Source organism: Klebsiella sp. CTHL.F3a, from assembly GCF_019890895.1.
GTDB lineage: Bacteria > Pseudomonadota > Gammaproteobacteria > Enterobacterales > Enterobacteriaceae > Klebsiella > Klebsiella grimontii.
On the sequence record NZ_CP082360.1, the window covers coordinates 2864188 to 2919704 of the forward strand.

The following is a 55517-nucleotide window of genomic DNA, read 5'->3' on the forward strand; positions in this document are numbered from 1 at the left end:
AGCGGTTAAAACAGGTTGGTCGCCATGCTGTCGTTTTGTTTATATCCGGCGATTATCCTCGCCGAAAAATAAGCCGCCTTAGTCTTTCAGTTATCATGCCGGTTATTATTTTACCGGCATGAGCCATATGAAATTTGCATAGTCGTATTATCTCGCTAACTCCTTGTCTATAATCCACAAAGTTATCCCGTGTATCTCGTTTTTGCGTAATGCGCCCCTTGTCACAACCTGAATAAATTTCCCCAGGGGGCTATAGCGCGCCGTCTACTGTTATTAAGGGAGATATTTTTACGGCACGGCTGCCGCTCATTTTCTTGTGACAGGAGTAAGACCCGATGAGCAATAAAATTGCCCGCGGCAGCTTATGCGTGCTGGGTATGGTTTTCCTGACGGCGCAGGCCGCCGAGCCGCCGACTTCTCTCGATAAAGGCGAAGGCCGTCTCGATATTATCGCCTGGCCGGGATATATCGAACGGGGACAGACCGATAAAAGCTACGACTGGGTAACCCAGTTTGAAAAAGAATCGGGCTGTCAGGTCAATGTTAAAACCGCCGCCACATCCGACGAGATGGTCAGCCTGATGGCGAAAGGCGGTTATGACCTGGTCACCGCCTCCGGCGACGCTTCGCTGCGCCTGATTATGGGCAAGCGCGTACAGCCGATTGACACCTCGCTGATCGCCAACTGGAAGTCCCTCGACCCGCGGGTGGAAAAAGGCGCATGGTTCAACGTCAACGGTAAGGTTTACGGCACCCCGTACCAGTGGGGGCCGAATCTGCTGATGTACAACAGCAAAATCTTCCCGACGCCGCCTGATAGCTGGAGCGTGGTGTTCGTCAAACAAAATCTGCCGGACGGCAAAACCAACCTGGGCCGGGTGCAGGCCTATGACGGGCCGATTTATATTGCCGATGCTGCGCTCTTTGTCAAAGCCACCCAGCCGCAGCTCGGTATCACCGACCCCTATCAGCTCACCGAAGCGCAATATCAGGCGGTACTCAAGGTTCTGCGCGATCAGCACGCCCTGATTCATCGCTACTGGCACGATACCACCGTACAGATGAGTGATTTTAAAAACGAAGGCGTCGTGGCCTCCAGCGCCTGGCCGTATCAGGCCAACGGCCTGAAAGCGGAAGGCCAGCCGATTGCTACCGTTTTCCCGAAAGAGGGGGTTACCGGCTGGGCGGATACCACCATGCTGCATAGCGACGCAAAACATCCGGTCTGCGCCTATAAATGGATGAACTGGTCGCTGACGCCGAAAGTCCAGGGCGATGTCGCTGCCTGGTTTGGTTCTCTGCCGGTGGTTCCTGAAGGGTGCAAAGCCAGTACGCTACTGGGAGATAAGGGCTGCGAGACCAACGGCTATAACGAGTTCACCAAAATCGCGTTCTGGAAAACGCCGGTCGCGGAAGGCGGGAAATTCGTACCCTACAGCCGCTGGACCCAGGATTACATCGCGATTAAGGGCGGTCGTTAAGTCGCCGGAGGCGAACAATATGCACGCGGTAGAGTTCGATAATGTCTCGCGGCTGTACGGCGACGTACGGGCGGTGGATGGCGTCAGCATCGCCATTCGCGACGGTGAGTTTTTCTCCATGCTGGGGCCCTCCGGCTCCGGCAAAACCACCTGCCTGCGCCTGATTGCCGGGTTTGAACAGCTCTCTGGCGGCGCGATTCGCATTTTTGGTAAACCGGCCAGCGAGCTGCCGCCGTGGCAGCGCGACGTTAATACCGTTTTCCAGGATTACGCGCTGTTTCCTCATATGTCGGTGCTCGATAACGTCGCCTACGGTCTGATGGTTAAAGGAATCGGCAAAAAGGAGCGTCACGCCCGCGCGATGGAGGCGCTGGAGAGGGTCGCGCTCGCGTTTGTGCACGCGCGAAGGCCATCACAGCTTTCCGGCGGACAGCGTCAGCGGGTAGCGATCGCCCGCGCGCTGGTGAATCAGCCGCGGGTCCTGCTGCTGGATGAGCCGCTCGGCGCGCTGGATTTAAAGCTGCGTGAGCAGATGCAGCTGGAGTTGAAAAAACTGCAGCAGGCGCTGGGCATCACCTTTATTTTTGTTACCCATGATCAGGGGGAAGCACTGTCGATGTCCGATCGGGTGGCGGTGTTTAATAATGGGCGAATCGAACAGATTGATGCGCCCCAGGACCTCTATCTGCGGCCGAAAACGGCGTTTGTGGCCAGCTTTGTCGGTACCGCCAACGTGTTCAGCGGAGAACGGGCGCATAGGCTCTGCGCGATGGCGGGATCCTGGTCGCTGCGTCCGGAGCATATTCGTCTGAATACCGCCGGTGAGATCCAGATTGCGGGGGTGGTACAGGCGGTACAGTATCAGGGGGCCGCGACTCGGGTCGAACTCAAGCTGGCCGATGGCGAGAAGCTGTTGGTGAGTCAGGCGAACGTTGATGGTCATGCCGCGTTAAACGCACCGCCGGTGGGACAAACGGTGCTGGCTTCGTGGTCGCGTGCGGCAATGGTGCCGCTGGAGAGCGGGGGCTGATATGACGATGGCGATTCCGTCCGCTTCTCCCGGGCGCTTATCCGCGCTGTTTTGGCGTAAACCCTCGCTGGCCCTGTTTTTGCTTCTTCTTGGCCCGCTAATGTGGTTCGGCATTGTCTATCTGGGATCGTTGCTGACCCTGCTATGGCAAAGCTTCTACACTTTCGATGATTTCACCATGTCAGTGACTCAGGACCTGACGCTGGCCAATTTGCGGGCGTTGTTTAACCCGGCAAACTACGACATCATTCTCCGTACTCTGATGATGGCGCTGTCGGTAACGATCGCCAGCGCGATCCTGGCATTGCCTATGGCCTGGTATATGGCCCGCTACACCCGCGGCAAGATGAAGGCGTTTTTCTATATCGCCGTAATGCTGCCGATGTGGGCGAGCTATATCGTCAAAGCCTATGCCTGGACGCTGCTGCTGGCAAAAGATGGCGTCGCGCAGTGGTTTCTGCGCCATTTGGGGCTGGAAAGCCTGCTGAGTCTGGTGCTGACGATCCCCGCGGTAGGCGGCAATACGCTGTCGACTTCCGGTTTGGGCCGCTTTCTGGTGTTCGTCTATATCTGGCTGCCGTTTATGATCCTGCCGGTGCAGGCTGCGCTGGAACGCCTGCCGCCGTCGTTGCTTCAGGCCTCCGCCGATCTTGGCGCCCGTCCGCGCCAGACATTCCGCTACGTGGTTCTGCCGTTGGCGATTCCCGGCATTGCCGCGGGATCGATTTTTACCTTTTCCCTGACGCTCGGCGATTTTATCGTCCCGCAGCTGGTGGGGCCGCCGGGGTTCTTTATCGGCAATATGGTCTATTCCCAGCAGGGAGCGATTGGCAATATGCCGATGGCGGCGGCCTTTACCCTCGTACCAATCGTGCTGATTGCCCTTTATCTGGCGTTCGTGAAACGTCTGGGAGCGTTTGATGCACTCTGACCGCGCGCCGCTGCTCCTGAAGGTGGCAACCTGGGGCGGGGTAATCTTCCTGCATTTCCCGCTACTGATTATCGCCCTCTATGCGTTTAATACCGAAGACGCCGCCTTCAGCTTTCCGCCGCAGGGCCTGACGCTGCGCTGGTTTAGCGAAGCTGCGGGGCGCGGCGACATTATCGAATCCGTGACGTTGTCACTTAAGGTTGCCGCGCTTTCCACCGCTATCGCCCTGGTACTTGGCACGCTGGCTGCAGGTGCGCTGTGGCGCAGCGCGTTTTTTGGTAAGAACGCCGTGTCGTTGCTGCTGCTGTTGCCGATAGCGCTGCCCGGCATTATTACCGGACTGGCGCTGCTCACCGCCTTTAAGGCCGTCAATCTGGAGCCGGGGCTGCTGACGATAGTCGTAGGCCACGCGACCTTCTGTGTCGTGGTGGTGTTTAACAACGTGATTGCCCGCTTTCGCCGGACCTCCTGGAGTCTCGTCGAAGCGTCGATGGACTTAGGCGCAACGGGCTGGCAAACCTTTCGCTATGTGGTGCTGCCTAATCTGGGTTCGGCGCTGCTGGCGGGAGGCATGCTGGCGTTTGCCCTGTCGTTTGATGAAATTATCGTTACCACCTTTACCGCCGGACACGAGCGTACGCTGCCGCTCTGGCTGCTCAATCAGCTCGGACGCCCGCGCGATGTCCCGATAACCAACGTGGTTGCGCTGCTGGTGATGGTGGTGACGATGATTCCGATTCTGGGGGCCTGGTGGCTCACCCGTGACGGCGACATCAGCGCTGAAAACGGAAAATAAAATACCGATACAGGATAATGCTATGCAAAATAACCTTTTGATTAACGGTAAGTTAGTGGCTGGGGAAGGCGAGGCTGTGCCGGTGTTTAATCCTGCCTCCGGTGAAGAGATCGTGTCGATAGCTGAAGCTACGCCGGCGCAGGTTGAGGCCGCGGTTGAGGCCGCAGACCAGGCCTTTGTCAACTGGAGCCAGACCACGCCCAAGAGCCGCGCTGAATGCCTGCTGGCGCTGGCGGACGTGATTGACGAACATGCGCAGACGCTGGCTAAGCTTGAATCGCTCAACTGCGGCAAGCCTCTGCACTGCGTGATCAACGATGAACTGCCGGCGGTCGCCGATGTGTTCCGCTTCTTTGCCGGGGCGGCGCGCTGTCTGCCGGGTATGGCGGCCGGTGAGTATCTCAAGGGCCACACCTCCATGATCCGCCGCGATCCGGTTGGCGTGGTGGCCTCCATCGCGCCGTGGAACTACCCGCTGATGATGGCGGCGTGGAAGCTGGCACCGGCGCTGGCCGCCGGCAACTGCGTGGTGATCAAACCCTCGGAGATTACCCCCTTGACCGCGCTGAAGCTGGGCGAACTGGCAAAAGAGATTTTCCCCGCCGGGGTGCTTAACGTGCTGTTTGGCCGCGGCGCTACCGTCGGCGATCCGCTCACCGCCCATGCAAAGGTGCGCATGGTGTCGTTAACCGGTTCGATTGCCACCGGCGCGCATATCATCGGCCACACCGCGTCGTCGATTAAGCGTACCCATATGGAACTGGGCGGGAAAGCGCCGGTTATCGTCTTTGATGATGCGGATATCGATGCGGTGGTGGAGGGGGTACGGACCTTTGGTTTCTATAACGCCGGTCAGGACTGCACCGCCGCCTGCCGGATTTACGCCCAGGCCGGGATTTATGACCAACTGGTGGAAAAACTCGGCGCCGCGGTCGCCAGCCTGAAGATGGGCCCGCCGGACGATGAGACCACCGAGCTGGGGCCGCTGAGTTCACAAGCACATCTGGACCGGGTCAGCGCCGCCGTCGATGCCGCCCGCGCGCTGCCGCATATTCAAGTGATCGCCGGCGGCAACAAAGCGTCCGGTAACGGCTACTATTACCAGCCGACGCTGCTGGCGGGAGCCAGGCAGGAAGATGCGATTGTCCAACGCGAGGTCTTCGGCCCGGTCGTCAGCGTCACCTCGTTTACTGATGAAGAGCAGGTGCTAAGCTGGGCTAACGATTCACAGTATGGTCTGGCCTCGTCGGTGTGGACCAGGGATGTCGGCAGGGCGCATCGCCTTAGCGCGCGTTTGCAGTATGGCTGCACCTGGGTCAACACCCATTTCATGCTGGTCAGCGAAATGCCGCACGGCGGGCAGAAGCTTTCCGGCTATGGCAAAGATATGTCGATGTATGGCCTGGAGGATTACACCACTATCCGGCACGTAATGATTAAACACGGGTAGGGCACAGTCGTGATAATCCCCGAGTGGATACATTACCCTGCTAATAGTTAGCGATAGCAGAAAAAGTTAAAACGGAAGCGGGGTTTTATGAGAGTATTCTTATGCCCCTTCAAGAGCTAAGCCATGATGAGTGCCGGAGATAAGCGCCGGATGGGGCTGGTATCCTTCCCCGGGGCGCGCGATGCGCCCTGAGCGGGATGCCGCGATATGACGATACTCATTCCCGGGCCCCTGCATCATCAGCAGGGGCTTTTTGTTGTTCAGACGCTACTGGTTTGTTACTGCGAGTTTGCACGATGTCATGCGATCGCGCATTTATTACGTATCAAGGCATCTATTTTTTGGTAAATGATAATCAGGCTAACGTTTTGTTTTTTTGCTCGGTAAACTCGCCTGGCGACGCTCGCGAACGTAGGAAAAAAGATTATAAATTGCAGCAACTAATAAAATTAACGCCACAATAAGAACGGCGATTCCGGACATGTGCCACCTCAAAAATAAATGAGTAAAAAACAAGCTTCGCATAACTTGTGATTATGAATGTATGATTTTGTGCTAAATAACGCAAATGATATTTCTTATCATTTAAAACAATTTGCAGGCTTTTGGTTATCATGATCTAATATAAGATGTTGATATATATGTTCTTTTTGTTGGTGTGTTCATTTTACTGAAATCCTCGCTGCCGCTGACCCTGCTAATAATGATGATCGCAAAATGCTCTCGCGAACCTGCGCGTATAAAGAGTAATGAACAATTACCCCGTGCAATGAAAAGCGCATTCGCTTTCGGCAATACCGTTATGTATGGATTACGGCGCAGGAGTCATATTTATGGTTGATATTAACCCTATTATTTATGGTGGAATTTGCGGCGACAGGTGAGATTAATATCTCTGACGGCAGCGATTTAACTTTGACGATATTTAATCCCCCGCCTTCACCGATAAGCTGATGGTGAATGTAATATTTTTGTTAAATTTACGGGCGTCATTACGGCTAATACGCGACGCGCCGGGCGTTTGACTTTCTATAGCCGCTCATGCGAACATTCGGCGCAATTTGTTGCTTCGAAGTTGATATTGTTTTGAAAAAAATAGCGTGTTTTCTCTTTGTGGCCTGCGCCACGGCGATGCTTTACGGCAATTTTCCGACCAAACAGATTATTGGCTGTGAAAAGCAGGGGGTCGCGGAATCGATTTGCATGGCGGCCGCGTTGGATAGTGAAAAAGTCGATCTGCTGCCGGCATGGAATCCAGAAGTTCAAAGGTTGATGGCCGCGCAAAAGCGTGCGCCTGCAGCGGAGGCGGGGTCTTTCAAATCGTAAAAAAGCAGCCTGACCAGGCTGCTTTTTTAGGTTTCGCTGCTGAGTAAAATCTTTAAAACCAACCAAAACGAACGGATAACAGGCCGATAAGCGCGAGTGCCGCGCCGACATTTATCAGAAGGACGGTTTTGCTGGAAACATCCATAACGCCACCTTTATGAATAAGCCTCTACAGTTATAGTACGAGCTTAGAGGTTGCGCTATCGGACAAAGATGAATCAGGCGTTTTTCCGAAATTAACCCTGTTGTGTGTTTTAAAAATGCCATAATCCCTGACGCACTCTGCGGATGCGAAAAGGCATCGCGATATGCGTAAATGCCGGTCAGGGAAGGAAGAAGAAAAATGACTTTATACCAGAAAATGCTGGTTTTTTATGCAGTTATGGGCTGTGTTTGTGCGGTAATAAGCTGGTTCTTAACCAAAGAGAGCCGCTGGATCCGACTGCTGGCGGCGCTGCTGATTGGCGCGACCTGGCCGTTCAGTTTTCCCATGGCGCTGCTGGTCTCCCTGTTTTGATTTAAAAATCGATAGCTCACCTTACGTTATGACTGTATAAAAAAACAGGCTTAATTAAATGGAGGCTTTTCGATGAACGGTTTTTATTCTTCTCAGGCTGGCGCCACCGTGCGCTGGCTCGATCTGCCCGGTCGCGGCGAACCCATTGTCTTTATCCACGGCCTGGGCTGTGCCTCAAGCTATGATTATCCGCGCGTTGCTGCCGACCCGGCGCTGGCCGGGCGGCGAATGATCCTTGTCGATTTACCCGGCTTCGGCTATAGCGATAAACCTGAATCCTTCAGCTACCGTATCGCCGATCAGGCAGCGGTAGTGGCCGAGCTGGTGGATCGCTTAGCCCTTGAACGCTGCTATTTATTTGGTCACAGCATGGGCGGCAGCGTCGCGATTGAAGCGGCCGGGCGGCTTGCCGAACGGGTGCGGGCGCTGCTGGTGGCCGAACCCAATCTCTATCCCGGGGGCGGAATGTACAGCAGGCGCATCGCCGGGCAAACGGAAGAACGCTTTATTGCCCGTGGTTACGCCGATATGCTTTCCGCCGAAACCTCGCCATGGGCCGGCTGCCTGCAAAACAGCGCCCCCTGGGCGGTGTGGCGCGGCGCGGTCAGTCTGGTGAAGGGGGCTAATCCCTCCTGGTTCGCGCGCTTTGTCAATTTATCCTGCCCCAGAGCGCTGATATACGGAGCATTATCGCTGCCTGCCCAGGAAGCGACGGAGAGTGAAGCCGCCGGGATCCCGCTGCTGATGATCCCGCAGGCCGGGCATTCCATGGCGTGGGAAAACCCCTCAGCGCTGGCGCGTACGCTGGCCGATTTTTACGCCGGTATTGACGCAGAAGCCTGATTCGTGATCGCTATACACAAAAAGAAACAATATTTCATTTATTTTGGTATTCCGTTTTTTTTATTTTTTTGGCGAGCGTGAAATGCGAAAAATCACTATCCTGGGTATCTCGGCTTTACTCTGTACACCGCTGCTTCTGCAAGGGTGCGTGTCGCAAAATCCGCGCGGGACAACCTCCCGCCCACAGCTTACGGCGGCGGAAGCGGCAACCTTCACCATGGAACGCTATTTTGCGCAAGGCGGCGCGTTGAGTGCCCCCGATGGCCCCTGGTCGCCATCGCCTGCGCGTCTCCCGCGGGCCGAAAGCGCGTGGCGCGTGGCGCCATCGGGCGCGCCGTTCACCCGCATTCAGCAGGCGGTCAATGCGGCAATCAACCAGCACGCGGCCGGTGATGGGCGTATCTATATCCGCATTGAACCGGGTATCTATCGGGAGACGGTCTATATCCCAGAAGGGGCGCCGCCGATAACCCTCTACGGCGCCGGGGATAATCCTGAAGCGGTGAGAATAGAGCTGGCAATCGACTCGCAATTCCCGGTAACGCGCTATCGCCAGCAGGTGAATAGCCAGCAACAGTATCGTGAAGGCGATCCGGCCTGGTATCAGTATGCGCTTTGCGCCGGACGTACCGCCAGGACGATAGGCACCAACTGCGCGGCGGTGATGTGGTCACAAAGCGCGGATTTTCAGCTGCTGAACCTCAGCGTAGTCAATAGCCTGCTGGACAACGTCGACGGTGGGACCCATCAGGGCGTGGCGCTGCGGACCGATGGCGATCGGGTGCAGCTGGAGAACGTCCGTCTGCTGGGACGCCAGGATACGCTCTATGTCAATACCAGCAATCGGCGCAATGAGGCGGTGACCGACCGTATCAGCCGGGTATATGTCAAAGACAGCTACATAGAAGGCGATGTGGACTATGTTTTTGGCCGGGCAAACGTGGTTTTTGATAATGTTCATTTTCACACCGTCTCAACGCGCCTCTCGCCCGAAGCTTACGTGCTTGCGCCGAATACGCTGCCGGATAACCCGTGTGGATTTCTGGTGATCAACAGCCGTTTTACCGGCGATAGCGGCTATCGGGGCGGCTTAAAGGCGAAGCTTGGCCGCGCCTGGGACCAGGGGGCGGGCAAGACCGGCTATTTACCCGGAAAAACCGCTAACGGGCAGGCGCTTATCGCCAACAGCACTATCGATCAAAGCTACGATCGGCTTTCCCCCTGGGGCGCTGCGGCCACCACCTCCCGGCCGTTCCGCGGCAATACCGCCGCAGAACGTCAGCTTGATGATGTTGCCTTCAATCGCCTGTGGGAATTCAATAACCACTGGCAGCCCTGAGGCTTAAAACGGCAGCTCGCGCGGGAGCGTTTGCAGCGTTATCCAGCGCAGCTCGGTAAACTCCGCCACCCCCGCGCGTCCGCCAAAGCGGCCGTAGCCCGACGATTTGCAGCCGCCAAACGGCATTTGCGCCTCATCATGCACGGTGGGGCCGTTAATGTGGCAAATGCCGGTTTGCAAATTTTGCGCCAGGTTCCACGCCCGGGCGCTGTCCCGGCTGTAGATCGCCGACGAGAGGCCATATTCGCTTTCATTGGCGACGGCCAGCGCTTCGGCTTCATCCTGAACGCGAATAATCGATTTCACCGGGCCAAATGACTCCTCATGCCAGATGCGCATCTCGCGGGTTACGCCATCGAGCAGGGTGGCGCGCATCTGCGTTGAGTCCGACATGCCGCCCGCGAGGAGGCGCGCGCCTTTCGCCAGCGCGTCCTCTATTAGCGCGTTGCAGCGGGCGACGGTTCTCATCTCCACCACCGGACCGAGAAGGCTGGCGGGCAGGGCGGCGGCTCGTTTGGCCAGCAGCGCCACGAACGGTTCCGCGACGGCGGCATCGACGATGATGCGCTCGGTTGACATACAGATTTGCCCGGCATTGGCGAAGGCGCCAAAAATTGCCCCTGCCGCGGCCTGTTCGAGGTCAGCGTCATCCAGCACCAGCAGCGGCGCTTTGCCGCCCAGCTCCAGTACCGCGGGTTTCAGATGTTCACCGCAGGTGCGGGCGATTATCCGCCCCACCGGCGTCGAACCGGTGAAATTGATGCGGCGAACGGCGGGGTGGGCGATCAGAGACTCCACCAGCGCAGGCGCGTCGGCGGGGGGACAGGTCAGATAATTGACCACCCCGGCGGGAAAGCCTGCCGCTGCCAGGGCATCAATGATCAACCCCTGGGTTGCCGGTGACAGCTCCGCGCCTTTGAGAATAACCGTATTTCCACAGGCCAGCGGCGTGGCGATAGCGCGGGTCGCCAGGATCAATGGCGCATTCCACGGCGCCATGCCGAGCACGACTCCCGCGCCCTGGCGGATGCCCAGCGCCAGATTTCCCGGCACATTGGAGGGGATCACCTGTCCCTCGATTTGCGTGGTTAGCGCGGCGGCTTCACGCAGAATATCGGCGGCCAGGTGAACGTTAAAACCGGCCCAGTGCGCGGCGGCCCCCGTTTCTGCCGCCATCGCGGCAATGAACTTGGCTTCGCGGCGCAGCATCTCTTCTGCGGCTTCCAGCAGGAGGCGTCGACGCTCGGCGGGGATTGTGTCGCGCCACTGCGGGAACGCCGCACCCGCGGCATCGGCGCAGCGGCGAGCGTCTGCCAGGCTGGCTGCGCTGGCAACGGAGGCGGTCTCTTGCGTCAGCGGATTATTGCGGGTAAAGGTGGCGCGGCCTTCGGCATCATGCCACTGGCCGTTAGTGTACAGGCTGCAGGTTATGGTCATTGTTATCTTCTCCTGACGTTACGATTTGCCGAGTCTACCGGGTGGTGCGGGTGCGCGATGCCGGCCGGGCGGTTATCGCCCGCTTTTTTCGTAACCTTCCGTACGCTTCACATTTATTGCTGGATTCAATGACGTCAAATGAGCGGATGTAGAATTAATCGGCGAAAATGCGGTTTTTAGCATAACCTGATAGCAATTGATTATTTGCCGGTTGAATTCTCCTGTGCTGTTATTAAAGCACTTATAACAAATTCATAAGGCTTATAACCATGTCTACAGGGAAAACGCTGCTTGCGCTGGCGTTGAGCGCACTCTTTCCGGCGGCCAGCGCCTGGGCGGCGGGCAACGATACGCTGGTCTACTGCTCCGAAGCTTCACCGGAATCTTTCAACCCGCAGATTGCCAGCTCGGGCCCGTCGTTCGTCGCCAGTTCCCAGGTGCTTTATAACCGCCTGATAAACTTCGATCCGGTGAAAAACACGCCAATTCCTTCGCTGGCGACCGAATGGAGCGTCTCGCCGGACGGCAAAACCTGGACTTTCACCCTGCGCAAGGGCGTGCAGTTCAACAGCAACAAATTCTTTAAGCCTACCCGCGATTTCAACGCCGATGACGTGCTGTTCTCGGTGCTGCGGCAGAAAGATGCCAACCATCCGTACCATAATGTTTCCCAGGGACATTACGAATACTTTCACGACGTTGGGCTGGATAAGCTGATCAAAGAGGTTAAAAAGGTCGATGATTACCACGTCCAGTTTGTGCTGAGCGAACCCAACGCAGCGTTCCTCGCCGACTGGGGCATGGATTTTGCGTCGATACTCTCTGCCGAATATGCCGATGCGATGCTGAAAAAAGGGACCCCGGAGTATGTTGATACCTGGCCTGTCGGCACCGGACCTTACGCGCTACAACAATATAAAGCGGATTCGCAGATCCGTTATATCGCCAATCCGCACTACTGGGACGGCGAGGTACCAACCAAACACCTGATCTTCTCGATCACGCCGAACGTTGAGACGCGACTGGCGAAGCTGCAAACCAATGAGTGCCAGATTATTCCCGCGCCATCGCCGGTACAGTTCCCGGTGATTAAGGGCAATAAAGATCTGGCGTTGCATTCGGTAGAAGCGCTCAACGTTGGTTATCTGGCGTTCAATACCGAGAAAAAACCGTTTGATAATGTCCTGGTGCGCCAGGCGCTGAACTACGCGACCGACAAGCAGGCGATCGTAAAAGCGGTGTTCCTCGACTCCGGCAGCGTCGCGAAATCACCGATCCCCGCCAATATGCTTGGCTATAAGAAAGATCTACCGGACTACGACTACAATCCGCAAAAAGCGAAAGACCTGCTCAAGCAGGCCGGACTGGAGAAGGGGGCCGAAGTGACCCTGTGGTCGATGCCGGTGCAGCGTCCCTATAACCCTAATTCGCGCCGTATTGCCGAGATGATCCAGAATGACTGGAGCAAGGTCGGGATTAAAGCCAAAATCGTCACCTATGAGTGGGGGGAATATCTCGCCGGAATGCGTAAAGGCGAGCACGACAGCGCGCTGTTTGGCTGGATGTCCGATAACGGCGATCCGGATAACTTCGCCGGCACCCTGTTAAGCTGCGATAACATCAAAACCGGCTCTAACGTCGCCCGCTGGTGCGATAAGTCCTACGATGCGCTGGTGAAAAAGGCTATCCTGGTCAGCGATCCTCAGGCGCGCGCTAAGCTATACGGCGAGGCGCAGACGATTTTTCAGCAGCAGGCCCCCTGGATCACCCTGGCGACCGGGAAGACCTTCTACGCGACGCGCAGCAACGTCAGCGGCTACAGCGTGAGCCTGATGGGCAGTGATTTTTCCAAAGTTAAACTCAACTAAGCCGCAAGGAGAAAAACATGTCGCATCTGGATGAGGTCGTCGCCCGCGTGGACGCCGCGATTGCCGAAAGCGTCATTACCCACATGAATGAACTGCTGATCGCGCTGAGCGATGACGCGGAGCTGGGACGGGAAGAGCGCTACGTTCAGCAGCAGCGTTTGCGGACTGCCATCGCCCACCATGGCCGCCAGCAGCACGAGGAGCAGGAGGCGCGCCGCGAGCAGCTGACCCGCGGCGGCGAAATTCACTAGCTTAGCGGCTAGAACTGGCGTCTGGCCACCAGCCAGGCGCCGACCACCAGCATCACCGCGCCGCAGAGCGGGCCAATCAGCGCGCGAAGCGGGACGTGGTGCGCGCGAATCAGATCCATCACTAACCCCCCCACCAGCTGGCTGGCAATCAACACCGCAATGGTGGTTGCCGCTCCGACGTTCTGATAACCGCTGATGCTGGCAAAGACGAAGAACGAGCCCAGCAGGCCGGGAATGAGCGTCCACCACTTTACGCTAATCGCCAGCTCCTGAAACCCCGCCGCGCCGTGCTTAAGCAGCAATATGGTCACGAAAATCACGATGCCGACCAGCGAGTTAAGCAGCATGGCGATCAGGATAGTCGATGCGGACTGGGTAATGCGCACCATCAGCGTATTTTGCAGTACCAGTCCGACGCCGGCGGCCACTAAACAGGCGAGGGTCAGGGTTTGATTCATGCGCTGCCGTCCGGATCGCGGCGATCGTCAAGCTGCAGCTGCATAAAGGTCAGATCCAGCCAGCGACCAAATTTGGTGCCTACCTGCGGCATTTGCCCGGTGGTGATAAAGCCCAGGGTATCATGCAGATGCAGTGAAGCCTGATTTTGCGCCTCGATACCGGCAACCATAACATGCTTATTTAACCGTTTCGCCTCGGCGATGAGGGCGACCAGCAGGCTGCGGCCCAGCCCTTTACCCTGATGATCGGGGTGAACATAGACGGAATGCTCGACGGTATGGCGAAAACCGTCAAAGGCGCGCCAGTCTCCGAAGGAGGAGTAACCGGTAATCACGCCGTTTTCTTCGCTGACCAGCACCGGATAGCCGACGAGCTGTCGGGCCTCAAACCAGGCAATACGGTTGTCGGTATCGACGGTCTTGTCGTTCCAGATAGCGGCGGTATGCAGTACCGCATGGTTGTAGATTTCAGCGATTGCCGCGCAATCGTCTTTGCTGGCATGGCGGATGGTCATGGTAACCCTCAAGGTTTGTACACTATAGTAGTACGATATTATTACAATAATGTACGCAAGGCTGTCATCTGTTTTAGGCAGAAATTTTCTCCTCGGCTGAGCTGCGTCGGAGGATACGAGGATTGCGTCGCCGGGTCCGGCGGCAAAATCATCACTCACATCGATAATTTTTAATTCGATAATTCATTTAATATATTGCTATTAATTTGCCGTAACATTCCACATTTTTATTTACCACTATTATTGTTTAATGACATCTGGCAATGGTGCCAGTAATAATGTAACTCCATGATTTTATTGATAATGGTGTGATTCGTTGTGATGGCATTCCTTTTTTGCATTTCAGCCAATAGAAATAACTCAATCCTCGCGGATATATTGTGATTAATCAGAGTATGCGGGTCGCTATTTAATATAGCGCGCTGCTCTGTTGGTTTTTATATAACCATATTCTACTCACAATATTGTGCGTATTTATACGCACGGAATAAATTTGCTAAAAGGGTGAAGCGATGGCGCAGACACAAAATATGAAAAAATTCATGCCTTCAGTACTGGCAATATCCATCGGTACGCTATTCGCGAATAGCGCAATGGCGGCGGAACCTTCTGCGCTACAGGCTGCGCCGGCTTATACCGCAACGCAGACCAAAGGGGAGACGCTGTGGAGTAATGACGATACGGCAATCGGTATTTTAGGATCCGTACGTTTAATGGCCAAAACGGATTCTGCTCATACTCAGGAACATAATATACAGAATAATGACTCGCGGCTGGGGATTGCCCTGCGCCATAATTTTGACCTGAATGGCCTGAGTAATTATGCCGTCGGTTATTATGAGACCGGTGTTCATGGTTTAGATTCCGCCACCGATGATCAGGGCAACGATGTCTATACGCGGCAGGCGTATGCCGGTATTGGTAACGATCAATATGGCGTCGTGACCTTCGGCAAACAATACGCCCCTACCGACTGGGGACTGGGTATTGATACGACTTATGCCTGGGGCGGTAAAGCGAAACATGATACCGCCGGGATGTCGACGGATATAATTAATTCTGCGGCGATCTACTATTACAGTGATAAAAATATGACTGTTGGCGTCATGGGACAAGGCAATGACAACGTCGACAGCATCGGGTTTGCTTCCTATGGCGATGGCCCCAACTTGCACGACGCCTACCGCGATGGGTCAGCCACCGTTCACGGCGGAGCGGCGGTTGCCGCGCAGTACCGTTGGGATAACGGCTTTTCCGTCTCCAGCGCGGTGGCGTATAACAATTACACGGTAAATAGCGGTTCAGTCAGCGGCTGCCAGAATTTTGGCCCGAATGGCCACTGTTTTAATTACACCGATAATAACGGCGATGCCTATGACGGCAATACTTATAGCATGGGCATGAACGCGAAATATACGACAAGCGTTGGCGATCATGCCTGGTATAACGGCGCGGAAGTGACTTATTACCTCAATAAAGTGAATGATGTTAACGCGGCGACCAGCGGCCATTACGAACATAATAACCCGCAGGGTGATGACCAGGAAACGGTTCTCGGTCTGGAATATGACTCACAGTTTAAAATCACCCCGGCCTGGGGCGTGTACGTTGATTTTAACTGGTCGCAGGGCGGCGATGCGATGGAGGGACAGCACTTCCAGTCGACGGTATTGGGTACCGATTACTGGCTCGGCGCAAACGCGGTCACTTATCTTGAATATGGCTACGAAAAAGCCTGGGGCAACGATAATGAAGCGTGGAATATTGACGACCATCTTGGCGCAGTGGGTCTGCGCGTCTTTATCTAAGCGGGATAATTTCTTTTCATTTATTGCCGTAATGCTGTTCAAATTAACGGATTGAATGACTCTCTGTGTTTGCCCGGCCAATGATGCGCCGGGCTTTTTCATCTTCATTTCCGACGCCGGGCGTCTGGTTGTGCAAACAGGCGGGCTACACTATAGTGTCACGCTATGAATACTATAGAAGACAACCTTAACCAGCGCATCAGCGCACGTATCCGAATCGAGCGGGAATCTCGCGGTTGGTCGCTGAACGAACTGGCGGAGCGGGCGGGGGCGTCGCGGGCGATGATCCACAAGATCGAGCGCGGCGAAAGCAGCCCGACGGCATCGATGCTGGGACGGTTATCCGGCGCCTTCGGCATGAGTATGTCGACGCTGATCGCCAGGGCGGAGATGCAGGAAGGCAAGCTGCTGCGCTTTGCGCATCAGCCGGTGTGGCGCGATCCGCAGAGCCACTATCTGCGGCGCCACGTTTCGCCGCGCAGCGACCTGCCAATCGACCTGGTGCAGGTGGAGCTTCCGGCCGGCAGCGATGTGCCAATGCCTGCGTCATCCTACGCCCAGGCCCGGCAGCTGATCTGGCTACAGCAGGGCGAGCTGGTGTTTATCGAAGGCAATGCGCGCCACGAGATGCAGGCGGGGGACTGCCTGGAGCTCGGGCCGCCTAACGACTGCCGCTTTATTAATGAAACCGCGCTGCCCTGCGTCTATCTGGTCGTCCGACTCAATCAATCTGCCTCATAATGTCAATGCGCGCTGCCGGGAAAGCAGCTAGCCTCAATACAGACTTGTCAAAAGAGGAGTGTGTTATGGCTTTCAATCCGCAACGCCACCGCCGCTGGCTGCTGGCATCGCGTCCGCACGGCGAGCCAACCGGGGAGAATTTCCGCCTGGAAGAGGGCGAGGTCGCGTCTCCTGGGCCGGGGCAGCTGTTGCTGCGCACCGTCTTTCTGTCATTGGATCCCTATATGCGCGGGCGGATGAGCGACGCGCCTTCCTATTCGCCGCCGGTCGCCATTGGCGCGGTGATGGTTGGCGGCACCGTGAGCCGCGTGGTGACATCGAACCATGCCGATTTTCAGCCCGGCGACTGGGTGCTGGGCTACGGCGGCTGGCAGGATTATGAACTTTCCGACGGCAGCGGGCTGGTGAAGTTAGGCGACAGCCCGGAACACCCTTCGTGGGCGCTGGGGATCCTCGGTATGCCGGGCTTTACCGCCTATATGGGGCTGCTCGATATCGGCCAGCCAAAAGCGGGCGAGACGCTGGTGGTCGCCGCCGCCACCGGGCCGGTTGGCGCAACGGTCGGACAGATAGCGAAGCTAAAAGGCTGCCGTACGGTAGGCATTGCGGGCGGCAGCGAGAAGTGCCGCTATGCCGTAGAGACGCTGGGTTTCGACGTCTGTATCGATCACCGCGCGCCCGATTTTGCCGTTAAGCTGTTAGAAGCCTGCCCGCAGGGCATCGATATCTACTATGAGAACGTCGGCGGCAAAGTATTCGATGAAGTGCTGCCGCTGTTGAACACCTCGGCCCGCGTGCCGGTTTGCGGCCTGGTCAGCGGCTACAACGCCACCGCGCTACCCGACGGCCCGGATCGCTTGCCGCTGCTGATGGCGACGATCCTCAAAAAACGCATCCGTATGCAGGGCTTTATTATCGGCCAGGATTATGGTCACCGGATTGCCGAGTTCCAGCAGGAGATGGGGCGCTGGGTGCAGGCAGGGAAAATCAAATACCGCGAGCAGGTTGTTGACGGCCTGGAGAACGCACCGCAGGCGCTCATCGGTCTGCTGAAGGGCGAGAATTTCGGTAAAGTGGTGGTTCGCGTCTCTCCGGATGAGTAATCGCTTTCCCGGCAGGCGCCGCGCCCGCCGGGTTTTATGATGATTTACGCGTAAAACGCCAGCCGATCGGCCAGCAGGTCAACAAACGCCTGGCGATCGACATCGAGCATCACCGTTGCGTTCGGCTGCTTACCGGTCAGATTGTAAAAATCGACGACCGTCATCCCCTGGGTATATTTCCCCTGCGTTTCCACGCCGACCCAGCGTTCAACGGTGGTAAACATCTCCGGCTTCAGCAACCAGGCAATGGTGCACGGGTCGTGCAACGGCGCGCCGACAAAGCCCCATTTCTCATCCTTATGGTACTCAAGGAAGAAGTCGAGCAGTTCGGCGACGATGGTGGATATCGGGTTGCCGATACGGCGGAAACGCTCAATATCCTCAACGTGGATTTGCGCTTTATGGGTGACGTCTAACCCAGCCATCACCACCGGAATACCGGACTGGAAAACGATCTCCGCGGCTTCAGGGTCGACGTAGATATTAAACTCGACTGCCGGCTGCCAGTTCCCCAGCACCATTGCGCCGCCCATTATCACAATACGGTCGATTTTGGCATGCAGTTCCGGATGGCTGTTGAGTAACAGGGCGACGTTGGTTTGCGGGCCGGTGGCAACGATCGTAACCGGTTCGGCGCTGTCGCGCAGGATATTGGCCATCAGCTCGACGGCGGTGCAGCTTTGCGCGGCAAAGCCCGGCTCCGGCAGCGCCGGGCCGTCAAGACCGCTCTCGCCATGCACGTTGTCGGCGATAATCAACTCCCGCATCAGTGGCTTAAGCGCGCCGCCGGCTACCGGGATATCCGGGCGTTTAAGCAGGGTGAGCATGCGCAGTACGTTACGCAGGGTTTTGTCCGGGGTCTGGTTTCCCGCGGAGGACGTCACGGCTTTAACATCAAGTTCGGGTGAGGCGAGGGCGAGAACGAGGGCAATCGCGTCATCATGACCCGGATCGCAATCGATAATTACTGGCAGTGCCATGGCAGCTCCTTGTTGGCGTTGTTTTGTGACAAGGGTAACGCCGTAAAGCGACATAAACGAGGCTCAACGCAGGATAGTGTGATGACGTGCACGATTGAGCGCCGACATCGCGCGACGCTTAGCCAACATAGCTGGTTGATCTGTGCGCAATCAGGAGGTAGCCATGCGGTGGCGCAAGAAGTCGCTTCCCGTGGAGGCCTATAATGATAAAACGACGCAACCATACGAATATTACTGGTTTGCTTTCCGTCAGCGGATTCTTATTCTAAAGAAAACTCCAGGAGATAATTGCAATGAAAGATGTTGTAGATAAATGCAGTACCAAAGGCTGTGCCATCGACGTAGGCTCGATTATTGATAATGAGGACTGCGTCTGGCGGGTTGAGAAAAACTTCGCCAGCCGCGAAGAGGCTGAGTCCACCATCGCGGCGGTCCGCGAACGTGCCCTTGCCGCCGCCCCCGCCAGCGAGCCGCCGCAGGTCGACTATACCATCGTGCCCGCCGGTGATGAGGCAAAGCTTGAGGCTTCGATTGCCTTCTCCTGCCAGGCGGAAAAGATCATTTTCGAATTGTCGTTAAGAAACGTTATTTAACGTCAGTGAGCGCCCACGGCTCAGCCTCAACAGGATCCTGCGCGCGATCCCGTTGAGGTGCCGTGGTCAAGCGTTACTCAAACCGCCATGCCAGGTTTAGCCCGATACCGTAGTTACGGCCCGGCGCCGGTTCGTAGTAGCGGCCGTTGGATTCATTCACGATAACCGAGCCCGCGTAGCTGCGGTCGAACAAGTTATCTACCCGGCCAAACAGATCCATATCCATCTTGCCGTAGCTCCATTTATAGCCGGTCGTCAGGCCGACCACCGTCCAGGACGGCGCTTTGGCCGTGTTCTCATCGTTAGCCATAATATCGCTCATATAGCGAATATCGCTGCCCGCGTACCAGCCTTTCTCGGGCTGATAGCCGAAGGAAGCGTAGCCCATATTGCGGGCAATCCCCGGAATACGATTGCCTTTACAGCTGGTATCGTCACAGACATTGGTGCGATAGGTCGCATCCAGCCAGGTCCAGGCCGCTTTTAAACGCCAGCTCTCGCCGAACTGCTGATCCAGCCCCAGCTCCATCCCCTGACGGCGCGTTTTACCGGCGTTTTTATAGCTGGTGCGCCCGCCGCTGCTGGCGTCGACGACAATCTCATTGTCGGTATCGGTCTGGAACAGCGCGGCGGTCAACAGGCCGTTGCCGATTCGCGCTTTGCTGCCAACTTCAACGGTTTCGTTGGTGGAAGGCTGCAGGCCAAAGTTCAGCCCGCCCTGGTCGCCTGAGCGATAGGAAAGCTCATTGATGGTCGGCGTTTCGAAACCGCGGCCGGCGGAGATGTAGACGTTCCAGGCATCGGTTACCGCGTATTTCAGCGAGCCCGCCGGCAGCCATTTATGATAGCTGGCCTCGCCGCTGTCATCGCCGTTACCCGGCGTAACGTAATAATCGTTGGAATCGAACCACACCGAGCTGTAGCGCACGCCGGCGTCAAGAGAGAGTTTCTCGGTGAGCTGCCACTGGGTTTGCAAATAGGGGTCAACGTTCCACATCAAATTGCGTTCGTTGCGGCGCAGGTCGCCCTTTTCACCGTACTGCGGCACGCCGTTGCTCATGACAAAGTTTTCATAACCCTTACGGCGCTCGGTCATGGTTTCATAATCAAGTCCGGTGGTAAAAGTGACCGGCACCAGCAGCTCGCCGCGATGGGTCCAGCGGGTATCAATCCCCTGATAGTGACGCGTCAGGTCAATCACGCCGCCAGCATGGGTGGGTTTGAGCTGCGGAGCGCGAGGAATCGACTGATATTGCGTGGTTTCACGCTCGCCGGCGTACATCATCACGCTCAGATCGTCCTGCTCGCTCAGTTGGCGCTCGTAGCGCAAACCGGCCTGGGTCTGTTTAATGGTTTTGCGAGTATTGTACTGATCGCCTCTTGGGGACTGGCGGGGATTATTTTGCCATTCGTCATAGCTCAGGCCGCCCGCGTCATTGGCTTTAATATCCACGCTATTAAACAGCAGGGTCAGTTTGCTGTCGTCATTAATACGTACGCCGAGCTTCGCGTTGGCGAGATTCTTACGCGCGCCGCTATGATCGCGGGAGCCGTGGGTAGTGAAGCGGTTGGTGGAAACCACATAGTCGACGTCGCCCGCATGGCTGCCGTCGCCGACCGCGCCGGTCGCTTTCATACCGTAATGCCAGGTACCGAAGCTGCCGTAGTAGCTGCTGGCTTCGATAGTGGGCGGCTGGCTGCCGGTCTGGGTGGTGGCGTTAATCACCCCGCCGGAGGAGTTGCCGTAGAGGGCGGAAAAAGGTCCGCGCAGTACTTCGAGCGAATCGAGGCTGCCAATATCAATATTCGAGGTTTGTCCCTGGCCATCGGGCATGGTGGCCGGAATGCCGTCGACGTATATGCGCAGCCCGCGTACGCCGTAGGTGGAGCGGGAGCCGAAGCCGCGAATCGAAAGCTGCAGATCTTGCGCATAGTTCTGACGGTTTTGCACCTGTAGCCCCGGTACCGCGCCCAGCGACTCGGAAAGATTGACCCGCGGCGCGGCCTGGCGCATCTCGTCGCCGTTAACCACGCTTACGGCGGCGGGAGTATCGAGTTCAGAAACCGCCGACGGTGCGGCGGTAACCACCATGGTCTGTTCAGCGGCGTGGGCAGTTGGCGCTGAGGATATAAGCGGCAGAAGCAGTGCGGGGAGCGCGGCGGCGCGCACGGAAAGGATTTTCATCAAAGTTACTCGCAAAACGAACCAAACGGAACATATGTATATATGTTAACTCTTTTGTAAATTTTTTGAAAAGACTTAACAGGATTTGAGTTAACAAATAGCAAGAATTGCGTGATGCCGGATGGACTAAACGCAATTAACTCTCCACATTGCGATAAATAATGATTACTATTCGCATTACAAAGAGTAGCGCAAAGCCATGATTTTGCGCCCCGGAAGCACTGTCGAGCAGGCACATATTCGTTTTATCAAAGGGAGTCGTCATGTCATTACGTCATCTGTCCGCGCCGCGTCTGCGCCGTTCACTGTTATTAACTTCATTACTGCTGGCGGGGAGCTTCAGCGCCCACGCGGCGGAAGAAATGCTGCGCAAAGCTGTTGGTAAAGGCGCGTACGAAATGGCCTATAGCCAGCAGGAGAATGCGCTGTGGGTGGCGACTTCGCAAAGCCGTTCGCTGGACAAGGGCGGTATTGTTTACCGTCTCGATCCGACGACGCTGGAAGTGACGCAGATTATTCATAACGATCTAAAACCGTTCGGCGCGACGATCAACAACGCTACCCAGACCCTGTGGTTTGGCAACACCACCGACAGCAGCGTGACGGCAATTGATGCAAAAACCGGCAAGGTGAAAGGGCGTCTGGTGCTCGATCCCCGTCAGCGCAGCGAAACCGTGCGCCCGCTAGCCCCGCGCGAACTGGCAGTTAACGAGAAAACCAATACTGTCTACATCACCGGGCTGGGTAAAGAGAGCGTGATCTGGGTGGTGGACGGCGACAAGCTGACGCTGAAAGACACTATTGCCAATACCGGCGCGATGGCGACGGGCCTGGCGGTGGATGCGGAAGCGAACCGTATCTACACCACCAACGCCGATGGCGAACTGGTGACCATCGACAGCACCAGCAATAAGATCCTGACGCGTAAGAAACTGCAGGATGACGGCAAAGAGCACTTCTACCTCAACCTGAGCCTCGATACCGCTGGTCACCGGGCTTTTATCACCGATGGCAAACAGCCGGAAGTGCTGGTGGTCGATATTCGCGATGGTAAAGTGCTGGAGAAAATCGCCGCGCCGGAATCTCTGGCCGTGCTGTTTAACCCGACCCGCAACGAAGCCTACGTGACCCACCGTAAAGCCGGCGAAGTGAGCGTGATCGATGGTAAGACCTACAAAGTGGTCAAGACCTTTAAAACCCCGACTCACCCGAACAGCCTGACCCTCTCCGCCGATGGCAAAACGCTGTACGTCAGCGTGAAGCAGGAATCGACACGCCAGAAAGAGGCCACCCAGCCGGATGACGTTATTCGCATCGCGCTGTGATCCTGACGGGAGGGGGTAACCCCTCCTGAAAGTCTGTCCGCCGGCGGCGGCCGGCGCCTTCAGCGATATCACCCTCTGTTACAAACACTTATTAGCCTGATAAATATAATGGCTATAAACTGACGTCTTTCCTGCGCAAGCGGGACGGTGGCATTAATCCTGGAGAAAAGATGAAAAAATCATTTATGGTCGTTTGTGCCGGCGCGATGCTGGCCCTTCTGGCGGGCTGTAGCTCAAACTATGTGATGACGACGAAAAGCGGGCAGACTATCGTGACGCAGGGCAAGCCGCAGCTGGATAAGGATACCGGCATGACCAGCTATACCGATGAGTCAGGCAATAAGCGCCAGATTAACAGCAGCGACGTCGCTCAGCTGGTGGAAGATAATTAAGTTGTGCAGTTGCGGTTTGCCCGGTGGGGCAAACCGCAAAAGGAACGGGTTACGGTTTTTCAATATTCGGCGCGGTGCTGTGAATATCATGCACGCGCTTACGTACGCCAAACCAGCCGGCAACCAGCAGTACGGCGATCAGCGGAATCGAACCGATGGTATAGGTTCCATTCGGATAGTCGAAAGCCATTAATACCAACACGCTCAGCAGGAACAGCAGGGTCAGCCAGGAGGTAAAGGGCGCTCCCGGCATCTTGAAGCTGACGTCCGCCGCTTTGCCTTCCTTAATCGCCTTACGCAGGCGCATCTGGCACACCACAATAAAGCCCCACGAAGCGATAATCCCCAGCGAAGCGACGTTCAGGACAATCTCAAACACCTGCGAAGGCACCAGATAGTTGAGGAACACCCCAACGACATACACCGCCAGCGTCGCCAGAATCCCGGCGTAGGGCACGTGGTGGCGGCTCATTTTCGACATAAACTTCGGCACGGAACCGCCCATCGACATGGAGCGCAGAATACGCCCGGTGCAGTAGAGGCCGGAGTTGAGGCTGGAGAGCGCGGCGGTTAACACCACGATATTCATCACGCTGCCGATATACGGCACGCCCAGCTTCGAGAAGAAGGTGACGAACGGGCTCTGCCCGGCCTGATAGGCATTCCACGGCAGCAGCAGCACCAGCAGCAATACCGAGCCAACGTAGAACAGACCAATACGCCAGATAACGCTGTTAATAGCGCGCGGCACCATGGTCTGCGGATCTTTACACTCGCCAGCGGCGGTACCCACCAGTTCGATAGAGGCGAAGGCGAACACCACCCCCTGTACCAGTACCAGCGCCGGCAGCAGGCCATGCGGGAACAGGCCGCCGTTATCGGTAATCAGGTGGAAACCGGTGGCATTGCCATCCAGCGGCTTGCCGGTGCCAAGAAAAATAGTCCCGACCACCAGAAACGCCACGATCGCCAGAACTTTCACCAGCGCGAACCAGAACTCCATTTCGGCGAACCATTTCACGCCGATCATGTTCATGGTGCCGACAATCGCCAGCGCGCCGAGGGCGAAGACCCACTGCGGGACGTCGCCGAACGCGCCCCAGTAGTGCATATACAGCGCCACGGCGGTGATATCGACGATCCCGGTCATCGCCCAGTTGACAAAGTACATCCAGCCCGCCACGTAAGCCGCTTTTTCACCGAGGAACTCGCGGGCGTAGGAGACGAAGCTGCCGCTCGAAGGGCGATGAAGCACCAGTTCGCCCAGCGCGCGTAGGATAAAAAACGAAAAGAGGCCGCAGACCAGATAAACCAGCGCCAGGGCCGGTCCGGCCATCTGCAGGCGCGCGCCCGCGCCGAGAAACAGGCCGGTACCGATGGCGCCGCCGATGGCAATCATCTGTACCTGACGGTTGCCCATCGCCTTGTGGTAGCCGGACTCATGCGAATTCAGCCAATGGCGTTTGGCAGCGTGCTGCTCCGCCACGCTAGAGTGTTTTGTATTCATTGATGTCGCTATTTTCCTGTCAAAGTCCATGAGTGGTTCGTGCTGCTGGCTCTCTCATCATTCTGAGGAATGAGATAAGCGAGCATGGCGGAGAATCCTACACGTATCGGAAAATGGACGCACGTAAAAGATTTACGGACCGCACTTGCTTAAATATCAATGAGATCGCCGCGTTCTGCGGGGGGATAATCACCTGGAAATTTCGCTGATCGATTTTGCCCAACGTGCGCTATTATTTTCAGCCCGCTTTTTGCCCGAGAGACCACGATGAAAATCAACGTAGTAGGGACCAGCGGCGTCGGCAAATCTACCCTCGCGCGTCGGCTGGCTCAGGAACTGTCGCTGCCTTATATCGAAATGGATGTGCTCTACTGGCTGCCCGAATGGCAAGGTACGCCGGACGATGAGTTTTACGCCAAACTTGCCACCGCGCTCGCCGCGCCCGGCTGGGTGCTGGACGGTAACTATAACCGCAGCCGCCCGGTAAAATGGCGCGACGTGGATCTGGTGGTGTGGGTGGACTACAGTTTCTGGCGCACGATTCGCCAGGCCGTCTGGCGCGCGGCTTCACGCGCAAGCCGGCGCCAGGAGCTGTGGCCCGGCACCGGCAACTGCGAAACCTTCCGCCGCTCTTTCTTTAGCCGGGACTCCATTATTTTGTGGACGCTGAAAACCTGGCGCAACAATCGCCGGCGCTATCTGGCGGATATGCGCGATTCCCAGTATCAACACATTCGCTTTGTGCGTCTGCGCAACCAGCGGCAGACCGAGGCGCTGGTGCGCGAGCTTCGGCAAAATAGCCGATAATCACCCGGCTCGCGCTGCGCTTAGCCGGGCTACCGGACCGTAGGTTGTCGGTAATCCGTAGCCCGGGTAAGGCGTTTACGCCGCAACCCGGGGAATATGCCGTGACGTGGCATTGCTTCGGCTTCTTCCCGGCTCGCGCTGCGCTTAGCCGGGCTACCGGACCGTAGGTTGCCTGTAACCCGTAGCCAGGGTAAGGCGTTTACGCCGCAACCCGGGGAATATGCCGTGACGTGGCATTGCTTCGGCTTCTTCCCGGCTCGCGCTGCGCTTAGCCGGGCTACCGGGCCACAGATTGCTGATAACCCGTAGCCCGGACAGATGCGCAGCATCGCCTCCGGGGCAGTTTCCTCGCCGCATATCTAATTTCCGGCAGAGCAAATGTAAATAAATTGTTTCTCACTGACCGCAGCCGCTTTTAATAATGCAGACATGTTAATTCACATGAGCCTGCGAAATGTCTTATCGAATCAGTATCCTGGATAAAAGCCCGCTGGCAGCCGGAGAAACGGCCGCCCAGGCGCTGGCGCGTACATTAACGCTCGCGCAACAGGCGGAAGCCTGGGGCTATCATCGCTTCTGGATAGCCGAACACCACAATACCGAGCAGCTTGCCAGCCCGTCGCCGGAACTGGCGATCGCCTGGATCCTCGGCCAGACCCGCCGGATTCGTGTCGGTTCCGGCGGCGTCATGCTCCAGCACTACAGCCCGTACAAAGTGGCGGAAAACTTCAATATGTTGGCCTCCCTCGCGCCGGGCCGCATCGACCTCGGCGTGGGCAAAGCCCCCGGCGGCCTGCCGCTCTCCACCCGCGCGCTGCAGCAGGGGCTTAATCCCCAGCAAAAAGGGAGTTTTGCCGACCAGCTGGCGCAACTCGATAACTGGCTGTCGTTGACCGAAACCGACGGGGAAGAGAGCGTCCGCGCAACCCCGATCCCGCCGCGCCGCGCTGACGGCTTTCTCCTCGGTGCCAGCCTGGAAAGCGCGCAGCTGGCGGCGCAGCTGGACTGGAACTTCGTCTTCGCCGCCCATCTCAACGGCGATAAGCATCTGCTGCGCGAGGTGTTAACCCGCTGGCGCGAACTGAGCCGTCGAGACGCGATTATTGCCGTCCAGGTCATCGTGGCCGACGATTCTGCCACCGCAGCCGATCTGGCAAACGGCGTGGAAGTATGGGGCGTTGAGCTGGAAAACGGCCAGCGGGTAACCGTCGGCAGCGAAGCTCAGGCGGCCGCGTTTGCCCGCCAGGCGGGTAGCAGGCCGACGCGCATCGCCCGGCGGGAATCGGCGGTGCTATTCGGTACCCCGGAGCAGGTGAAAGCGCAGCTGGATGCCCTGCAGTCGGCGTTGAACATCGACGAATTTATAATCGACACGCCTATTAGCGACGGCGCGGCACGTCTGAACTCCCTGCGTTTGTTGGCTCAGGCGCATTTGAGCGCGGAGGTGCAGCCATGAGTCTTTCCGAACAGCTAATACGCTGGCGGCGCGAACTGCACCAGTACCCGGAACTTTCGCTGCAGGAGGTCGACACCACGGCACGTATTCGCGACTGGCTGCAGAGCGGCGGCATCAGCCTGCTGCCTTATGAACTGAAAACTGGCGCGGTGGCCGAAGTGGGCAGCGGCGATAAGGTGATAGCCCTGCGTGCCGATATCGATGCGCTACCTATCGAAGAGGCGGCCAGCGTGCCGTTTCGCTCGCTGAATGCCGGCGTGATGCACGCCTGCGGGCATGATATTCATACCAGCGTGATCCTTGGCGCAGCCTTACTGCTGAAACAACGCGAAGCGCAGCTTGCAGGACGCGTCCGCATTCTGTTCCAGCCAGCGGAAGAGAGTTTCGGCGGCGCGAAAACCCTGATTCGCGCCGGGGTTCTGGAGGGGGTTTCCGCCATTTTTGGTATGCATAATGAACCGGGCCTGCCTGTAGGCGAGTTCGCTACTCGCGGCGGCGCGTTTTACGCCAACGTCGACCGCTTTGTCTTCAAGGTGACCGGTAAAGGCGCACATGCCGCCCGGCCTCATGAAGGGAAGGACGCCATTCTGCTGGCTAGCCAACTGGTGACCCTGCTGCAAAGCGTCGCCAGCCGCGAAGTGAATACCCTCGATTCCGTGGTGCTTAGCGTGACGCGGATTCAGGGCGGTAATACCTGGAATGTCCTGCCGGAAAGCGTCGAACTGGAGGGGACGTTGCGCACCCACAGCAGCGAAGTCCAGCAGCGGGTAAAGGCGCGGGTGAGCGAAATCGCCGCCGGGTTCGCCAGCGCTTTCGGCGCGCAGATCGATGTGTTCTGGTATGCCGGGCCGACCGCGCTGGTCAATGATGAGCGCTGGGCGACATTCGCCAGCGACGTGGCCGATAAGTCCGGCTACCGCACGCATCATGCGGATCTCCATCTCGGTGGCGAAGATTTTGCCGTTTATCTCCAGCATATACCCGGCGCTTTCGTCAGCATCGGTAGCGCCAGCGAGTTTGGTCTTCACCATCCGGCGTTTAACCCGGATGAGCGGTTGATCGCGCCGGCGGCGCACTATTTTGCCGATCTGGCAGAGCAGGCATTAAAAGAACTTTAATTATTCAGGGTCATAGACTAAGGATTAACGATGTCTGAACAACGGCAACTGCGTATTGGCACTATATTACATGGCGCATCGGGAAATATGTCGGCATGGCGCCATCCGGCCGCGCTGGCGGACGCCAGTATTAACTTTGAGTTCGTTAAGCAGACGGCGTTAAAAGCGGAAGAGGGCAAGCTCGATTTTATTTTTGTCGCCGACGGCTTATATATTAATGAAAAATCGATCCCGCATTTTTTAAATCGTTTTGAACCGCTCACCGTATTATCCACCCTGGCGGCAGTAACTTCGCGTCTGGGCCTGGTCGGCACCCTATCGACCTCCTACAGCGAACCCTTTACCACTGCCCGCCAGTTTGCCAGCCTCGATCATCTGAGCGGCGGGCGCGCGGGCTGGAATGTGGTCACCTCGCCGCTGGAGGGCTCGGCGAAAAACTTCTCCCGCGCGCAGCATCCGGACCATGCGCTGCGCTACCGCATCGCCGATGAATATCTGCAGGTTGTCAAAGGTCTGTGGGACTCCTGGGAGCAGGACGCGTTTATTCGTAATAAAGAGAGCGGCCAGTTCTTTGATAAAAATAAGCTGCATACCCTTAATCATCACGGCGATTTCTTTAAAGTAGCCGGTCCGCTAAATATTGCCCGCACCCCGCAGGGGCGACCGATTATCTTTCAGGCGGGCGCATCCGATGACGGCAAAAAATTAGCCGCGAGCCACGCCGACGCTATTTTTACCCATCAGGAATCTCTGGCGGAAGCCCAGGCCTTTTATCGCGACGTCAAAAGCCAGCTGGAAGCGCATGGCCGCCGGGACAACGAACTGCATATTTTCCAGGGCGTCAGCGTCATCGTTGGCGACAGCGCCGAGGATGTAGAGCAGCAATACCAGACCACCGCCGCGCTGGTATCGATTGACGACGCGCTCAATTATCTTGGCCGCTATTTTGAGCATCACGACTTTGCCCAGTATCCGCTGGATGAGGCGTTCCCGGATATCGGCGATCTCGGGCAGAACAGCTTTCGCAGCACCACCGATGAGATAAAACGCAACGCCCGCGAACGCGGCCTGACGCTGCGCCAGGTGGCGCTGGAGGCGGCCAGCCCGCGACCGCGTTTCTCTGGCACCGCCGAAGAAGTGGCCGATGGTTTGCAGCTGTGGTTTGAACAGCGCGCGGCGGACGGTTTTATTATCCAGGGCGGCACGCCGGACACCTTCCCGCGCTTTGTGGATCAGGTCGTGCCCATTCTTCAGCAGCGCGGATTATTCCGCCAGGAATATCCCGGCGCCACGCTGCGCGAAAGCTTAGGGCTGGCAGAGCCCGTCAATCAATTCCAAAAACAATAATAGAGAAAACCCGCTATGCAGAAAACGCAGAAAAAATCGCTACTCCTGGCGCTTGCGCTGGCAGTTAGCGCCTCATCCTGGGCGCAGAACGTCACGATCAACGGCACCGGCGTGAGCCTTGAAGCTAATAAAACGCCGATTCATACGGCGAAAAACCCGCAGGCTATCGCGCAGCTGCCCAAAGGTCTTCACCTGGCGGTGCCGGGCAAACTGACCGTCGCGGTCGCCGCACTGAACTCGCCGCCGCTGACCGTGTTTTCCGACGATAACAAAACCCTGCTCGGCAGCGAAGTGGACATCGCCCGCCTGGTGGCCGACAGCCTTGGGCTTGAGCTGAACGTGGTACCGACCTCATGGGAAGACTGGCCGCTCGGCGTCGCCTCCGGCAAATATGATGCGGCGGTCAGCAATATCACCGTAACCAAAGAGCGCAAAGAGAAGTTTGACTTCGCCACCTACCGCAAAGATTCACTGGGTTTCTACGTCAAGAGCAGCAGTCCGCTTAGCAAAATTGAAAAAGCGGAGGATATCGCCGGGCTGCGGATTATCGTCGGCTCCGGTACCAATCAGGAAGCCATTCTGCTGGCGTGGAATGCCGAGAACGTCAAGAAGGGGCTGAAGCCGTTTACCCCGGTTTATACCAAAGATGACGCCGCCCAGACCCTGGCGCTGCAGTCCGGGCGCGCCGACGCCTTCTTCGGCCCCAACGTGATCGGCGCGTGGAAAGCGGCGCTGACAGGTAAAACGAAGCTGGTGGGCAGCGTTGACGGCGGCTGGCCGAAGGCGGCGCATATTGCCGTGACGGTGAAAAAAGGCAGCGGCCTGGTTGAACCGGTACAGACGGCGCTGAACGGCGCTATCCGCAGCGGCGACTACGCGAAGGTGCTGAACCGCTGGGGAGAAGGCGTGGAGAGCATCCCGCAATCGGAAATTAACCCGGCCGGACTCGGCGACTAACAGGAGGCATGATGAGCGATCTATTCCGCGATGTCTCTCCGGAAGCGCCGGAGCTGCAGCCGATTATTGAGGGCCTGTTCGGCGAGTACGCCGCGCGCTACGGCGACTACTTTTCCCGCGATGCCGTAGTCGAGCTGACCGAGTGGTATCTGGCGCCGCAGGGGCTATTTATCGTGCTGGAGCGCGAGGGCGAAATTATCGCCACCGGCGCGTACAAACCGAAAGACGCCCATACGGCGGAAATCAAACGTATCTGGACCCATCGTCGTCTGCGCCAGCAGGGGCTGGCGGCGAAAGTGGTGCAGGAGCTGGAGCGTCGGGCGCTGCTTGCCGGCTACAGCCATATCTATTTGACCACCGGTTTTCGGCAGCCGGAAGCGGTGCGGCTCTACCTGAGCCAGGGCTACGAGGCGCAGTTTGACCTCAGCCGCGATCCGGAAGAGTACAGCCTGCCGCCGTTCGATGGCCGACTGCGCTTTACGAAAGCGCTGGCGGTCACGGCGCTAAGCCAGAGCGCTTAAGGAGTCAATATGCATACCCCGGAAACGATTAAGGTTGTTCCCGCACGCTATCCGCTGCGGGCGGTCGGCGCGGCGCTGGCGCTGCTGGCGCTGGCGGTGGTGATTCAGTCCGTCGCCTTTAACCCGCGCTGGGAGTGGGGCGTTTTTGCCCGCTGGTTCTTTGATCCGGTGATCCTTGAGGGTCTCGGGCAGACGCTGCTGCTGACCCTGCTGGCGACGGCGCTGAGCGTGATTCTCGGCGGCCTGCTGGCGCTGGCCCGCCTCTCCAGCTCATGGTTGCTGAGCAGTTTGGCCTGGGGCTATATCTGGTTGTTCCGCTCGCTGCCGCTGATCGTGGTGCTGATTATTCTCTACAACTTCTCTTATCTCTACGACAGGTTATCGATCGGTATCCCGTTCACCGGCATTAGCTGGGCCAGCTTTGAGACCATCAACGTGCTGGGGCAGTTTTCCACCGCCGTTGTCGGGCTGACACTCGTGCAAAGCGCCTATACCGCCGAAATTATCCGCGGTGGCTTCCTTGGCGTCGATCACGGTCAGTATGAAGCGGCGGCGGCGCTGGGGCTTCCGGCCAGCCGTCGTACCCTGCGCATTATCCTGCCGCAGGCGCTGCGCACCATTTTACCGGCGGGCTTTAACGAAATTATCAGCCTCGCCAAGGGGACGGCGATGGTTTACGTGCTGGCGATGCCGGAGCTGTTTTACACCATCCAGATGATCTACAACCGCACCCAGGAAGTCATTCCGCTGCTGATGGTCGGCGCCGCCTGGTATCTGGTGATCACCAGCGTGCTGTCGTTGATTCAGTATCTGGTCGAACGCGGCCTCGCCCGCAGCGAACGCCGCTCGGCGGTCAATACCGCCCGCAGCAGTCGTCGCGCTGAACCCGTTCGCCGCCCACAACCGCAGGAGCCTGCCCATGTCCCACTCTCGTAACGGTCATATCTCCATTACCGGCGTCAGCAAATACTTTGGCCGGCATAAAGCGCTGGATGATGTGTCGCTGGAAATCGAACCCGGCACGGTAACGGTGATCCTCGGGCCGTCCGGCTCGGGAAAATCGACGCTGCTGCGGGCAATTAACCACCTGGAGCGCGTCGATGAAGGCTTTATCCAGATCGATGGCGACTATATCGGCTATCGCCGCAAAGGCGACAAGCTGTACGAACTGAAAGAGAAAGAGATCCTCCGCCAGCGGGTCAACGTCGGCTACGTATTTCAGAACTTCAATCTGTTCCCGCATCTGACGGTGCTGGAAAACCTGATTGAAGCGCCCATCGCCCACAAACAGGCGACCCGCAAAGAGGCTATCGCGCGGGCGTATGACCTGCTGGACGTGGTCGGACTGCGCAACAAAGCCGATGCCTGGTCGCGACACCTGTCCGGGGGACAGCAGCAGCGTATCGCCATTGCCCGGGCGCTGGCGCTGAACCCGCGGGTGATTTTGTTTGATGAACCGACCTCCGCGCTTGATCCTGAACTGGTGGGGGAAGTGCTGGATGTGATTAAAAAGCTGGCGCGCTCCGGCACTACCCTGGTGGTGGTGACCCATGAAATCGGCTTTGCGAAAGAGGTGGCGGATCGGGTGGTGTTTATGGTCGACGGCAAAATTGTCGAGCAGGGCAGCAGCGACGCCGTGCTGAACCACCCGCAGCACGCGAGGACGCGGCAGTTCTTATCGAGGGTATTAGCGGCATGAGAAACGGACTTTTGGCCCTGACATTATTGTCTTTATCCGCGGCATCGCAGGCGGCTATCGACCTGCGCGCCAATGAGCAGCCGCTGCCGGTGATTCGCGATGAACAGGCGATCGCGAAGATCCCGGCAAATTACGCTTTCGTCGAGCCGGGCACCTTAACGGTGGCGATTTCGGCGCTCAACTCGCCGCCGCTGGCGCTGTTGGCCAGCGATAACCGCACGCGTATTGGCAGCGACCCGGATATCGCCCGGCTGCTGGCCGGCAGCCTCGGGCTGAAGCTGAAGCTGGTGCCCACCGCTTGGGAGGACTGGCCGCTGGGGGTGACTTCCGGTCGCTACGATGTGGCGCTGGTCAATATTGCGGTGACCGAGCAGCGAAAAGAGAAGTTTGATTTTGCGACCTATCGCGTCGATTCGCTGGCCTTTTCCGTGAAATCGACCAGTGATATCGCCAGCGTCAACGGACCGGCGGATCTCGCGGGTAAAAAGGTGATCGTCGGTTCCGGGACCAATCAGGAGCGGATTTTGCTCGGCTGGAACGCCGAAAATGAAGCCGCCGGGCGTCAACCGGCGCTGCCGGTCTACCTGACCGATGACGCTTCGGGCAACCTTTATATTCAGTCCGGGCGCGCGGATGTGTTCTTTGGGCCGCAGTCGGTGGCAGCCTATAAAGCGGCGCTCAGCGGCAAAACCAAAGTCGTCGGCCTGGGGCCGAAAAAAGCGTACGTTGCCACGACGACCAAAAAGGGTAACGGCCTGGTGGTGGCGCTGCAGGCGGCGCTGAATGGCGCGATTGCTCGCGGGGAATACCAGAAGGTGCTGGCGCGCTGGGGCGAGCAGGGCGAAGAGGTGACACAATCGACGGTGAACCCGCCGGGGATAACCTACTAAAAAACCGCTGTTTCGCAGGAGTGTGATGCGAAACAGCGGGGGCGAATCCTCGCCAGGGTGTTAAATCAGGCGGCGCGCGGGGTCAGCGTCAAACGATCCAGCGGCCCGACGATAAACAGATAAGAGAACAGGCCCAGCACACCCATGGAGCCGACGTACAGGATAGCGTAATCAAACGAGTGGGTGTTGGCGATGATCACGCCGATGACCAGCGGCGTGATAATACTCGCCAGGTTGCCGCACATGTTGAACACGCCGCCGGCAATACCGAGCATTTCCTTCGGTGAGGTGTCGCTCAGCACGCACCAGCCGAGGTTACCGAAACCTTTAGCAAAGAAGGCCACGCTCATGGCGGCGATCACCACCACTTCCGAGGTGGTGTAGTTGGCGACAACAATCACGCAGGAGAGCAGCATGCCGCAGATCACCGGCAGCTTGCGGGCGGTCGTCAGGCTGTAGCCGCGTTTCAATAGCCAGTCCGAGAACACGCCGCCCAGCAGGCCGCCGATAAATCCGGCAATGGCCGGGATACTGGCGACAAAGCCGACTTTCAGGATCGACATACCTTTGGCCTGGTAAAGATAGGTGGGAAACCACGTCAGGAAGAACCAGGTAATAGACGTCACGCAGAACTGGCCGATATAAACCCCGATCATCATGCGATTGACGCAGACGCTTTTAATCTGCGCGAGGGTTAATTTCTGCTGCGTTTTTTTCGTGCCTAATTCCGGCTCGCCGCCGCCTTCACGAATATAGTCGAGCTCCTGCTGATTAATATTCGGGTGGTTAGACGGGTCTTTCACTTTTGCCAGCCAGAATATCCCGAGCACGACCCCGATAGCGCCAATATAATAAAATACGTAATGCCAGCTTAAATTATGCAGAATAATGGTCATCAGCGGCGTAATAATCCCCAAAGAGATATACTGCGCGGCCTGATAGACCGAGGTGACGAATCCGCGCTCTTTATTGGGAAACCATTGCACGCTCAGACGGCTGTTGGCGGGGAAGGCTGGGGCTTCAATCGCCCCCATCATCAGGCGCAGAATAACCAGCGCTACCAGCGGGCTGGCGAACAGATAGATGGTGCCCTGGAACATAGTGACGATCGACCAACCAATGAGCGCGCAGCCGTAGACCAGCCGCGAACCATATTTATCCAGCAGCCAGCCGCCGGGTATTTGCATAATGACGTAGGAGATACCAAAAACAGAAAAGGCCAGCCCCATTGCCTCGGGATCAAAGCCTAGCTCTTTGCTCATAATAGGCGCGACGACGGACAGCGTTGCCCGGTCGGCGTAATTAAATACGGTAGCCAGAAATAAAAACAGTAATATACTGTAACGCACGTTGCTGCGTTTTAATTGCTGTTGCATTTTAATCAACTCCTTTGCAGGGTTGTGTATTGTGGGTACAGGCAATAAGAGATATTTCCCCGGGAGGGCTACAGGTTTTCAGTCGTCTGCGGACCGGTAGCCCGGACAGATGCGCTGCATCGCCTCCGGGAAAATGCGGTATTCTCCTGGGGGCGGCGCTTGACGCGCCTTGCGCGGGCTACGGGGCCTGTAGCCTGGATAAGGCGTTTACGCCGCCATCCGGGGAATTCGGTTAAGGGCGTTTACCAAACTCGCAGCTTTGCTGGGTCCAGCGGCGGGCCTGTTCGCTCAGGGTAAAGCCCAGGCCGTGGCGTTCGGAAACCCACATCCGCCCGTCGCGCAGCTCCAGCTGTTCGTTAAACAGCGGGTTCAGCCATTCGAAGTGCTCCAGCCACGGCTCGAGCGGGTAGGCGGCGGCGAGATGCAGGTGTACCTCCATCGCAAAGTGCGGGGCCAGCTTGCGACCGTGCTTCGCCGCCAGATCCATAATCTTCAGGAACGGGGAGATCCCGCCGACGCGCGGGGCATCCGGCTGAACAAAGTCGCTGGCGTTGCCGAGGATCAACTGCTCATGTTCGCGGAAGCTGGTCAGCATCTCGCCGGTGGCAATCGGCGTATCCAGCGCGGCGGCGAGCTGTGCGTGGCCTTCAACGTCGTAGGCGTCAAGGGGTTCTTCAATCCAGATCAGGTTGAACTGCTCCATTTTGCGCCCCATGCGGATGGCGGTTTCGCGATCCCACTGCTGATTGGCGTCGACCATTAACGGGAAATCATCGCCCAGCACCTCGCGCACTGCCGTCAGGCGACGAATATCCTCAGTGGTATTCGGCTGACCGACCTTCAGCTTAATCCCGCCAATCCCATTCTCACGGGAGATAGCCACGTTTTTCAACACCTGATCCAGCGGCGTATGCAGGAAGCCGCCAGAGGTGTTGTAGCACTGGACGGAATCGCGGTGCGAGCCGAGCAGCTTCGCCAGCGGGAGTCCGGCGCGTTTGGCTTTCATATCCCACAGCGCAATATCGATAGGAGAGATGGCCTGTACCGCCATACCGCTGCGGCCTACGGAAGCACCGGCCCACAGAAGTTTGGTGTAGATCTTGTCGATATCGTTGGGGTCTTCGCCGAGCAGATTATCGGCGATCTCTTTGGCGTGGGCGTAAATGCCCTGGCCGCCCGCGCGCTTGGAATAGCTAAAGCCGACGCCTTCAAAGCCGTCCCGGGAGCGGATTTCGGCGATGATGATCGCTACTTCGGTAAGCGGTTTTTGCCGACCGGTCAGAACTTTTGCATCGCTAACGGGGGTCGCCAGCGGCAGAAAGGCCAGCGACAGTTTGACGTGTTCAATGCGGTCGCCGGTCTCTGCGGCGGTTTTGACGCCAGACGCTTTGGCGTAGGTCACGGACTCGGAATTAGCGCTCGTGGTCATAGTTAGTTCCCTTTTAGTGATAAAATGTTTGCGCTAACATTTTTAATCCTGAAATTGTCCTGGCGCTACGACAGTGATTTTAATTTGTACAAATGATCACAATTAGCGGTTATAAAGGGTAAAATTATGCAGTGCAGGTCACGATCCAAATAGGTTTGTGAAAATTCACAAAGAATAATGATAGCGATAACATTTTATTTTTCAGATCGTTGATTCTATTGAAGATGTCGTGGTGGCCGCTGGCAATTGCGCGGGCCATCATCAATAATGCCCACAGAAAACGACTCAACACAGGGGCTTAGTCGTGAAAAGCAGAAAACCGACGCGGGCGCCGACGCTGGATGATGTAGCCCGTAGCGCCGGGTTGTCGTCGATGACGGTCAGTCGGGCGCTGAATACGCCGCAGCTGGTACGGCCAAAAACGGTCGAGAAAGTGATGCAGGCGGTGCAGGCGACGGGCTACATTCCCAACGCGCTGGCCGGCGGCCTGGCCTCCAGGCGCAGCAAGCTGGTGGCGGTAGTGGTGCCGCAAATCAACAACAATATGTTTGTAGATACCATCCAGGCGTTAAGCGATACCCTGGCGGCGCGCGGCTACCATATGCTGCTGTGCGTAGCGGGCTACAGCCGACAGACCGAAGCCGAGCTGGTAGCAACCTTACTCTCCCGGCGTCCGGATGGCGTGGTGTTGACCGGCATTCAGCACGCCCCGGCGTTGAAGAAGACGATTCTCAACGCCGCTACGCCGGTAGTGGAGATCTGGGATCTCACCCCGACGCCGCTGGATATGCTGGTTGGTTTTTCGCATGAAAAAGTCGGTGAAACTATTGGCGAATATTTGCTGGAAAAAGGCTACCGTCGCCCGGGCCTGCTGTGGGCCGGCGACGCCCGCGCGACGTTGCGAAAGCAGGGACTCTGCGCCCGGCTGGCCAAAAATGGCCTTGACGATGCGCCGCAGGTCGTAGTGCCGCTTCCGGCATCACTGGCGCTGGGGCGTCGCGGCCTGGCCGAGCTGGTGGCTGGCGGCGAGTTTGACGTTATCGTCTGCAGCTCTGATACCCTTGCCCAGGGGGCGATTATGGAAGCTGAAAGCCGGGGTCTGCGCGTGCCGCAGGATCTGGCGGTGATCGGTTTTGGCGATCTGGACTTCGCCGCCAGCAACCGTCCGGCCATCACCACCGTCAGCGTCGACCGTCACGCCATCGGTGAGCAGGCGGCCACGCTGCTTGCCGACCGCATCGAAGGCGGCGGTGAAGGGGACGTGATTATTGATATCGGCTTTCACCTGGTGGCGCGCGAGTCGGCGTAGCTCTGCCGTGTAGCATGTGCGAGGGGGCCTCAATAGCGGCATGGCCTAATCAAATCTATACTGCAAAATTGCTAAACCTGTCGCCGCTCTGTTCCTGAGCGGCAAATTCATCGAGGGCGCAGAATATGATCACCGTCTATGGTGTACCCGGCTGGGGCTCAACAATTAGCGAACTGATGCTGACGCTGGCCGGTATCCCGTACCATTTTGTTAACGTTGAGGGCTTTGACCAGCCGGGCCCGCAGCGCGACCGCCTTAAAGAGATAAACCCGCTGTGTCAGGTGCCGACCCTGACGCTTGAAGACGGCAGCGTGATGACCGAATCCGCCGCTATTGCCCTGATGATCCTCGACAGACGGCCGGATCTCGCCCCGGCGCCCGCATCGCCGCAGCGGCATGCCTTTCAGCGTCTGCTGATCTGGCTGGTGGCGAACGTCTACCCCACCTTTACCTTTGCGGATTACCCCGAACGCTGGGCCGCCGATGCGCCAGAGCAGCTGCGGGAAAGCTGCATCAGATATCGCAAATCGCTCTATTTGTGGCTGGAGGAGCAACTTGCCGCCGCGCCGTATGCCTTGGGCGCGGAGATAACCCTGTTGGACTGCTATATTGCGGCGATGTGCGCCTGGGGCCCGCGCCGGGAGTGGTTTGCGGCCCATACGCCAAAATTCGTCGCCGTGGCGGATGCGGTGTATCGCCATCCCAAACTCCAATCCGTGCTGCATCGCAACGAGCTGATTTAAAGCACAAAATGAGAACCGAACGTCGCCTGCTATGATAGCTTTATTGTCCTGACAATAAGGAGCCTGCTATGCCGCACGTTGATATAAAATGTTTTCCCCGCGAGCTGAATGATGAACAAAAAACGGCGCTGGCCGCCGATATTACCGAGGTGTTGATTCGCCATCTGAACAGCAAAGAGAGTTCAGTGAGCGTGGCCCTGAAGCAGGTTGAGCCGAGCGACTGGCAGCAGGTGTGGGACAGCGAAATCGCCCCGCAGATGGAACAGTTGATTAAGAAACCGGGCTATAGCATGTAACCCGGTTTCTTCCCCGGAGGCGATCAGCATTCCCGGAGGCGATGCTGCGCATCTGTCAGGGCTACGCGTTCTCAGTGGTCTGCTATCCGGTAGCCCGGGCAGGCGTATCGCGCCGCCCCCGGGAGCGGGGGCACTGAAGCCAGGCCATGAGCGATACGTCTTGTCCTGGACCAACGCGTTACAATGTACCGGGTACATGAAATCCTTTGATTACTGTACACAGTACATATATATTGTCTGGTAAGTCGTAAGGACATCAGGGAATGAGATGTTTACTTTTATTGAACTACAAGGCTTCAGTAAGCGACGCCAGGTGCTGTTACCGGATGATGAATTTCGGGCCTTTCAGGAAATCCTGATCAATGATCCTGAGGCAGGTGACACCATTTCGGGAACCGGAGGTTTTCGTAAAATCCGCTGGAGTCGTCCCGGAACGGGCAAGCGCGGCGGCGTGCGGGTGATTTACTATAATGTAACGATAAAGGGAAGAATTTACCTGGCGCCCATCTATCCTAAAAGTGAACAGGATGAATTAAGCCAGGAGCAGAAAAAAATGTTAAGGCAGGTTGCTGAGTTATTAAACTAGCCAAGAAACATAAAGTGAGGCTGAGCTATTAATGATTGAAACATCGATAGCGCCAGAGAGCCAACTGAGGTGTATATGAAAGACGAATTGTTTGCCGATCTGCTGGCTAGTGCAGAAGAGATGATCAGGATTGAGAAGGGTGAACTAACGCCGAAGGTGCACCACGTTCATACCTTCAGCGAAGTTGATGTGAAAGCGATACGCGAAGCCACCGGTTTAAAACAGCAGGACTTCGCCGCCGCCGTTGGCGTTAGCTATGAGCTGGTTAAAAGCTGGGAAACGAAACGACGTCATCCAACCGGCGCATCCAGAAAGCTGCTTTTATTGCTTCAGGGCAATCCATTGATTATCAACTTGTTGAAGGTTATTTGAAACGTTATTTTTCGAAAGGAAAATGGCAGAATTTGCCCTCTTTCGTAATCGAGGGTCTTTAAAAAGGAGAGTATTACGTATGGAAACTGATGAATCTATTTTGACAGAAGTCGAGAAATACAGCGCTCATATCGATAGATTTAGATCGCGAGCAAATACTCATGGTATCTGGCTTTTTATTGCTACGCTTGGATGCTGGGGAGTAACTGATCCCTATATTAGGATGCTGGCATTTATTATGCTCTTCATTATTTTTTTGTTTCTTCTACACGGTAGCTTTCCAGGTGAAAAGCGAACGTTTAAAAAGATTCACGATGATATAAAAAATAAAATACTCAATAATTTAACACCAGAGCAACAGCAAGAAAGGTTTCACGATCTTCTCATCGTTGAGAAAAAACGAAAGTCACTTATTGGAATTATAAAAACAACCTTTGTCTTTATAGCCTGTTATGGTTTTTATTTTATTAGTTTATTTTACTTCATACAGAACTGGCATTGTGACAAAGTTACAGCGTGTATTTAAATAAACCCGTCCAGGCGATTGCCCCGGACGGGCTGACTTCTTAAAACCAAATCTCCGTCTGCACGCCAAAGTTCCAGTTTCCTCCGGCAGTAAATCCTTTACTGCCGAAATCATCGTTGATCGCATAACGATCCAGGTCTTTATCCCAATTCATCCACGTGACAAAGAAACGTATCTCCGGCCTCGCTTTGATATCAAACACATCGCCCACTTTAAACGTCGGGGCGAAGGTCAGCTTGTAAAAATCGCCGCTCACCGCCTGGTATTGATGCACGCCGCTGTCATAGCGATAGGTTCGGCCGTTGGGATTCAGGTCCATATATTGCCAGGACGCCTCGTACAGCAGGGCGAAGTTGCGGGTGATGCCCTGGGAAACCCGCAGGTTAAAGGTTGCCCAATCGTAGCGGTCGCCATCGCGGTAGCGATCTTCGCTATGCTGGGCGATAACCGATGGCGCAAGCTGCCAGTTTTTGCCCAGCGGTAAAATACCGTAGGACGCAAAGCGCAGTGATTTGGCGTTTTCAGTAAGATCGCCGTCGCTGCCCGGCTGGCGCGCCTCGGCGCCCAGCCCGCCGCCGTACTGCAGGGCGCTCTCCGATACGCCCGGCGCGAGGCCATAGAATTGCTGTTTGTCGTGATACGCCAGCGTCGCGTAGTAGCCGTTTTTCGCCGTATTATCGCTGCGCAGAGCGTAACTGCCGGTGGTCGAGGTATTATCTTTCAGGTCATCATTGCCCTGGGCGGTCATCGCCGTGGTCATCAGCTGCCAGTTGTTCCAGAAGTGGTTGGCGGTGAACATCAGGTTCTGGATATCGTTATCTTCATAATTATCGCTACCCAGGTCGCCAAAGCTGCGCGCATAAACCGAGTAGTCGCCGCGCAGCGTGCTATTCCAGTTGACGTCATTGATCCCGCCGCCGGTACCACCGAGGAACATAATATCGCTATCGGTAAAATGGATATCGAAATTATCGCGGTCGAAACGCTTGCCCGCCCAGATGGAGGCGCTCCTGAACGGCCCGGAAAAATCGGCGAAATTACCCATCTCGACGTACAGCTGGCGTACGTTCAGATGGTGGCTATCGTTATCCTGCACCCACGGATCCGGGTTGGTCGCGCCGTCGGCCAGCATGGTTTTAAAGTGCGCCCACGACCCGTCGCTGAAGGTCATTTTTTTGCCGAAGCTCAGCTCCACGTAGTTATCTTTCTCATTGCCGAGACGGCCAACGTGGGCATCGCCGTTGAGCGAACTGGCCGGCGAGATCCCCGGACCGCCGCGCGCGCCTTTGCCGTGGCTGTTGACCAGCATCCCGGAGCGTGCGTAGGCGTTAAATTCAAAGCCATCGCTCAGGCGGGTTTTCGCCAGCTGTTTGTCGGCAGCCTGCTGTTTTTGCTCCGTCGCTGCGGTGCGCTGACTGAGGGTCTGCACCTGCTTTTCCGCCGCCGCCGCACGCTGTTCTGCCGCGCTGGTGCGCAGCTCCGCCTGCTGCGCCCGACGTTTAGCCTCTCCGGCCTCCTGCTCCGCATGGTTAAGCCGGGCCTCCAGCTGCGCCAGACGTTGTTCAACGCTGAGCGGGGCCGCACTCGCGCCGTAAGCCGAAAAAAGGGCGCAGCAAACCGCTGCGCTAATCAAAGAGATACGCATAGTAATCCTTATTTTTTCAGAGGTATGAAGGGTATGCAGCGCCTTACAGGGCGTGGTTTTCTCCGGCGACTGATGACGAATCCGACGGCGCGCGCCGTCCGGCATCAAGGTCGGCGCGGATCTGCTCGTACTGGTCGTCGAGTCGGTAGAAGCGACCAATCCACAGCATTGAAGCCACAATCAGCAGCGCCGGGATATAGAGGTAGCAGGCTTTTATCGCCAGCATCGCGCCGTCGCTTTGCGTCTGGTTGGCGATATAGCCGCCGGAAGAGAGCAGAACGCCGGTAATGGCGCCGGCGCCGGCCATGGCCACTTTGCCGAGAAAACCGTTGATTGAGGTTAGAATTCCGGCGGTATTGATGCCGGTTTTCCACACCCCGTAATCCACCGGGTCGGCCTGCATGGAGAAGTAAATCGCCGTGCGTTGTCCGGCGCCGAGCGATAGCACCACCGCGCCGGCGATCAGCCCCCAGCTGTTAACGCCTGCCGCCATCATCATGCCCATGCCGACCAGGTTGATCGCGCTGGCCACCAGGTAGACGTGGCGTTTTTTCATGCGGCTGGCGAGCAGCGGTACGGTGAGGGTACCCAGCAGCGGTACGAAGGTGGAGATCCCGGCGACGATCGCCGTGAGATCGCTATTGCCGACGTAGTAGTGGAAGAAGTAGACCAGCGCCCCGGTCTGGAAGAAGAACGCGCCCCACATCAGGAAAATATTAATGGCGAAGACGAACCACGGCCGGTTGGCGCGCAGGCTAACCCACGCGCGTTTTAACGTCATGCGCTCCTGCGTAATGCTGATATTTTCTTTAACATTACGAAAGCTCACCAGCAGGAAAAAGGTGGCAATAACGCCGAAAACCACCGCCGTATAGAAGAAGCCGTGCTGCTGATTGCCTTTCCCCAGCGCGCCAACCAGCGGCAGAGTGGCGACCGCGACAATAGTCGCGCCGAGCGAGCCGAGCAGAATACGCACCGCCGACAGCGTGGTGCGCTCCCGCGAGTCGTTCGTCAGAAACGGCAGCATGGCGCAGAACGGAATGTTGACGAGGGTGTAGAGAAACGACAGGCACAGGTAGGTGATAAAAGCGTAGATCAGCTTACCAATGGTGCTGAAATCCGGCACGTAGAAGGCCAGAATACACAGCAGCCCGAAGGGAACCGCGCCTATCAACAGGTAGGGACGACAGCGTCCCCAACGGGTGGCGGTATTGTCGATAACCAACCCCATCAGTACATCGGCAACGCCGTCCACCAGGCGCGTAACGAGGAACATCAGGCCAACGTAATAGGCGGGCAGCCCCATCACGTCGGTGTAAAAGAACATCAGATAAAGAGAGATCATCTGCCACACAAGGTTGCAGGAGAGGTCGGCGATGCCATAGCCAAGGCGCTGCCGCCACAGGGTAAAGGTTGTTTCTGCCATAAAAATACACTCGCTTATCGTTGTTGTTAAAGTCCGTACTGGCGAATAAACCAGGCCGGAGTGCAGCTCCACGCATGGCAGTAACTGTTGATCAGTTTGCTGCCATAAGGGGAAAAGTCAGGATGCGCCGGGTCGAAGATTTCCCAGAAAGTATCGGCGCCGTAGTCGACCATGGCGCCCCAGTAGGCCTTGAGCTGCGCAATCGCTTCATCCCGCAGCCCGCACTGCAGTAGGGCGGCGATATAGTGGTGACGCAGATACGGCGTGTTCATGGCGACGGCGGGGGGATTTTTCTCCAGGTTGCGCATGATCTCCCGTCGCTGCTGCGGCGTGCCGATTTCTGCCAGCACCAGCCAGATTTGCGATGCCCAGGAGACCTGGCGCTGGGGGCCGCTGACGTAGAAGCCCTGCTGCTCGTCCCAGAACGAATCAAGCGCCGCCGCTTTAAGCTGCTGTAAACGCTGGCGATAGCTTGCGGCCAGACCAGGTTCGAAACGCTCCGCCAGCCAGACGGCGCGCTGCAGGCAGTAAATCAGTACCCCCTGCGCCGCCGCCTGTTTATTCAGCGACGCTTGCCAGTCGATAAACACCCACCAGTCGTCGCTATCGCGCACAATACCGGAGGGGCCGCAGCGGCTTAGCGCCAGTTCTACCTGACGGCGCGCCGTGGGCCACAGCTCGCGCGCCGTTTCAATGTCCTCGGCGCTTTGCAAATGGTTATAAAGAACGTCGACAAAAAACAACGAATAATCAAACAGAAAGGTATCGTCCGCAACGATATCCGGCTGGACGAACACATTAGCCGACACCATCCCGTCCTCGCGAGTATGCCCGGCGAAAAGGTACAGACAGCGGCGCACCAGATCGTGGCGGGCGAAGGTGACCTCGTTCACCAGCGCCTGCAGGCGTAAATCGCCGAGCCACAGGCGGCGGTCGCGTTTGGGCCCATCTTCAAACACCTCCTGCATGCAGTTTTGTAGGGTCAGAACGGCAATGCTATCGATGGCCTGGAGCTGCGGGTCGGAGGTTGCCGCCGCCGGGCATGCGCCGCTGGCTGAGGTAACGGCATTAACCTGGATCTGGTCAAACTGCAGACGAAACTTGCGCGAAACGGCTTTTACCTCCACCTTCAGGTAGCGGAAGCAGTAGCGGCGCGGGAGGTCAACTTCGGCGGGCAGGACATCAAGCCACAGATCCTGCTGCTGCAGCCAGCTGCTGCTGAGCCAGCCTTGATAATCGCTGAACGGTTCGCACACTTCGCTCAGCGTTTCGCCGAAGGTGAATTGCAGATGGGCCGGAGCGTCCGGCGGGCTCCCGGCGCTCCGGCAGAGAAAATGCAGGTAGCCAACGTAATGGCTGCCAAAATCAATAATGACGCTATCGCCGCTGGTCAGCTCGCGCTGGTAAAACGCGGCCAGGGTGCTCACCGGCTCGGCGCGCCAGCCAAAGAGCGCCGCGGCGTCGGCGCGGGCTTCCACCACCGCGCTCGGCAGATGCGCCTCACGGCGCAGCGCGGGCCGGAGCGCCTCGGCGATGCGTAAAAAATGCGGGTGGCGAGTCATCGTGACCTGAGAATTATGCTGAATTGCCTGTGACATACTGCGTCCTCTGTGTTTAATTGTCCGCAGCATAAGACGCCGCCGCCCGCGGCAACCACTCTGGCAATGCCAATGCATTTGACAAAATGGCACTGATAATGGGGTGGGCGGGTTGGCGATCACAATTCCACAAATCTGACTCGTGGCCGCCGGTGAAATGCATTATCTTGCCCATGCACCGTATGTTGTTTTGGACTTGATCGATGATGTTAACCGTTGAGTATTATTTCACCCATCCTCAGGATAAGCTGGGGATGTACGCCAGTGACCCGGAAGATAATAGCCATGAACACAGTCACGAATTTGCTGAACTGGTGATCGTTGAGCAAGGACACGGTTTACACGTTATTAATGGCCGGCCATTATATATTCAACAGGGGGACGTTTTTTACGTTCAGCCGGGCGATGTACATTTTTATGATGAGCTGGGAACGCTGAAGTTAATTAACATATTGATTAACCCGCTGGTTGAGTTCCAATATTTACAGCCTCTCGATACCTTATTACAGACTTTCTCTGCGCAGAATGCGTCCTGCTACGGTTGGCTGGCTCCGGACACTCGCCATACCTGCAAGGATCTGGTTGATAAAATCTTTTCACACCCGCTGCGGCAGCCGGGAAATATCGCCCTGAGGGAAGCCGCGTTTTTCCAGCTGGTGACGACGATTCTGCATGCGGAAACTGAAGCCGAATACAGTAATACCAAATATAAGCTGCATAAGCTGCTGACCTGGCTGCAGGAGCACTGTTTTGAAGAACATAACTGGCAGCAGCTGGCGGATAAATTTCATCTGACCACGCGGACCGCTTTTCGTCATATTAAAGAGGCGACGGGGCTGACCCCGGATAATTATTTAAAGCGGCTGAGATTAGTTTCGGCGCGCGTAAAATTACGCGAAACCGATATGACGATTACCGAAGTGGCTTATTTATGCGGTTTTGCCAACAGTAATTACTTTACCACCTTATATAAAAAGGTCTTTGGCCTGACCCCCAGCGAAGACCGGCGTCGTTTGCAGCGGTAGTTCTCTCCCCGGAGGCGATACTGCGCATCTGTCCGGGCTATGGGTCCGCAGCGGTCCGCGGTCCGGTAGCGCGGGCAAGGCGCTCTGCGCCGCCCCGGGGAGAAGACGGGACTGAAGCGTCAGCTCAGCGAGCGGAGATGTTCTTCCATACCGCCGGTAGCTGCCGCGGCATTAATATGATCAAAATAATCATACCAGCCGCTGGCGGCGATACCGGCGAGCAGCGCATTGCGGGCCTGTGCGTCAGGAAAGCGCCAGATCCCCAAAAAGCGGTGCGATGTAGTATGGTCGACAGCGGTATCGGTTTCCGCCAGCGTCAATAGTTCAATGCCGGATCCCGCGAGGCCGCCCATTGCCGCCTGAATGCCGCTGATAAACTGCTGACGGTGCTCCGGGGACAGGCCGCGCCAGGCTGCATTGGGCGTATAAAGTTCGACTAAATAGTGGGGCATATCTGTTGCTCCTCAAGTGAAATTTCGTATCGCCCGTTGGCAGATACGATGTGTGGTGGATGGAGGCGACGCCGTGAGTCCTTGCGCGCAGAGCGCCTGCGAAATAGCTTCAGGCTGGGGGAATGCCTTTACCTGCCAGCGTCCCGGCGGCGACCTTCGTCAGCAGTTCGGACAGCTGGCCGCGCTCCTGCGCCGAGAGATGGCTGAATAAGCCGCCAATCCAGCGGCTATGCTGGGCGAAGACGTGGGTGATAAGCTGTTTTCCTTCTGCGGTTAAGGCAATGCTCATGGCCCGGCCATCAAGGGGGTCGGCATGGCGCTCAATAAGCTGGTCGCGCTCCAGGCCGTTGAGCAGGCCGGTAATGGTGGCGCGTGTGACGCCCGCTTTTTCCGCCAGCACGTTGGGGGCCAGGCCGTCTGGCGCGGCATCAAGCAAAAACAACAGCACGAAGCGCCCTTCGGATAATCCCCACGGAGCCAGCAGCGTTGCACAATCGCGATCGATGGCGGCGGCGAGCGACAGGGTCTGAAAACAGAGACGGATGTTATCCACGTCGGTAAGCTGGTGACGCTCTGCCTCCTGCAGTAGAGAAAGGTATTTCTGTTCAAGTTCCATAGCGGCCTCCGACATATAGTATGGTGCCTAACTATATGCATAAAGCGACAGGCGATCAAGCGCAAAAGGCGTTTTGAAACCCGCCGTGGAGAATGCAAACAAGCTGACGACGCCGTTTTGGTGAATTCCTGGTCAGCACTTTGTGCAGGCCTTTAGAACCGGCCCGCACAGGCGAGGGGATCTACTCTTCCGGAGTATTGGCGCGCACGTGGCGACCGCTGGCGACAAAGTTGCCGGTGCCGAGATGATGCAGGGTATTAATTTTATCGTCGTCGAACTGCCAGCGGCCGGTGACGAAGGCGCGCTCATCGGCGGCGGCGGAAACCACTTCGCCAAACAGCGTATCGTACTGCTCCTGAGCCGCCGTTGCCGGCAGCAGTCGGCACTCCATCCACGCCAGACATTTCTCTTCTATCAGCGGTAATCCCAGCTCCGGGCCTTGCACCACCGGAATACCGTAAGCGTTAAATTTATCTTCATCGCGCCCGCTGATGCTGCCGACCGCGTAGGTCCAACTGGCGGCCTCGACGCCCGGGACGACGATGCCGAAGGTGCCGTTACGCTCAATAATTTCCCGCGTCCAGGCGCTTTTATCCACCACGATGGCCAGCCGCGGCGGGGCGAACTCCACCGGCATCGACCACGCGGCGGCCATCACGTTGCGGCGTTGAGACCGGGCGTCATAGCTGGTTATCAGAATGGTCGGGCCATGGTTGAGCAGGCGACTGGCGTACTGGAGTTCCACGTGGCGAAAACGGCTCATATGCGTTCCTTGGTAAATGGGTCTGATGCCAGACAACACGTTAATCCGCAATGAAAATGTAATCAATACGTCATCAAGGCTCCCTATAGTCGGCGTCACTAAGTCCCAAAGAGGATAACAATATGTTAGCTCCCCTGAATTTATCTCAGGTGAGCGCGCGCCGGCGGATGTTGACCGCGGGCAGAGCCTCGCTTTCCCAACGGGAGGGCGATAATGCGCGCGCTGACCAGCATTAAACTCGACGGCGTCTCTTTCGCCTTCGGCGCCCACACCGTGCTTAATCAGATCGATCTGCAAATTGATGCGGGCAGCATTGTTGCGCTGCTGGGGCCTTCTGGCTGCGGTAAAAGCACGCTGCTGCGCCTGCTCGCCGGATTAACCGTACCCGCCAGCGGCAGTATTCACTTTGGCGATCGCCTGGTGGCGAAAACCGGTTGGGGTTTGCCGCCGGAGCAGCGCGATCTCGGTATGGTCTTCCAGGATTACGCTCTATGGCCGCATATGACGGCAGCGCAGAACGTGGCTTTTCCGCTGCGTATGCGCGGCGTCGGGCGTCAACAACGTCAGCAAAGGGTCGAGGAGGCGTTGGCGATGGTCGGCCTCAGCGGCTTCGCCGACCGCAAACCGTCAGGGCTTTCCGGCGGCCAGCAGCAGCGCGTTGCCCTGGCCCGCGCCATTGTCGCCGAACCGCGCGTGCTGCTGTTCGACGAGCCGCTCTCCAATCTCGACAGCGAGCTGCGCGAGTCGCTGTGCATTGAAATGAGCCGCCTGCTGCGCCAACTGGGCATCACCGCCGTCTACGTCACCCACGACCGTCGCGAAGCCGAACTGTTGGCCGACAAGATTGTGCATTTATCCGCGGGCTGCGTTGCCGCCGTCCGCGCTGTGACTTCAACCTCAGGGGAATCCATATGAAAACCGTTATGACCGTTAAGAAAGGAGCCGCGCTCGCGATGATGCTGTCTGCCACGATGATCTCCAGCGCCCACGCGCTCACCGTTTATACCGCAGGTCCGGGCTCACTGGCGAAAAGCCTCGCCAGCGGCTATGAGCAGAAAACCGGCGTTAAGGTGAATATTTTCCAGGCCACCACCGGTAAGGTGATGGCGCGTCTCGAGGCCGAACAGGCTAACCCGCAGGCGGATGTGCTGATTTCCGCCTCCTGGGATACCGCAGAAGATTTGCATCACCGCGGCTGGCTGCTGCCGTATCAGAGCGTCAATGCCGATAAGGTCCCGGCCAACCTGAAATCCACCGATTACGTTGCCCAGGGGATTTCGGCGCTGGGGATCGTCTGGAATACCAAAAGCGGCACCCCGGAGCCAAAAGAGTGGCGCGACCTGACCGAAGCGGCGTTTAAAGGCAAAGTGACGACGCCGGACCCGGCGCTTTCCGGCGCATCGCTGGATTTGCTGATCGGGTTACAGAATGGCATGGGCGATAAAGCCTGGGTGCTGTTTGATGATTTAAAGAAGAATGGCATGGTGGTCAGCGGGCCGAATGCCCAGGCGGTGACGCCGGTGATGCAGGGGGCGAAAGCGGCGGTATTCGGCGCGGTAGATTATGTGTCATACGGCAATATCGATCAGGGAGAAGCGCTGAAGGTGATTTTCCCGGCCAGCGGCACGGTCATTGCCCCGCGGCCGATGATGATCCTCAGAACCAGCCAGCATGCCGAAGATGCTAAGGCTTTCGTTGATTATGTCCTGTCGCCGGAAGGCCAGGCGCTGGTCGCCGACGCCTGGCTGATGCCTGCCCGCAGCGATGTTCCGGCGAAGCGCCCGCTGCTCAACGAGCTGAAAATTCTGCCAACCGTCAGCGATGGCAAGAGCGAACGCAGCGCGGTGCTGTCCCGCTTTAATACGCTTTTCGCCCAGTAAACCGACATCCCACGGGTTGCGAAAGTTTGCTCGGGCACACTCCCCGGAGGCGGCGCTGGCGCGCCTGTCCGGGCTACCGGACCGCAGACGGCTGTGAACCGGTAGCCCGGCTAAGCGCAGCGCGAGCCGGGGAAGATCGTATCCAGGAAAATACCGTGAAACAGAAACTGATTTCCGCTGGCACGCTGGCGGCGCTGCTGGTGCTGGTGGCGTTGCCGCTGCTCTTTATTATTCTGCAGGCGATTTTCCCCCGGTTTAGCGCCGGGTCGCTGGGGGGCGCGTTTAGCGGCGTGGCGGCGCTGATTGCCGACCCGCAGTTGCCAATGATGCTCGGCGGTACCCTGTGGGTGGCCTGCGGCGTGGCGCTGATGAGCGTGCTGATCGGCCTGCCGCTGGGCGTGTTGCGCGGGTTGTTTAATTTGCCGTTGCCGCGGCTGTGGGATTTGCTGTTTCTGATCCCATTTCTTACGCCACCTTATATCGCTGCCCTGGCGTGGACGCTGCTGCTGCAAAGCAACGGCTATCTGCAACAGCTAACCGGCTGGGATCTCAACGATCTGCTGTTTAGCCGCAGCGGGATCGTGCTGGTGATGACGCTCAATATTTTCCCTGTGGTCTATTTTGCCGTTTCGCGCAGCCTGCTGGCGAGCGGTCAGCGGCTGGCGATCGTCGCTCGGGTGCACGGGGCCAGCGCCTGGCGGGCGTTCTGGCACATTACGCTACCGATGCTTTCACCGGCGCTGGCGGCGGGGATGCTGCTGGCGTTTACCCTGGCGATTGAAGAGTACGGCGTTCCGGCGGCCCTCGGGTCGCGCGCGGGTCTGCTGATGCTCACCGTGGGAATCGAGAAAAAGCTCGCCGACTGGCCTATCGATCTTCCCGGCGCCTCGCTGCTGTCGCTGTTGTTGATGGCGGTGGCGCTGCTGGCCTGGTGGCTGCAAAAACGGTTGACTGGCGATAAAGAGGTCACCAGCGTCACCGGTAAACCGGGGGAGAATAGCGGGGCGGAATTGGGCTGGCTGGCGCTTCCTGCGGCGCTGTTAATGGTGAGCGTCGGGGGTGTGGCCGTGATACTGCCGGGAGCATCGATGGTGCTGACCAGCCTGATGGGTACCCTGTCGGGCGGTATTCATGGCGATAACTTTACCCTCCGCCATTTCACGGCGCTGTTTGCCCAGCAGGGCGACGCGCTGTCGGCGCTGGGTACCAGCCTTTCGCTGGCGCTGGCTTCGGCGCTGATTGTCGGCGTCATTGGCCTGCTGGCGGCGTGGCTGGTGCTGGTGCAGAAAATAAAGGGTAGCGCGATCGTCGATGCGCTGTCATTGATGCCGGCGGCTTTGCCGGGCGTGGTGGTCGGCGTCGGGCTGATTCTGCTGTGGAACCAGCCGTTCTGGCCAGTGTCGCCTTACAACACCTGGTTTATGCTGCTGCTTTCCTACTGCTGTCTGCTGCTGCCGTGGCCGGTGCGCTACGTTGGCAGCGCGCTGCGCCAGCTTGGTCATAACCTTGAGCCCGCCGCGCGGGTGCACGGCGCGACGCCCCTGCAGGCGCTGCGCCTGATCGTCCTGCCGCTGGTGTTCCCGGCGCTGCTGGCGGCGATGCTGATGGTGTTTGCCATCGCCTCCCGCGAGCTGGTGACCTCGCTGCTGCTGGCCCCCGCCGGGACGCAAACCGTGGCGGTGTTTATCTGGCGTCAGTTTGAGCAAGGATCCCCAGGACAAGGCATGGCGATGGCCTCGCTGACGCTATTTACCGGTTTGGGGCTGATGCTCAGCGCGCTGGCGTTGATGCAGCGGGGGGCGCGCGAATAACGCCGATCGCACAAAATACGCCATCAGGCGACAAAAAAAGGCTATAAATGTCGGACACCGATTGCTGGAGGCATTGATGAGTCCATTTTTAAGCGCCTATTTTTCTCGCCTGGGCTGGGCGGGTACCCCGGATGTTTCTCTGAACACCCTGCGTGAACTGCATATCCATCATAATGGCGCCATCCCCTTTGAGAATCTCGATGTGCTGCTGCCCAGAGAGATTCATCTCGACGATCGTACCCTTGAGGAGAAGCTGATTCATGGTCGCCGCGGCGGCTATTGCTTTGAGCAAAACGGCCTGCTGGAGAGGGCGCTGCGCGAGATCGGTTTTAACGTGCGCAGCCTGCTGGGCCGCGTGGTGCTGGCCAATCCGCCGCATATGCCGCCGCGAACCCACCGGCTGCTGCTGGTGGAGGTGGAAGGGGAACGCTGGATTGCTGATGTCGGCTTCGGCGGCCAGACCCTCACCGCGCCGATTAAGCTGCTGGCGGATATTGAACAAGCCACGCCGCACGGCGAGTATCGCCTGATTAACGAAGGGGATGAGTGGGCGCTGCAGTTTAGCCATCACGGCCACTGGCAGTCGATGTACCATTTTGATTTAGGTCGCCAGTACGCTGCCGACTATGTAATGGGCAACTTCTGGTCGGCGCACTGGCCGCAGTCGCACTTTCGCCACCACCTGCTGATGTGCCGTCATTTACCGGACGGCGGCAAGATGACGCTGACCAATTTCCACTTTACCCATTGGGATAAAAACCATGTGGTCGAAAAGCTGGATTTAGCGGATGTTCCGGCGCTGTATGAAGCGCTGAAAACGCGTTTTGGTCTTGGGGTCGATGATGCCAAATACGGCTTCAGCGAAGCAGAGCTGGCGGCGGTGATGGCGGCGTTTGATACCCATCCCGAGGCCGGAAAATAAACATCATTCAGGAACCGTTACTGTCAAACGTCGATGTTTCCCGGCTTGCGCTACGCTTAGCCGGGCTACAGCTTCACAGCTATCTGCGATCCTGTAGCCCGGGTAAGGCGTTTACGCCGCCACCCGGGATGATTGCGGATTTTGCTCAGCGTCTTGAACGCACCACCTGGTAGCGGCGGGTGAAATATTCAAACGGCGCGCTCCAGACGTGAACCAGTCGGGTGAACGGGAACAGCAGGAAAATCGTCATCCCCAACACCAGGTGCACGCGGAAGACAACGGCGACGCCGCTGAGCATTTCTGACGAGCCGCCGCGGAACGTTACGATGCCCTGCGCCCAGCCAACCAGCTTCATCATTTCACTGCCGTCCGGATACTGCGCCGAGAAAGGAATCGTGCTCAGCCCGAGCAGACACTGAATCAGCAGAATGCTCATGATGATAATGTCCGGCATCGTCGAGGTGGCGCGCACGCGCTGGTTGGTCAGACGGCGCCAGAGCAACCCCGCACCGCCAATCAGCGTCAGAACGCCGCACACGCCGCCGAGCACCATCGCCATCTGCTGCTTGACCGCAATCGGCAAAAACCAGGCATACATCCAGTGTGGCGTTAGCATACCGAAGAGATGGCCAAAGAAAATGCCGAGTATGCCGATATGGAACAGATTCGACCAGAGCACCATCCCGCGTTTATCCAGCATCTGGCTGGAGGAAGCGCGCCAGGTGTACTGACCGTAGTCATAGCGCAGCCAGCTGCCGAGAAAAAAGACCGTCGCGCAGATGTAGGGGTAGATGTCGTAAAAAAAGACGTTCAGGTAGTGTATCATTTCGGGCCTCCCGCGCTGACGTCGACGTACTGCGGCGCCACGTCCTGGCTAAAGCGTCGTTGATATTGCTGTAACGGTGAGCTGTCACAGGCCGTAGCGTTGTCTTCGATAAATTTCACCTGTTCTTCTTCCCAGACCGCATCCAGCGCCTGCCGGGTGTCATCGCGGGACTCGTTGTTGACCTGCTGCGTGACACTGTCACTTGATAACGGGATCCCGCCCAGGCTGAGCAGGGCGTCAAACAACTGATACCAGGGGACACCGCGCTGCTTTACCCGCCCGCCCAGCAGCGCCAGAATCGGCGCGACGTTTTGCAGGCCTTCGCGGGCTTCGGCTTCCGGCAATATGCTGAGATATTCCAGATACAGCGGCAGGTGGTCGGGGAGTTCGCGACAGTCGAGCACCAGGCCCGCTTTTTCATACTGTGCGAGCAGGTCGACCATCGCCTGACCGCGGTCGCGGGACTCTGCGTGCACGTGTTCGAACAGCAGCAGCGACGTGGCGCGGCCCCGGTCGAACACTTCGCACCATTCGGCCTGCTTGTCCAGCAGCGGGGCATTCAGCATCTCCGCGGCGAAGTCGTCGAGCAGGGGGGCGTCGTGACGTACTATGCTCAGCACCTCGTCCTTGCACTGCCAAAGACACTCATCCGGGTACTCCAGCAGCAGGGCGATCGCTTTGAGGATTCGCATTATTCTCCCTCCGCTTTATCGCGCACTTCGGTGATGTTGATGGCGTCAATGCGGCTACTGTTGAACAGGTTGAATTTGCTGTCGGAGCCGTGGCAGCCGTCGCCGAAGGTAAAGCCGCAGCCGTTGCGCTCGGGGAAAGCGTCGCGGGCCATTTCGCGGTGGCTGGTCGGGATCACGAAGCGGTCCTCGTAGTTGGCGATCGCCAGATAACGGTACATCTCCTCGACCTGCTCAACGCTTAAGCCCACCTCCTCGATGGCGCGGGTATCGGTAACGCCCTCCACCGTTTGCGAGCGCATGTAGTGACGCATCGCCATCATGCGCTTCAGCGCGCGCAGTACCGGGCCGGTATCGCCCGCGCTGAGCATATTGGCGAGATACTGCACCGGAATACGCAGGCTTTCGATGGCCGGAAGCACACCGTCGCTTTTCGGCAGACCGCCGGCGTCGGCGTAGGACTGAATCGGCGACAGCGGCGGTACGTACCAGACCATTGGCAGAGTGCGATATTCCGGATGCAGCGGCAGCGCCAGCTTCCAGTCCATCGCCATTTTGTACACCGGCGAGCGCTGGGCGGCATCAATTACGTTTTGTGGGATCCCCTGTTTCAGCGCTTCTTCAATCACCGCCGGGTCGTGGGGGTCGAGGAACACCTCGCACTGCCGCTCGTAGAGATCGGTCTCGCGCTCGGTGCTGGCCGCTTCTTCGATGCGCTCAGCGTCATACAGCAGCACCCCGAGATAGCGAATACGCCCGACGCAGGTTTCCGAGCAGACGGTGGGCTGCCCGGATTCGATACGCGGGTAGCAGAAGATGCATTTTTCCGATTTGCCGCTTTTCCAGTTGAAGTAGATTTTTTTGTACGGGCAGCCGCTGATGCACAGACGCCAGCCGCGGCATTTATCCTGGTCGATCAGCACGATGCCGTCTTCTTCACGCTTGTAGATGGCGCCGCTGGGGCAGGTGGCGACGCAGCTCGGGTTCAGGCAGTGCTCGCACAGGCGCGGCAGATACATCATGAAGGTGTTTTCAAACTGCCCGTACATCTCCTTCTGAATCTTGTCGAAGTTACGGTCGCGGGCGCGCTTTTCAAACTCGCCGCCGAGCAGCTCTTCCCAGTTGGGCCCCCAGATGATTTTATCCATCCGCTTGCCGTCGATAAGCGAACGCGGACGGGCGGTGGGCAGGTGTTTGCCCTCGGGGGCATTGTGCAGATGCTGATAATCAAAGGTGAACGGCTCATAGTAGTCGTCAATCTGCGGTATCACCGGATTAGCGAAGATCTTGGTAATGACGCCCATTTTACCGCCCAGACGCGGGCGTATTTTGCCATTAACATCGCGCACCCAGCCGCCTTCCCACACCTCCTGATCTTCCCAGTTTTTCGGATAGCCGATGCCCGGTTTGGTTTCAACGTTGTTAAACCAGGCGTATTCCATCCCTTCGCGTCCGGTCCAGACGTTTTTACAGGTGACGGAACAGGTGTGGCAGCCGATGCATTTGTCGAGATTGAGAACCATACCGACCTGTGAACGTATTTTCATTTTTTCGCC

Annotated in this window: 55 protein-coding genes and 1 pseudogene (1 of these 56 running past the window's edge); 36 read left to right on the forward strand and 20 right to left on the reverse strand. The window is 57.5% G+C overall.

Annotated features, from left to right (window positions below; all coding sequences use genetic code 11):
• Positions 1–335: 335 nt before the first annotated feature.
• The 5 genes from ydcS to patD are packed head-to-tail and all read left to right on the forward strand — an operon-like array spanning position 336 to position 5688.
• The gene (gene ydcS, locus K7H21_RS13465) at positions 336–1481 is read left to right on the forward strand and encodes a putative ABC transporter substrate-binding protein YdcS (RefSeq protein WP_223035852.1); all 1146 of its coding nucleotides are present in this window, start codon (positions 336–338) and stop codon (positions 1479–1481) included.
• Between the two features lie 19 nt (positions 1482–1500).
• The gene (locus tag K7H21_RS13470; RefSeq protein ID WP_049115973.1) at positions 1501–2511 is read left to right on the forward strand and encodes an ABC transporter ATP-binding protein; all 1011 of its coding nucleotides are present in this window, start codon (positions 1501–1503) and stop codon (positions 2509–2511) included.
• A gap of 1 nt (position 2512) precedes the next feature.
• Positions 2513–3442, forward strand: a complete 930-nt coding sequence (locus tag K7H21_RS13475) for an ABC transporter permease (protein ID WP_004120810.1) — start codon at positions 2513–2515, stop codon at positions 3440–3442.
• Complete coding sequence (locus K7H21_RS13480; protein ID WP_004120806.1) at positions 3432–4238, forward strand: ABC transporter permease; 807 nt, start codon at positions 3432–3434, stop codon at positions 4236–4238. Before K7H21_RS13475 ends, K7H21_RS13480 begins: the two co-directional genes overlap by 11 nt.
• A gap of 22 nt (positions 4239–4260) precedes the next feature.
• Positions 4261–5688, forward strand: a complete 1428-nt coding sequence (gene patD / locus K7H21_RS13485) for an aminobutyraldehyde dehydrogenase (RefSeq protein WP_223035853.1) — start codon at positions 4261–4263, stop codon at positions 5686–5688.
• 360 nt (positions 5689–6048) lie between these two features.
• Here patD and K7H21_RS13490 read toward each other — a convergent pair whose 3' ends face one another.
• Positions 6049–6171, reverse strand: coding sequence for a small membrane protein (locus tag K7H21_RS13490; protein ID WP_004120802.1), 123 nt, complete (start codon positions 6169–6171; stop codon positions 6049–6051).
• A 558-nt stretch (positions 6172–6729) separates the two neighbouring features.
• Here K7H21_RS13490 and K7H21_RS13495 point away from each other — a divergent pair.
• Positions 6730–7014: a hypothetical protein gene (locus tag K7H21_RS13495; protein ID WP_223035854.1), complete on the forward strand. Its 285-nt coding sequence runs from the start codon at positions 6730–6732 to the stop codon at positions 7012–7014.
• A 52-nt stretch (positions 7015–7066) separates the two neighbouring features.
• Here K7H21_RS13495 and yncL read toward each other — a convergent pair whose 3' ends face one another.
• Positions 7067–7159: a stress response membrane protein YncL gene (gene yncL / locus K7H21_RS13500; protein ID WP_004101822.1), complete on the reverse strand. Its 93-nt coding sequence runs from the start codon at positions 7157–7159 to the stop codon at positions 7067–7069.
• Between the two features lie 198 nt (positions 7160–7357).
• Here yncL and K7H21_RS13505 point away from each other — a divergent pair, with 198 nt between their 5' ends.
• The 3 genes from K7H21_RS13505 to K7H21_RS13515 all read left to right on the forward strand — a co-directional run bounded on the left by K7H21_RS13505 (position 7358) and on the right by K7H21_RS13515 (position 9713).
• Positions 7358–7531, forward strand: a complete 174-nt coding sequence (locus tag K7H21_RS13505) for a GhoT/OrtT family toxin (protein ID WP_004120798.1) — start codon at positions 7358–7360, stop codon at positions 7529–7531.
• A gap of 72 nt (positions 7532–7603) precedes the next feature.
• The gene (locus K7H21_RS13510; protein WP_087829424.1) at positions 7604–8374 is read left to right on the forward strand and encodes an alpha/beta fold hydrolase; all 771 of its coding nucleotides are present in this window, start codon (positions 7604–7606) and stop codon (positions 8372–8374) included.
• An 82-nt stretch (positions 8375–8456) separates the two neighbouring features.
• Positions 8457–9713 carry a putative acyl-CoA thioester hydrolase gene (locus tag K7H21_RS13515; protein ID WP_223035855.1) on the forward strand — a complete coding sequence of 419 codons (1257 nt, stop codon included), beginning with the start codon at positions 8457–8459 and terminating at the stop codon, positions 9711–9713.
• Positions 9714–9716: 3 nt separating this feature from the next.
• Here K7H21_RS13515 and K7H21_RS13520 read toward each other — a convergent pair whose 3' ends face one another.
• Positions 9717–11150 (reverse strand): aldehyde dehydrogenase, encoded by a 1434-nt coding sequence (locus K7H21_RS13520; protein ID WP_142468234.1) that lies wholly within the window; start codon positions 11148–11150, stop codon positions 9717–9719.
• A gap of 269 nt (positions 11151–11419) precedes the next feature.
• On the opposite strand from K7H21_RS13520, the gene K7H21_RS13525 reads away from it, so the two are divergent.
• Together K7H21_RS13525 and K7H21_RS13530 are read left to right on the forward strand one after the other, a co-directional pair.
• On the forward strand, positions 11420–13018 hold the full coding sequence (locus tag K7H21_RS13525; RefSeq protein WP_049115476.1) for an ABC transporter substrate-binding protein: 1599 nt from the start codon (positions 11420–11422) through the stop codon (positions 13016–13018).
• Between the two features lie 17 nt (positions 13019–13035).
• Complete coding sequence (locus K7H21_RS13530) at positions 13036–13269, forward strand: YdcY family protein (protein WP_004120770.1); 234 nt, start codon at positions 13036–13038, stop codon at positions 13267–13269.
• 8 nt (positions 13270–13277) lie between these two features.
• On the opposite strand, the gene K7H21_RS13535 is transcribed toward K7H21_RS13530, so the two are convergent.
• Positions 13278–13727: a DMT family transporter gene (locus K7H21_RS13535; protein ID WP_004120768.1), complete on the reverse strand. Its 450-nt coding sequence runs from the start codon at positions 13725–13727 to the stop codon at positions 13278–13280.
• Positions 13724–14242 carry a GNAT family N-acetyltransferase gene (locus K7H21_RS13540; RefSeq protein WP_004120767.1) on the reverse strand — a complete coding sequence of 173 codons (519 nt, stop codon included), beginning with the start codon at positions 14240–14242 and terminating at the stop codon, positions 13724–13726. The genes K7H21_RS13535 and K7H21_RS13540 overlap by 4 nt, the downstream gene beginning before the upstream one ends.
• 512 nt (positions 14243–14754) lie before the next feature.
• On the opposite strand from K7H21_RS13540, the gene K7H21_RS13545 reads away from it, so the two are divergent.
• From K7H21_RS13545 to K7H21_RS13555, 3 genes are all read left to right on the forward strand, one after another.
• Entirely contained in the window at positions 14755–16050 is a 1296-nt protein-coding gene (locus tag K7H21_RS13545) for a porin (RefSeq protein WP_049115477.1), read from the forward strand.
• 165 nt (positions 16051–16215) lie between these two features.
• The gene (locus tag K7H21_RS13550; protein ID WP_004120763.1) at positions 16216–16791 is read left to right on the forward strand and encodes a helix-turn-helix domain-containing protein; all 576 of its coding nucleotides are present in this window, start codon (positions 16216–16218) and stop codon (positions 16789–16791) included.
• Between the two features lie 65 nt (positions 16792–16856).
• On the forward strand, positions 16857–17894 hold the full coding sequence (locus K7H21_RS13555; protein ID WP_004120761.1) for an NADP-dependent oxidoreductase: 1038 nt from the start codon (positions 16857–16859) through the stop codon (positions 17892–17894).
• Between the two features lie 44 nt (positions 17895–17938).
• On the opposite strand, the gene rihA is transcribed toward K7H21_RS13555, so the two are convergent.
• A complete protein-coding gene (rihA, locus tag K7H21_RS13560) occupies positions 17939–18874 on the reverse strand; it encodes a pyrimidine-specific ribonucleoside hydrolase RihA (RefSeq protein WP_004120759.1) in 936 nt (311 codons plus the stop codon).
• Positions 18875–19167: 293 nt separating this feature from the next.
• On the opposite strand from rihA, the gene K7H21_RS13565 reads away from it, so the two are divergent.
• Positions 19168–19467 (forward strand): DUF406 domain-containing protein, encoded by a 300-nt coding sequence (locus tag K7H21_RS13565; RefSeq protein WP_087829418.1) that lies wholly within the window; start codon positions 19168–19170, stop codon positions 19465–19467.
• A gap of 73 nt (positions 19468–19540) precedes the next feature.
• Here the strand turns inward: K7H21_RS13565 and pqqU are convergent, their stop codons facing one another.
• Entirely contained in the window at positions 19541–21652 is a 2112-nt protein-coding gene (gene pqqU, locus K7H21_RS13570) for a TonB-dependent receptor PqqU (protein ID WP_004120753.1), read from the reverse strand.
• 263 nt (positions 21653–21915) lie between these two features.
• Between pqqU and yncE the strand changes: the two genes are divergently transcribed.
• Both yncE and K7H21_RS13580 read left to right on the forward strand, forming a co-directional pair.
• Positions 21916–22977 carry a 7-bladed beta-propeller protein YncE gene (yncE, locus tag K7H21_RS13575; protein WP_142445710.1) on the forward strand — a complete coding sequence of 354 codons (1062 nt, stop codon included), beginning with the start codon at positions 21916–21918 and terminating at the stop codon, positions 22975–22977.
• A 170-nt stretch (positions 22978–23147) separates the two neighbouring features.
• Positions 23148–23369: a YgdI/YgdR family lipoprotein gene (locus tag K7H21_RS13580; RefSeq protein ID WP_004120747.1), complete on the forward strand. Its 222-nt coding sequence runs from the start codon at positions 23148–23150 to the stop codon at positions 23367–23369.
• A 49-nt stretch (positions 23370–23418) separates the two neighbouring features.
• On the opposite strand, the gene ansP is transcribed toward K7H21_RS13580, so the two are convergent.
• Positions 23419–24876, reverse strand: coding sequence for an L-asparagine permease (ansP, locus tag K7H21_RS13585; RefSeq protein ID WP_223035856.1), 1458 nt, complete (start codon positions 24874–24876; stop codon positions 23419–23421).
• A 267-nt stretch (positions 24877–25143) separates the two neighbouring features.
• On the opposite strand from ansP, the gene K7H21_RS13590 reads away from it, so the two are divergent.
• From K7H21_RS13590 to K7H21_RS13630, 8 genes and pseudogenes are all read left to right on the forward strand, one after another.
• Positions 25144–25683 (forward strand): AAA family ATPase, encoded by a 540-nt coding sequence (locus K7H21_RS13590; protein WP_087829413.1) that lies wholly within the window; start codon positions 25144–25146, stop codon positions 25681–25683.
• Positions 25684–26137: 454 nt separating this feature from the next.
• Complete coding sequence (locus K7H21_RS13595; RefSeq protein WP_123828096.1) at positions 26138–27139, forward strand: LLM class flavin-dependent oxidoreductase; 1002 nt, start codon at positions 26138–26140, stop codon at positions 27137–27139.
• On the forward strand, positions 27136–28257 hold the full coding sequence (locus K7H21_RS13600; RefSeq protein ID WP_004120739.1) for an amidohydrolase: 1122 nt from the start codon (positions 27136–27138) through the stop codon (positions 28255–28257). The genes K7H21_RS13595 and K7H21_RS13600 overlap by 4 nt, the downstream gene beginning before the upstream one ends.
• A 30-nt stretch (positions 28258–28287) precedes the next feature.
• Positions 28288–30561, forward strand: a pseudogene (locus tag K7H21_RS28985) (NtaA/DmoA family FMN-dependent monooxygenase).
• 11 nt (positions 30562–30572) lie between these two features.
• Positions 30573–31082 (forward strand): GNAT family N-acetyltransferase, encoded by a 510-nt coding sequence (locus K7H21_RS13615; RefSeq protein WP_223035895.1) that lies wholly within the window; start codon positions 30573–30575, stop codon positions 31080–31082.
• 9 nt (positions 31083–31091) lie between these two features.
• On the forward strand, positions 31092–32018 hold the full coding sequence (locus tag K7H21_RS13620; RefSeq protein WP_004120726.1) for an amino acid ABC transporter permease: 927 nt from the start codon (positions 31092–31094) through the stop codon (positions 32016–32018).
• The gene (locus K7H21_RS13625) at positions 32002–32781 is read left to right on the forward strand and encodes an amino acid ABC transporter ATP-binding protein (RefSeq protein ID WP_004120723.1); all 780 of its coding nucleotides are present in this window, start codon (positions 32002–32004) and stop codon (positions 32779–32781) included. The genes K7H21_RS13620 and K7H21_RS13625 overlap by 17 nt, the downstream gene beginning before the upstream one ends.
• Positions 32778–33671: an ABC transporter substrate-binding protein gene (locus K7H21_RS13630; protein ID WP_004120721.1), complete on the forward strand. Its 894-nt coding sequence runs from the start codon at positions 32778–32780 to the stop codon at positions 33669–33671. Before K7H21_RS13625 ends, K7H21_RS13630 begins: the two co-directional genes overlap by 4 nt.
• A gap of 65 nt (positions 33672–33736) precedes the next feature.
• Here K7H21_RS13630 and K7H21_RS13635 read toward each other — a convergent pair whose 3' ends face one another.
• Entirely contained in the window at positions 33737–35047 is a 1311-nt protein-coding gene (locus K7H21_RS13635) for an MFS transporter (protein ID WP_004120718.1), read from the reverse strand.
• 232 nt (positions 35048–35279) lie between these two features.
• A complete protein-coding gene (locus tag K7H21_RS13640) occupies positions 35280–36476 on the reverse strand; it encodes an L-talarate/galactarate dehydratase (RefSeq protein ID WP_004120716.1) in 1197 nt (398 codons plus the stop codon).
• A 304-nt stretch (positions 36477–36780) separates the two neighbouring features.
• Here K7H21_RS13640 and K7H21_RS13645 point away from each other — a divergent pair, with 304 nt between their 5' ends.
• From K7H21_RS13645 to K7H21_RS13670, 6 genes are all read left to right on the forward strand, one after another.
• Complete coding sequence (locus K7H21_RS13645) at positions 36781–37785, forward strand: LacI family DNA-binding transcriptional regulator (RefSeq protein WP_004120714.1); 1005 nt, start codon at positions 36781–36783, stop codon at positions 37783–37785.
• A 125-nt stretch (positions 37786–37910) separates the two neighbouring features.
• Positions 37911–38528: a glutathione S-transferase family protein gene (locus K7H21_RS13650; protein ID WP_004120711.1), complete on the forward strand. Its 618-nt coding sequence runs from the start codon at positions 37911–37913 to the stop codon at positions 38526–38528.
• 68 nt (positions 38529–38596) lie between these two features.
• A complete protein-coding gene (gene pptA, locus K7H21_RS13655) occupies positions 38597–38824 on the forward strand; it encodes a tautomerase PptA (protein WP_004120709.1) in 228 nt (75 codons plus the stop codon).
• 268 nt (positions 38825–39092) lie between these two features.
• Entirely contained in the window at positions 39093–39410 is a 318-nt protein-coding gene (locus K7H21_RS13660) for a type II toxin-antitoxin system RelE/ParE family toxin (protein WP_223035857.1), read from the forward strand.
• A 75-nt stretch (positions 39411–39485) separates the two neighbouring features.
• Entirely contained in the window at positions 39486–39782 is a 297-nt protein-coding gene (gene nadS / locus K7H21_RS13665; protein ID WP_004120704.1) for a NadS family protein, read from the forward strand.
• A gap of 79 nt (positions 39783–39861) precedes the next feature.
• Positions 39862–40308, forward strand: a complete 447-nt coding sequence (locus K7H21_RS13670; RefSeq protein WP_004120702.1) for a hypothetical protein — start codon at positions 39862–39864, stop codon at positions 40306–40308.
• Between the two features lie 40 nt (positions 40309–40348).
• On the opposite strand, the gene K7H21_RS13675 is transcribed toward K7H21_RS13670, so the two are convergent.
• Genes K7H21_RS13675 through K7H21_RS13685 form a run of 3 tightly spaced genes read right to left on the reverse strand, consistent with a single transcriptional unit; the run spans position 40349 to position 44977 of the window.
• Positions 40349–41953, reverse strand: coding sequence for a carbohydrate porin (locus tag K7H21_RS13675; protein ID WP_223035858.1), 1605 nt, complete (start codon positions 41951–41953; stop codon positions 40349–40351).
• Between the two features lie 43 nt (positions 41954–41996).
• On the reverse strand, positions 41997–43379 hold the full coding sequence (locus K7H21_RS13680) for a glycoside-pentoside-hexuronide (GPH):cation symporter (RefSeq protein ID WP_004120690.1): 1383 nt from the start codon (positions 43377–43379) through the stop codon (positions 41997–41999).
• Positions 43380–43405: 26 nt separating this feature from the next.
• Entirely contained in the window at positions 43406–44977 is a 1572-nt protein-coding gene (locus tag K7H21_RS13685) for an alpha-L-rhamnosidase-related protein (protein ID WP_172880039.1), read from the reverse strand.
• 203 nt (positions 44978–45180) lie between these two features.
• Here K7H21_RS13685 and K7H21_RS13690 point away from each other — a divergent pair, with 203 nt between their 5' ends.
• On the forward strand, positions 45181–46002 hold the full coding sequence (locus K7H21_RS13690) for a helix-turn-helix domain-containing protein (RefSeq protein WP_142474137.1): 822 nt from the start codon (positions 45181–45183) through the stop codon (positions 46000–46002).
• A 119-nt stretch (positions 46003–46121) separates the two neighbouring features.
• On the opposite strand, the gene K7H21_RS13695 is transcribed toward K7H21_RS13690, so the two are convergent.
• The 3 genes from K7H21_RS13695 to K7H21_RS13705 form a co-directional block, all read right to left on the reverse strand.
• Positions 46122–46454 (reverse strand): DUF6616 family protein, encoded by a 333-nt coding sequence (locus K7H21_RS13695; protein ID WP_004120683.1) that lies wholly within the window; start codon positions 46452–46454, stop codon positions 46122–46124.
• 109 nt (positions 46455–46563) lie between these two features.
• The gene (locus K7H21_RS13700; RefSeq protein WP_004120681.1) at positions 46564–47070 is read right to left on the reverse strand and encodes a MarR family winged helix-turn-helix transcriptional regulator; all 507 of its coding nucleotides are present in this window, start codon (positions 47068–47070) and stop codon (positions 46564–46566) included.
• Positions 47071–47251: 181 nt separating this feature from the next.
• Complete coding sequence (locus K7H21_RS13705; protein WP_004120679.1) at positions 47252–47833, reverse strand: flavin reductase family protein; 582 nt, start codon at positions 47831–47833, stop codon at positions 47252–47254.
• Between the two features lie 210 nt (positions 47834–48043).
• Here K7H21_RS13705 and K7H21_RS13710 point away from each other — a divergent pair, with 210 nt between their 5' ends.
• From K7H21_RS13710 to nhoA, 4 genes are all read left to right on the forward strand, one after another.
• Entirely contained in the window at positions 48044–48748 is a 705-nt protein-coding gene (locus tag K7H21_RS13710) for an ABC transporter ATP-binding protein (protein ID WP_185927843.1), read from the forward strand.
• Entirely contained in the window at positions 48745–49713 is a 969-nt protein-coding gene (locus K7H21_RS13715; protein WP_142481936.1) for an ABC transporter substrate-binding protein, read from the forward strand. The genes K7H21_RS13710 and K7H21_RS13715 overlap by 4 nt, the downstream gene beginning before the upstream one ends.
• A 155-nt stretch (positions 49714–49868) precedes the next feature.
• Positions 49869–51524: an ABC transporter permease gene (locus K7H21_RS13720; protein WP_142468889.1), complete on the forward strand. Its 1656-nt coding sequence runs from the start codon at positions 49869–49871 to the stop codon at positions 51522–51524.
• A gap of 76 nt (positions 51525–51600) precedes the next feature.
• A complete protein-coding gene (gene nhoA, locus K7H21_RS13725; RefSeq protein WP_087829387.1) occupies positions 51601–52446 on the forward strand; it encodes an N-hydroxyarylamine O-acetyltransferase in 846 nt (281 codons plus the stop codon).
• A gap of 145 nt (positions 52447–52591) precedes the next feature.
• Here nhoA and narI read toward each other — a convergent pair whose 3' ends face one another.
• The 4 genes in view from narI to K7H21_RS13745 are tightly spaced (each overlapping or abutting the next) and all read right to left on the reverse strand, a layout consistent with a single transcriptional unit that may run on beyond the window.
• On the reverse strand, positions 52592–53272 hold the full coding sequence (gene narI, locus K7H21_RS13730; RefSeq protein WP_142471225.1) for a respiratory nitrate reductase subunit gamma: 681 nt from the start codon (positions 53270–53272) through the stop codon (positions 52592–52594).
• Positions 53269–53964, reverse strand: coding sequence for a nitrate reductase molybdenum cofactor assembly chaperone (gene narW / locus K7H21_RS13735; protein WP_049113772.1), 696 nt, complete (start codon positions 53962–53964; stop codon positions 53269–53271). Before narW ends, narI begins: the two co-directional genes overlap by 4 nt.
• The gene (gene narH / locus K7H21_RS13740; RefSeq protein WP_004120666.1) at positions 53964–55508 is read right to left on the reverse strand and encodes a nitrate reductase subunit beta; all 1545 of its coding nucleotides are present in this window, start codon (positions 55506–55508) and stop codon (positions 53964–53966) included. The genes narW and narH overlap by 1 nt, the downstream gene beginning before the upstream one ends.
• Positions 55505–55517, reverse strand: partial view of a nitrate reductase subunit alpha gene (locus K7H21_RS13745; RefSeq protein WP_223035859.1) — the 3' end only. 3728 nt of this gene lie beyond the right edge of the window; 13 of the gene's 3741 nt are visible here — the last part of the coding sequence; its start codon lies beyond the right edge, outside the window — the gene reads right to left on this strand; it ends in the stop codon at positions 55505–55507. The genes narH and K7H21_RS13745 overlap by 4 nt, the downstream gene beginning before the upstream one ends.

What these genes read in the sequence shown, in the direction of transcription:
- ydcS (WP_223035852.1), top strand. Translation starts at nt 336, where the DNA reads ATGAGCAATAAAATTGCCCGCGGCAGCTTATGCGTGCTGGGTATGGTT.
- K7H21_RS13470 (WP_049115973.1), top strand. Translation starts at nt 1,501, where the DNA reads ATGCACGCGGTAGAGTTCGATAATGTCTCGCGGCTGTACGGCGACGTA.
- K7H21_RS13475 (WP_004120810.1), top strand. Translation starts at nt 2,513, where the DNA reads ATGACGATGGCGATTCCGTCCGCTTCTCCCGGGCGCTTATCCGCGCTG.
- K7H21_RS13480 (WP_004120806.1), top strand. Translation starts at nt 3,432, where the DNA reads ATGCACTCTGACCGCGCGCCGCTGCTCCTGAAGGTGGCAACCTGGGGC.
- patD (WP_223035853.1), top strand. Translation starts at nt 4,261, where the DNA reads ATGCAAAATAACCTTTTGATTAACGGTAAGTTAGTGGCTGGGGAAGGC.
- K7H21_RS13490 (WP_004120802.1), bottom strand. Translation starts at nt 6,171, where the DNA reads ATGTCCGGAATCGCCGTTCTTATTGTGGCGTTAATTTTATTAGTTGCT.
- K7H21_RS13495 (WP_223035854.1), top strand. Translation starts at nt 6,730, where the DNA reads ATGCGAACATTCGGCGCAATTTGTTGCTTCGAAGTTGATATTGTTTTG.
- yncL (WP_004101822.1), bottom strand. Translation starts at nt 7,159, where the DNA reads ATGGATGTTTCCAGCAAAACCGTCCTTCTGATAAATGTCGGCGCGGCA.
- K7H21_RS13505 (WP_004120798.1), top strand. Translation starts at nt 7,358, where the DNA reads ATGACTTTATACCAGAAAATGCTGGTTTTTTATGCAGTTATGGGCTGT.
- K7H21_RS13510 (WP_087829424.1), top strand. Translation starts at nt 7,604, where the DNA reads ATGAACGGTTTTTATTCTTCTCAGGCTGGCGCCACCGTGCGCTGGCTC.
- K7H21_RS13515 (WP_223035855.1), top strand. Translation starts at nt 8,457, where the DNA reads ATGCGAAAAATCACTATCCTGGGTATCTCGGCTTTACTCTGTACACCG.
- K7H21_RS13520 (WP_142468234.1), bottom strand. Translation starts at nt 11,150, where the DNA reads ATGACCATAACCTGCAGCCTGTACACTAACGGCCAGTGGCATGATGCC.
- K7H21_RS13525 (WP_049115476.1), top strand. Translation starts at nt 11,420, where the DNA reads ATGTCTACAGGGAAAACGCTGCTTGCGCTGGCGTTGAGCGCACTCTTT.
- K7H21_RS13530 (WP_004120770.1), top strand. Translation starts at nt 13,036, where the DNA reads ATGTCGCATCTGGATGAGGTCGTCGCCCGCGTGGACGCCGCGATTGCC.
- K7H21_RS13535 (WP_004120768.1), bottom strand. Translation starts at nt 13,727, where the DNA reads ATGAATCAAACCCTGACCCTCGCCTGTTTAGTGGCCGCCGGCGTCGGA.
- K7H21_RS13540 (WP_004120767.1), bottom strand. Translation starts at nt 14,242, where the DNA reads ATGACCATCCGCCATGCCAGCAAAGACGATTGCGCGGCAATCGCTGAA.
- K7H21_RS13545 (WP_049115477.1), top strand. Translation starts at nt 14,755, where the DNA reads ATGGCGCAGACACAAAATATGAAAAAATTCATGCCTTCAGTACTGGCA.
- K7H21_RS13550 (WP_004120763.1), top strand. Translation starts at nt 16,216, where the DNA reads ATGAATACTATAGAAGACAACCTTAACCAGCGCATCAGCGCACGTATC.
- K7H21_RS13555 (WP_004120761.1), top strand. Translation starts at nt 16,857, where the DNA reads ATGGCTTTCAATCCGCAACGCCACCGCCGCTGGCTGCTGGCATCGCGT.
- rihA (WP_004120759.1), bottom strand. Translation starts at nt 18,874, where the DNA reads ATGGCACTGCCAGTAATTATCGATTGCGATCCGGGTCATGATGACGCG.
- K7H21_RS13565 (WP_087829418.1), top strand. Translation starts at nt 19,168, where the DNA reads ATGAAAGATGTTGTAGATAAATGCAGTACCAAAGGCTGTGCCATCGAC.
- pqqU (WP_004120753.1), bottom strand. Translation starts at nt 21,652, where the DNA reads ATGAAAATCCTTTCCGTGCGCGCCGCCGCGCTCCCCGCACTGCTTCTG.
- yncE (WP_142445710.1), top strand. Translation starts at nt 21,916, where the DNA reads ATGTCATTACGTCATCTGTCCGCGCCGCGTCTGCGCCGTTCACTGTTA.
- K7H21_RS13580 (WP_004120747.1), top strand. Translation starts at nt 23,148, where the DNA reads ATGAAAAAATCATTTATGGTCGTTTGTGCCGGCGCGATGCTGGCCCTT.
- ansP (WP_223035856.1), bottom strand. Translation starts at nt 24,876, where the DNA reads ATGAATACAAAACACTCTAGCGTGGCGGAGCAGCACGCTGCCAAACGC.
- K7H21_RS13590 (WP_087829413.1), top strand. Translation starts at nt 25,144, where the DNA reads ATGAAAATCAACGTAGTAGGGACCAGCGGCGTCGGCAAATCTACCCTC.
- K7H21_RS13595 (WP_123828096.1), top strand. Translation starts at nt 26,138, where the DNA reads ATGTCTTATCGAATCAGTATCCTGGATAAAAGCCCGCTGGCAGCCGGA.
- K7H21_RS13600 (WP_004120739.1), top strand. Translation starts at nt 27,136, where the DNA reads ATGAGTCTTTCCGAACAGCTAATACGCTGGCGGCGCGAACTGCACCAG.
- K7H21_RS13615 (WP_223035895.1), top strand. Translation starts at nt 30,573, where the DNA reads ATGAGCGATCTATTCCGCGATGTCTCTCCGGAAGCGCCGGAGCTGCAG.
- K7H21_RS13620 (WP_004120726.1), top strand. Translation starts at nt 31,092, where the DNA reads ATGCATACCCCGGAAACGATTAAGGTTGTTCCCGCACGCTATCCGCTG.
- K7H21_RS13625 (WP_004120723.1), top strand. Translation starts at nt 32,002, where the DNA reads ATGTCCCACTCTCGTAACGGTCATATCTCCATTACCGGCGTCAGCAAA.
- K7H21_RS13630 (WP_004120721.1), top strand. Translation starts at nt 32,778, where the DNA reads ATGAGAAACGGACTTTTGGCCCTGACATTATTGTCTTTATCCGCGGCA.
- K7H21_RS13635 (WP_004120718.1), bottom strand. Translation starts at nt 35,047, where the DNA reads ATGCAACAGCAATTAAAACGCAGCAACGTGCGTTACAGTATATTACTG.
- K7H21_RS13640 (WP_004120716.1), bottom strand. Translation starts at nt 36,476, where the DNA reads ATGACCACGAGCGCTAATTCCGAGTCCGTGACCTACGCCAAAGCGTCT.
- K7H21_RS13650 (WP_004120711.1), top strand. Translation starts at nt 37,911, where the DNA reads ATGATCACCGTCTATGGTGTACCCGGCTGGGGCTCAACAATTAGCGAA.
- pptA (WP_004120709.1), top strand. Translation starts at nt 38,597, where the DNA reads ATGCCGCACGTTGATATAAAATGTTTTCCCCGCGAGCTGAATGATGAA.
- K7H21_RS13660 (WP_223035857.1), top strand. Translation starts at nt 39,093, where the DNA reads ATGTTTACTTTTATTGAACTACAAGGCTTCAGTAAGCGACGCCAGGTG.
- nadS (WP_004120704.1), top strand. Translation starts at nt 39,486, where the DNA reads ATGAAAGACGAATTGTTTGCCGATCTGCTGGCTAGTGCAGAAGAGATG.
- K7H21_RS13670 (WP_004120702.1), top strand. Translation starts at nt 39,862, where the DNA reads ATGGAAACTGATGAATCTATTTTGACAGAAGTCGAGAAATACAGCGCT.
- K7H21_RS13675 (WP_223035858.1), bottom strand. Translation starts at nt 41,953, where the DNA reads ATGCGTATCTCTTTGATTAGCGCAGCGGTTTGCTGCGCCCTTTTTTCG.
- K7H21_RS13680 (WP_004120690.1), bottom strand. Translation starts at nt 43,379, where the DNA reads ATGGCAGAAACAACCTTTACCCTGTGGCGGCAGCGCCTTGGCTATGGC.
- K7H21_RS13685 (WP_172880039.1), bottom strand. Translation starts at nt 44,977, where the DNA reads ATGTCACAGGCAATTCAGCATAATTCTCAGGTCACGATGACTCGCCAC.
- K7H21_RS13690 (WP_142474137.1), top strand. Translation starts at nt 45,181, where the DNA reads ATGATGTTAACCGTTGAGTATTATTTCACCCATCCTCAGGATAAGCTG.
- K7H21_RS13695 (WP_004120683.1), bottom strand. Translation starts at nt 46,454, where the DNA reads ATGCCCCACTATTTAGTCGAACTTTATACGCCCAATGCAGCCTGGCGC.
- K7H21_RS13700 (WP_004120681.1), bottom strand. Translation starts at nt 47,070, where the DNA reads ATGGAACTTGAACAGAAATACCTTTCTCTACTGCAGGAGGCAGAGCGT.
- K7H21_RS13705 (WP_004120679.1), bottom strand. Translation starts at nt 47,833, where the DNA reads ATGAGCCGTTTTCGCCACGTGGAACTCCAGTACGCCAGTCGCCTGCTC.
- K7H21_RS13715 (WP_142481936.1), top strand. Translation starts at nt 48,745, where the DNA reads ATGAAAACCGTTATGACCGTTAAGAAAGGAGCCGCGCTCGCGATGATG.
- nhoA (WP_087829387.1), top strand. Translation starts at nt 51,601, where the DNA reads ATGAGTCCATTTTTAAGCGCCTATTTTTCTCGCCTGGGCTGGGCGGGT.
- narI (WP_142471225.1), bottom strand. Translation starts at nt 53,272, where the DNA reads ATGATACACTACCTGAACGTCTTTTTTTACGACATCTACCCCTACATC.
- narW (WP_049113772.1), bottom strand. Translation starts at nt 53,964, where the DNA reads ATGCGAATCCTCAAAGCGATCGCCCTGCTGCTGGAGTACCCGGATGAG.
- narH (WP_004120666.1), bottom strand. Translation starts at nt 55,508, where the DNA reads ATGAAAATACGTTCACAGGTCGGTATGGTTCTCAATCTCGACAAATGC.